Annotated in this window: 58 protein-coding genes and 1 tRNA gene (2 of these 59 running past the window's edge); 32 read left to right on the top strand and 27 right to left on the bottom strand. The window is 68.5% G+C overall.

What is annotated here, in order from left to right:
- Positions 1-881, top strand: the 3' portion of a protein-coding gene (locus EJ913_RS20235) for a ComEC/Rec2 family competence protein (RefSeq protein ID WP_244939428.1). Its footprint begins 1300 nt before the window's first position; the window shows 881 of its 2181 coding nt (coding positions 1301-2181); its start codon lies off the left edge, out of view; it ends in the stop codon at positions 879-881.
- Positions 882-885: 4 nt separating this feature from the next.
- Here the strand turns inward: EJ913_RS20235 and lexA are convergent, their stop codons facing one another.
- The 8 genes from lexA to EJ913_RS20275 form a co-directional block, all read right to left on the bottom strand.
- The gene (gene lexA, locus EJ913_RS20240) at positions 886-1596 is read right to left on the bottom strand and encodes a transcriptional repressor LexA (RefSeq protein ID WP_127001239.1); all 711 of its coding nucleotides are present in this window, start codon (positions 1594-1596) and stop codon (positions 886-888) included.
- Between the two features lie 141 nt (positions 1597-1737).
- Positions 1738-2967 carry a molybdopterin molybdotransferase MoeA gene (locus EJ913_RS20245; RefSeq protein WP_127001241.1) on the bottom strand — a complete coding sequence of 410 codons (1230 nt, stop codon included), beginning with the start codon at positions 2965-2967 and terminating at the stop codon, positions 1738-1740.
- Entirely contained in the window at positions 2964-3467 is a 504-nt protein-coding gene (gene moaC, locus EJ913_RS20250) for a cyclic pyranopterin monophosphate synthase MoaC (protein WP_127001243.1), read from the bottom strand. Before moaC ends, EJ913_RS20245 begins: the two co-directional genes overlap by 4 nt.
- Positions 3464-3937 (bottom strand): GNAT family N-acetyltransferase, encoded by a 474-nt coding sequence (locus tag EJ913_RS20255; protein ID WP_127001245.1) that lies wholly within the window; start codon positions 3935-3937, stop codon positions 3464-3466. Before EJ913_RS20255 ends, moaC begins: the two co-directional genes overlap by 4 nt.
- 5 nt (positions 3938-3942) lie before the next feature.
- Complete coding sequence (gene trpC / locus EJ913_RS20260; RefSeq protein WP_127001247.1) at positions 3943-4737, bottom strand: indole-3-glycerol phosphate synthase TrpC; 795 nt, start codon at positions 4735-4737, stop codon at positions 3943-3945.
- Entirely contained in the window at positions 4734-5786 is a 1053-nt protein-coding gene (gene trpD, locus EJ913_RS20265) for an anthranilate phosphoribosyltransferase (RefSeq protein ID WP_127001249.1), read from the bottom strand. The genes trpC and trpD overlap by 4 nt, the downstream gene beginning before the upstream one ends.
- Entirely contained in the window at positions 5783-6376 is a 594-nt protein-coding gene (locus EJ913_RS20270; protein WP_127001251.1) for an anthranilate synthase component II, read from the bottom strand. The genes trpD and EJ913_RS20270 overlap by 4 nt, the downstream gene beginning before the upstream one ends.
- Before the next feature lie 126 nt (positions 6377-6502).
- Complete coding sequence (locus EJ913_RS20275) at positions 6503-6967, bottom strand: STY0301 family protein (RefSeq protein ID WP_127001253.1); 465 nt, start codon at positions 6965-6967, stop codon at positions 6503-6505.
- Between the two features lie 146 nt (positions 6968-7113).
- Here EJ913_RS20275 and EJ913_RS20280 point away from each other — a divergent pair, with 146 nt between their 5' ends.
- The 3 genes from EJ913_RS20280 to EJ913_RS20290 all read left to right on the top strand — a co-directional run bounded on the left by EJ913_RS20280 (position 7114) and on the right by EJ913_RS20290 (position 8874).
- The gene (locus EJ913_RS20280; protein ID WP_127001255.1) at positions 7114-8289 is read left to right on the top strand and encodes a divergent polysaccharide deacetylase family protein; all 1176 of its coding nucleotides are present in this window, start codon (positions 7114-7116) and stop codon (positions 8287-8289) included.
- A gap of 56 nt (positions 8290-8345) precedes the next feature.
- Positions 8346-8549, top strand: a complete 204-nt coding sequence (locus EJ913_RS20285) for a heavy-metal-associated domain-containing protein (RefSeq protein WP_127001257.1) — start codon at positions 8346-8348, stop codon at positions 8547-8549.
- Positions 8550-8640: 91 nt separating this feature from the next.
- Complete coding sequence (locus EJ913_RS20290; RefSeq protein WP_127001259.1) at positions 8641-8874, top strand: FmdB family zinc ribbon protein; 234 nt, start codon at positions 8641-8643, stop codon at positions 8872-8874.
- Between the two features lie 154 nt (positions 8875-9028).
- On the opposite strand, the gene trpE is transcribed toward EJ913_RS20290, so the two are convergent.
- From trpE to EJ913_RS20315, 5 genes are all read right to left on the bottom strand, one after another.
- The gene (gene trpE / locus EJ913_RS20295) at positions 9029-10540 is read right to left on the bottom strand and encodes an anthranilate synthase component I (protein WP_127001261.1); all 1512 of its coding nucleotides are present in this window, start codon (positions 10538-10540) and stop codon (positions 9029-9031) included.
- 39 nt (positions 10541-10579) lie between these two features.
- Complete coding sequence (locus tag EJ913_RS20300; RefSeq protein ID WP_127001263.1) at positions 10580-12460, bottom strand: SurA N-terminal domain-containing protein; 1881 nt, start codon at positions 12458-12460, stop codon at positions 10580-10582.
- A gap of 225 nt (positions 12461-12685) precedes the next feature.
- Positions 12686-12865, bottom strand: a complete 180-nt coding sequence (locus EJ913_RS20305; protein WP_127001265.1) for a CsbD family protein — start codon at positions 12863-12865, stop codon at positions 12686-12688.
- A 153-nt stretch (positions 12866-13018) separates the two neighbouring features.
- Positions 13019-13303 carry a hypothetical protein gene (locus EJ913_RS20310; RefSeq protein ID WP_127001267.1) on the bottom strand — a complete coding sequence of 95 codons (285 nt, stop codon included), beginning with the start codon at positions 13301-13303 and terminating at the stop codon, positions 13019-13021.
- A gap of 16 nt (positions 13304-13319) precedes the next feature.
- Positions 13320-13523: a hypothetical protein gene (locus EJ913_RS20315; protein WP_127001269.1), complete on the bottom strand. Its 204-nt coding sequence runs from the start codon at positions 13521-13523 to the stop codon at positions 13320-13322.
- 230 nt (positions 13524-13753) lie between these two features.
- Between EJ913_RS20315 and EJ913_RS20320 the strand changes: the two genes are divergently transcribed.
- On the top strand, positions 13754-14098 hold the full coding sequence (locus tag EJ913_RS20320) for a YnfA family protein (protein WP_127001271.1): 345 nt from the start codon (positions 13754-13756) through the stop codon (positions 14096-14098).
- Here the strand turns inward: EJ913_RS20320 and EJ913_RS20325 are convergent.
- Positions 14070-14303: a hypothetical protein gene (locus EJ913_RS20325; protein ID WP_127001273.1), complete on the bottom strand. Its 234-nt coding sequence runs from the start codon at positions 14301-14303 to the stop codon at positions 14070-14072. The two genes, EJ913_RS20320 and EJ913_RS20325, sit on opposite strands and share 29 nt — an antisense overlap.
- On the opposite strand from EJ913_RS20325, the gene EJ913_RS20330 reads away from it, so the two are divergent.
- Both EJ913_RS20330 and EJ913_RS20335 read left to right on the top strand, forming a co-directional pair.
- The gene (locus EJ913_RS20330; RefSeq protein WP_127001275.1) at positions 14302-14601 is read left to right on the top strand and encodes a hypothetical protein; all 300 of its coding nucleotides are present in this window, start codon (positions 14302-14304) and stop codon (positions 14599-14601) included. The two genes, EJ913_RS20325 and EJ913_RS20330, sit on opposite strands and share 2 nt — an antisense overlap.
- 328 nt (positions 14602-14929) lie before the next feature.
- Positions 14930-16978 carry a putative bifunctional diguanylate cyclase/phosphodiesterase gene (locus EJ913_RS20335; protein WP_244939429.1) on the top strand — a complete coding sequence of 683 codons (2049 nt, stop codon included), beginning with the start codon at positions 14930-14932 and terminating at the stop codon, positions 16976-16978.
- 212 nt (positions 16979-17190) lie between these two features.
- On the opposite strand, the gene EJ913_RS20345 is transcribed toward EJ913_RS20335, so the two are convergent.
- Positions 17191-19038 (bottom strand): potassium/proton antiporter, encoded by a 1848-nt coding sequence (locus EJ913_RS20345; RefSeq protein ID WP_127001281.1) that lies wholly within the window; start codon positions 19036-19038, stop codon positions 17191-17193.
- 129 nt (positions 19039-19167) lie between these two features.
- Entirely contained in the window at positions 19168-19647 is a 480-nt protein-coding gene (locus tag EJ913_RS20350) for an RT0821/Lpp0805 family surface protein (protein ID WP_127001283.1), read from the bottom strand.
- A gap of 147 nt (positions 19648-19794) precedes the next feature.
- Here EJ913_RS20350 and EJ913_RS20355 point away from each other — a divergent pair, with 147 nt between their 5' ends.
- Both EJ913_RS20355 and EJ913_RS20360 read left to right on the top strand, forming a co-directional pair.
- On the top strand, positions 19795-19974 hold the full coding sequence (locus tag EJ913_RS20355; RefSeq protein ID WP_127001285.1) for a hypothetical protein: 180 nt from the start codon (positions 19795-19797) through the stop codon (positions 19972-19974).
- 164 nt (positions 19975-20138) lie between these two features.
- Positions 20139-21929: an ABC transporter ATP-binding protein gene (locus EJ913_RS20360; RefSeq protein WP_127001287.1), complete on the top strand. Its 1791-nt coding sequence runs from the start codon at positions 20139-20141 to the stop codon at positions 21927-21929.
- A gap of 168 nt (positions 21930-22097) precedes the next feature.
- On the opposite strand, the gene EJ913_RS20365 is transcribed toward EJ913_RS20360, so the two are convergent.
- Entirely contained in the window at positions 22098-22760 is a 663-nt protein-coding gene (locus EJ913_RS20365) for an exopolysaccharide biosynthesis protein (protein WP_127001289.1), read from the bottom strand.
- A complete protein-coding gene (locus EJ913_RS20370; RefSeq protein WP_127001291.1) occupies positions 22757-24652 on the bottom strand; it encodes an ABC-F family ATP-binding cassette domain-containing protein in 1896 nt (631 codons plus the stop codon). Before EJ913_RS20370 ends, EJ913_RS20365 begins: the two co-directional genes overlap by 4 nt.
- 193 nt (positions 24653-24845) lie before the next feature.
- Here EJ913_RS20370 and ndk point away from each other — a divergent pair, with 193 nt between their 5' ends.
- The 6 genes from ndk (at position 24846) to EJ913_RS20400 (ending at position 31959) form a co-directional block, all read left to right on the top strand.
- Complete coding sequence (gene ndk / locus EJ913_RS20375; RefSeq protein WP_127001293.1) at positions 24846-25268, top strand: nucleoside-diphosphate kinase; 423 nt, start codon at positions 24846-24848, stop codon at positions 25266-25268.
- A 174-nt stretch (positions 25269-25442) separates the two neighbouring features.
- A complete protein-coding gene (locus tag EJ913_RS31770; RefSeq protein ID WP_185909869.1) occupies positions 25443-25946 on the top strand; it encodes a hypothetical protein in 504 nt (167 codons plus the stop codon).
- 196 nt (positions 25947-26142) lie between these two features.
- Complete coding sequence (locus tag EJ913_RS20385) at positions 26143-28707, top strand: PAS domain-containing hybrid sensor histidine kinase/response regulator (protein WP_238521842.1); 2565 nt, start codon at positions 26143-26145, stop codon at positions 28705-28707.
- Positions 28708-28753: 46 nt separating this feature from the next.
- Positions 28754-30631 carry a response regulator gene (locus EJ913_RS20390; RefSeq protein ID WP_127001297.1) on the top strand — a complete coding sequence of 626 codons (1878 nt, stop codon included), beginning with the start codon at positions 28754-28756 and terminating at the stop codon, positions 30629-30631.
- Positions 30628-30951 (top strand): terminase TerL endonuclease subunit, encoded by a 324-nt coding sequence (locus tag EJ913_RS20395; RefSeq protein WP_211099013.1) that lies wholly within the window; start codon positions 30628-30630, stop codon positions 30949-30951. Before EJ913_RS20390 ends, EJ913_RS20395 begins: the two co-directional genes overlap by 4 nt.
- A 186-nt stretch (positions 30952-31137) precedes the next feature.
- The gene (locus EJ913_RS20400) at positions 31138-31959 is read left to right on the top strand and encodes a hypothetical protein (protein WP_127001299.1); all 822 of its coding nucleotides are present in this window, start codon (positions 31138-31140) and stop codon (positions 31957-31959) included.
- Positions 31960-32173: 214 nt separating this feature from the next.
- On the opposite strand, the gene EJ913_RS20405 is transcribed toward EJ913_RS20400, so the two are convergent.
- The 4 genes from EJ913_RS20405 to erpA form a co-directional block, all read right to left on the bottom strand.
- Positions 32174-32263 (bottom strand) — tRNA-Ser (locus EJ913_RS20405).
- Positions 32264-32343: 80 nt separating this feature from the next.
- Positions 32344-32916 (bottom strand): hypothetical protein, encoded by a 573-nt coding sequence (locus tag EJ913_RS20410; protein ID WP_127001301.1) that lies wholly within the window; start codon positions 32914-32916, stop codon positions 32344-32346.
- A gap of 131 nt (positions 32917-33047) precedes the next feature.
- Complete coding sequence (locus EJ913_RS20415; protein WP_127001303.1) at positions 33048-33821, bottom strand: exodeoxyribonuclease III; 774 nt, start codon at positions 33819-33821, stop codon at positions 33048-33050.
- A 16-nt stretch (positions 33822-33837) separates the two neighbouring features.
- Positions 33838-34224 (bottom strand): iron-sulfur cluster insertion protein ErpA, encoded by a 387-nt coding sequence (gene erpA, locus EJ913_RS20420; RefSeq protein ID WP_127001305.1) that lies wholly within the window; start codon positions 34222-34224, stop codon positions 33838-33840.
- 133 nt (positions 34225-34357) lie between these two features.
- On the opposite strand from erpA, the gene EJ913_RS20425 reads away from it, so the two are divergent.
- From EJ913_RS20425 to tatC, 10 genes are all read left to right on the top strand, one after another.
- Positions 34358-35557, top strand: coding sequence for a deoxyguanosinetriphosphate triphosphohydrolase (locus tag EJ913_RS20425; protein ID WP_127001307.1), 1200 nt, complete (start codon positions 34358-34360; stop codon positions 35555-35557).
- A gap of 3 nt (positions 35558-35560) precedes the next feature.
- The gene (gene argS, locus EJ913_RS20430; RefSeq protein ID WP_127001309.1) at positions 35561-37321 is read left to right on the top strand and encodes an arginine--tRNA ligase; all 1761 of its coding nucleotides are present in this window, start codon (positions 35561-35563) and stop codon (positions 37319-37321) included.
- The gene (locus EJ913_RS20435; protein ID WP_127001311.1) at positions 37318-38343 is read left to right on the top strand and encodes an SPOR domain-containing protein; all 1026 of its coding nucleotides are present in this window, start codon (positions 37318-37320) and stop codon (positions 38341-38343) included. Before argS ends, EJ913_RS20435 begins: the two co-directional genes overlap by 4 nt.
- Positions 38330-39394, top strand: coding sequence for a beta-N-acetylhexosaminidase (gene nagZ / locus EJ913_RS20440; RefSeq protein ID WP_238521996.1), 1065 nt, complete (start codon positions 38330-38332; stop codon positions 39392-39394). The genes EJ913_RS20435 and nagZ overlap by 14 nt, the downstream gene beginning before the upstream one ends.
- 17 nt (positions 39395-39411) lie before the next feature.
- A complete protein-coding gene (locus EJ913_RS20445) occupies positions 39412-40089 on the top strand; it encodes a site-2 protease family protein (RefSeq protein ID WP_127001313.1) in 678 nt (225 codons plus the stop codon).
- Between the two features lie 8 nt (positions 40090-40097).
- On the top strand, positions 40098-40883 hold the full coding sequence (locus tag EJ913_RS20450) for a segregation and condensation protein A (RefSeq protein WP_127001315.1): 786 nt from the start codon (positions 40098-40100) through the stop codon (positions 40881-40883).
- Between the two features lie 8 nt (positions 40884-40891).
- Positions 40892-41515, top strand: a complete 624-nt coding sequence (scpB, locus tag EJ913_RS20455) for an SMC-Scp complex subunit ScpB (protein ID WP_127001317.1) — start codon at positions 40892-40894, stop codon at positions 41513-41515.
- 127 nt (positions 41516-41642) lie between these two features.
- Positions 41643-41885: a twin-arginine translocase TatA/TatE family subunit gene (locus EJ913_RS20460; RefSeq protein WP_127001319.1), complete on the top strand. Its 243-nt coding sequence runs from the start codon at positions 41643-41645 to the stop codon at positions 41883-41885.
- 56 nt (positions 41886-41941) lie between these two features.
- A complete protein-coding gene (gene tatB / locus EJ913_RS20465; protein WP_127001321.1) occupies positions 41942-42427 on the top strand; it encodes a Sec-independent protein translocase protein TatB in 486 nt (161 codons plus the stop codon).
- Positions 42428-42437: 10 nt separating this feature from the next.
- On the top strand, positions 42438-43232 hold the full coding sequence (gene tatC, locus EJ913_RS20470; protein ID WP_127001323.1) for a twin-arginine translocase subunit TatC: 795 nt from the start codon (positions 42438-42440) through the stop codon (positions 43230-43232).
- A gap of 48 nt (positions 43233-43280) precedes the next feature.
- Here the strand turns inward: tatC and EJ913_RS20475 are convergent, their stop codons facing one another.
- Positions 43281-43703 (bottom strand): GFA family protein, encoded by a 423-nt coding sequence (locus EJ913_RS20475; protein WP_127001325.1) that lies wholly within the window; start codon positions 43701-43703, stop codon positions 43281-43283.
- Positions 43704-44153: 450 nt separating this feature from the next.
- On the opposite strand from EJ913_RS20475, the gene alaS reads away from it, so the two are divergent.
- From alaS to EJ913_RS20510, 7 genes are all read left to right on the top strand, one after another.
- Entirely contained in the window at positions 44154-46823 is a 2670-nt protein-coding gene (gene alaS, locus EJ913_RS20480) for an alanine--tRNA ligase (protein WP_127001327.1), read from the top strand.
- Between the two features lie 76 nt (positions 46824-46899).
- Positions 46900-47232 carry a DHCW motif cupin fold protein gene (locus EJ913_RS20485; RefSeq protein WP_127001329.1) on the top strand — a complete coding sequence of 111 codons (333 nt, stop codon included), beginning with the start codon at positions 46900-46902 and terminating at the stop codon, positions 47230-47232.
- A gap of 13 nt (positions 47233-47245) precedes the next feature.
- Complete coding sequence (locus tag EJ913_RS20490; protein WP_127001331.1) at positions 47246-48091, top strand: AAA family ATPase; 846 nt, start codon at positions 47246-47248, stop codon at positions 48089-48091.
- A gap of 146 nt (positions 48092-48237) precedes the next feature.
- Positions 48238-49329 (top strand): hypothetical protein, encoded by a 1092-nt coding sequence (locus EJ913_RS20495; protein ID WP_127001333.1) that lies wholly within the window; start codon positions 48238-48240, stop codon positions 49327-49329.
- A 391-nt stretch (positions 49330-49720) separates the two neighbouring features.
- Positions 49721-50686 (top strand): threonine ammonia-lyase, encoded by a 966-nt coding sequence (locus EJ913_RS20500; protein ID WP_127001335.1) that lies wholly within the window; start codon positions 49721-49723, stop codon positions 50684-50686.
- Positions 50687-50737: 51 nt separating this feature from the next.
- Positions 50738-51130, top strand: coding sequence for a VOC family protein (locus tag EJ913_RS20505; protein ID WP_127001337.1), 393 nt, complete (start codon positions 50738-50740; stop codon positions 51128-51130).
- Between the two features lie 165 nt (positions 51131-51295).
- Positions 51296-51952 (top strand): YitT family protein, encoded by a 657-nt coding sequence (locus EJ913_RS20510; RefSeq protein WP_244939430.1) that lies wholly within the window; start codon positions 51296-51298, stop codon positions 51950-51952.
- Positions 51953-51977: 25 nt separating this feature from the next.
- Here EJ913_RS20510 and EJ913_RS20515 read toward each other — a convergent pair whose 3' ends face one another.
- The 4 genes from EJ913_RS20515 to EJ913_RS20530 form a co-directional block, all read right to left on the bottom strand.
- The gene (locus EJ913_RS20515) at positions 51978-52700 is read right to left on the bottom strand and encodes a protein tyrosine phosphatase family protein (protein ID WP_238521988.1); all 723 of its coding nucleotides are present in this window, start codon (positions 52698-52700) and stop codon (positions 51978-51980) included.
- A 53-nt stretch (positions 52701-52753) separates the two neighbouring features.
- Complete coding sequence (locus EJ913_RS20520; RefSeq protein WP_127001341.1) at positions 52754-53752, bottom strand: hypothetical protein; 999 nt, start codon at positions 53750-53752, stop codon at positions 52754-52756.
- 5 nt (positions 53753-53757) lie between these two features.
- A complete protein-coding gene (locus tag EJ913_RS20525) occupies positions 53758-54825 on the bottom strand; it encodes a hypothetical protein (protein ID WP_244939431.1) in 1068 nt (355 codons plus the stop codon).
- Between the two features lie 86 nt (positions 54826-54911).
- A protein-coding gene (locus tag EJ913_RS20530) for a bifunctional metallophosphatase/5'-nucleotidase (protein WP_127001343.1) crosses the window boundary here: on the bottom strand, positions 54912-55321 show its end. 1108 nt of this gene lie beyond the right edge of the window; 410 of the gene's 1518 nt are visible here — the last part of the coding sequence; the start codon falls outside the window, past its right edge — the gene reads right to left on this strand; the stop codon is at positions 54912-54914.

The raw sequence follows: 55321 nt of genomic DNA on the forward strand, positions 1-55321 counted from the left end.
GCTGGTTCGGCAAGGCGCTGCTCTATGTCGGCGGGATCGTGTTGACCAGCGTCATCGCCACGCTGGCGACCTTGCCCTTCTCGCTGTTCCACTTTCAGCAGATCGCCTTCTACGGCGTGCTGTCCAACATGATCGCGATCCCGGTCACCTCCTTCTGGGTGATGCCGTGGAGCCTGATCGCCTACGCGCTGCTGCCCTTCGGGCTGGAAGCCCCGGCGGTGATCGCGATGAACTGGGGCGACCGGGTGGTGATCGGAACGGCGACCTTCTTCGGCGGCCTGCCCTGGGCCTCGCTGACCGTGCCGGCGATGCCGGCGGGCGGCTTCGCGGCGGTGATCCTCGGCGGCATCTGGCTGTGCGTGTGGACACGCCGCTGGCGCTGGTGGGGTCTGGTCGCGGTGCTCGGCGGGCTTGCCACCCCGGCGCTGGTCGACCGCCCGGACGTGATCGTGTCGGGGGACGGCAAGGTCGCCGCCGTGCGCTCGGCGTCGGGCCGGCTCAGCCTGTCCAGCAAGACGGAGGGCCGCACCGCCGAGACCTGGCTGCAACGCGACGGCGAACCCCAGCCGGCGGATCCTTGGCCCCAGGCCGGTCTGTCGGCGGACGGGCGCTTGACCTGCGACGCGCTGGGCTGCCTCTACCACGCGGCGGGGCGGCGCATCGCGCTGCTGCGGCTGCCCGACGCGCTGGACGAGGATTGCGGCGCGGCGGAGGTGGTGATCGCCGTGTTTCCGGCGCGGGGATGCCGCGCGCCGCTGGTCATCGACCGCTGGCGCCTGCGCCGGGAGGGCGCGCACGCGCTCTATGTGGAAACGGGGGGCATCCGGGTCGAAAGCGTGCGCGACGGGCGCGGCGACCGCCCCTGGACGGGGCGGCGGTAGAGACTCAGTACTTGCGGACCAGACCGACCAGCTTGCCCTGCACGCGGACGCGGTCGGCGGCGAAGATGCGGGTCTCGTAGGAGGCGTTGGCCGGCTCCAGCGCCACGGTGTTGTTCTTCCGGCGCAGCCGCTTCAGCGTCACCTCGCCGTCGTCCACCAGGGCCACGACGATGGTGCCGTTCTCGGCCGCGTCGCAGCGCTGGATGATGACGGTGTCGTGGTCGAGGATGCCGGCCTCGATCATCGAATCGCCGGCCACTTCCAGCGCGTAATGCTCGCCGGCCGTCAGCATCGTCGCCGGGATGTCCACGAAGGCGGAGTTGTCGTGCAGCGCCTCGATCGGCATGCCGGCGGCGATGCGGCCGTACATCGGCAACTGCACCGTTTCCGTCACCGGAGCCGCGGAGACGTCGCGGCCGGTCAGGGTGAAGTCGGCCTTGATGACGTTCGGCTGGAACTTGCCGCGCGCGGCGGCCGAGCGGACACGGGACGCTTCCAGCCCCTCGGGCAGGCGCAGAACCTCCAGGGCGCGGGCGCGGTGGGGCAGGCGGCGGATGAAGCCGCGCTCCTCCAGCCCGGTGATCAGGCGGTGGATGCCCGACTTCGATTTCAGGCCGAGGGCGTCCTTCATCTCGTCGAAGGATGGAGAAACACCGCCCTGGCCGAGCCGCTCGTTGATGAAGAGCAGCAATTCGTGCTGCTTGCGCGTGAGCATGGGTGCCTCCCGGCGGGTGCCGCACTGGAGTTGGAACAAAAGCAAAACGTCAGCTTATGTTCTAGTTTGGTTCCCGTGCAACGTCAAGAGGTCTCGGCGCCGATTCACCAAAGGTTGGACGGAAATTCCCGCCGGAGCCCGTCACAGATTGAGGGCGCCGCCGGAGAGCGGAACGATGTCCACCACGGCGCCGGCCTCCGCCGCCGGGGCTTGCGGCGCGCGGACGATCAGGCAATCGGCCTGCGCGTAGAGCGAGGTGATGGCGCTGTCCTGCCGGTCGAAGGGCGTGGCGGTGGGGATCCCGTCGTCGCCGGTCGTCAGGGTGGCGCGGATGTAGTCCTCGCGCCGGTCGTTGGCCTTCAACGCGGTGCCCAGCCGGGCACGGCGCGGCCCTTCGCCGTCGTCGGGCGGCAGCCCTTGCAGCACGCGCAGGATCGGGCGCAGGAACAGCACGGCGGTCACCCCGGTGGAGACCGGGTTGCCGGGCAGGCCCAGCAGCGGGACGGTCCCGGCGCGGCCGAACATCACCGCCTTGCCGGGCCGCATGGCGATGCTGTGCACGTCCAGCGATACGCCCCGGTCGGCCAGCACGTCGCGGACGAGGTCGTAATCGCCCTGCGCCGCGCCACCGGTGGTCACCAGCAGGTCGCAGCCAGCCGCCCCGGCGGCCATGGCGGCGACGCTGTCGACCGTGTCGCGGGCGATGCCCAGATTGTGGGCGGTGCCGCCCTGGGTGGCGACCAGGGCGCAAAGGCCGAGCGCGTTGGTGCTGACGATCTGGCTCGGCCCCAGCGGATCGCCGGGCAGGGCGATCTCGTCGCCGGTGGCGAGCACGGCCACGCGGGGCCGACGGTGGACGCTGAGCCACGGCACGTTGCCGCCCGCCGCCAGCGCGATGTCGCGCGCGGTCAGGCGCCGGCCCTTCGGCAGCAGCTCCCGCCCCTGCGGAAAATCGAAACCGGCGGGACGCACGAAACGCCCGGCGACGACGGCGCGGCCGATGAGCACGGAGGCGTCGTCGGCGCTGCAGTCCTCCTGCATCACCACGGCGTCGGCTCCGGTCGGCACGGGGGCGCCGGTGAAGATGCGCACGGCCTCGCCCACGCCGACGCTGCCGGAAAAGGCGTGGCCGGCGGCCGATTCGCCGATGCGGCGCAGGGCGACGGGGCGGTCGGACGTGGCGCCGGCGATGTCGGCGGCGCGCACCGCCCAGCCGTCCATCGCGGCGGCGTCGAAGGGCGGCTGCGTCAGCCGCGCCGTCACCGGCTCGGCCAGCACGCGGCCGAGCGCGTCGGGCAGGGCGACGGTCTCCGCCGGCAGCGCGGCGAAGCCGGCGAGGATGCGGGCGCGGGCCTCGGCGACGGAAATCATGAGGGCTCTCCGCCCGTCTCGGAGACCGGAGTCCACTCGCCGCTCTTGCCGCCGGCCTTGTGCAGCAGCCGCACCGCCGTGATCGTCATGCCGCGATCCACCGCCTTGCACATGTCGTAGACGGTCAGCGCCGCGACGGAGACGGCGGTCAGCGCCTCCATCTCCACGCCGGTCTGGCCCTTCAGCTTGCAGGTCGCGGTGATGTCCACGGCGTTGCGGTCGGGGTAGCAGGTCAGATCCACCTTGACCGAGGTCAGGGCCAACGGGTGGCACAGGGGGATCAGGTCGGGGGTGCGCTTGGCGCCCATGATGCCGGCCAGCCGGGCGACCGACAGCACGTCGCCCTTCTTGACGCCGCCCTCCAAGATCAGCCGCAGTGTCTCCGGCTGCATGATGACCGAGCCGGCGGCGGTCGCCGTGCGCTCGGTCTCCGCCTTGTCGGAAACGTCGACCATCACCGCGCGCCCTTCGGCGTCGAAATGCGTGAAACCGCCGGTCACAGCGTCTTCTCCATGAACAGGCTGAGAGGGTGTTCGAAATAATCCGCGTAGGGGCCGCGCTCCGTGAAGCCGGCCTTGCGGTAGAGCGTGACCGCCTCCGTCTGGAGCGGGCCGGTCTCCAGCAGCAGAGCGGTCAGCCCCTCGGCGCGGGCCTGCTCCTCGATGCGCGCCAGCAGGCGGGCGGCGATGCCGGCGCCGCGCAGGGTCGGCAGGACGTACATGCGCTTGACCTCGCCATACCCCTCCGGGTCGATGCGGAGCCCGGCGCAGCCCACCGGATGCCCGCCGCCCAAATGTCCACTCTTGCGCGTCACGAAGAACCGCACGTCGGGCGCCGCCAGCGAGTCGAGATCCAGCAGGTGGCAGACCTCGGCCGGGTAGAGCCGCTTGAGATAGGCGTCGAGCGCGGCGATCATCTCGATCACCGGCTCCTGCCGGGGGCTCTCGGCGGCGATGACGACGTCCGGCATGGGTCTCACTCCCGTGTCAGAAGCGCGCGTGTCGCGGCGGTCACGTCGGCCTGCCGCATCAGCGATTCGCCGACCAGGAAGCAGCGCGCCCCCACCGCCGCCATGCGGGACAGGTCGGCCGGGGTGTAGAGCCCGCTCTCCGCCACCAGCATGCGGTCGGCCGGGACGTTGCGCGCCAGCTCCTCGGTCGTCGCGATGTCGACGGCCAGCGTCTTGAGGTTCCGGTTGTTCACGCCCAGCAGCGGCGTGCGCAGCAGCAGGGCGCGGTCCAGCTCGGCGCGGTCGTGGACCTCGACCAGCACGTCCAGCCCCTGCGCGATGGCGGCGTCCTCGATCTCGGCGGCCTGCGCGTCGGACAGCGAGGCCATGATGATCAGGATGCAGTCGGCGCCCAGCGCGCGGGCCTCGACGATCTGGTAGGGATCGACCATGAAGTCCTTGCGCAGCACCGGCAGATCCACGGCGGCGCGGGCGGCGACCAGATACTCGTCGCGGCCCTGGAAATACGGCTCGTCGGTCAGCACCGACAGGCAGGTCGCCCCGCCCTCGCGGTAGGCGCGGGCCAAGGCCGGCGGGTCGAAGTCGGCGCGGATCAGGCCCTTGGACGGACTGGCCTTCTTGATCTCGGCGATCAGGCCGTAACGCCCGCTCTCCACCGCCGCGCCCAGCGCGCGGACGAAGCCGCGCACCGGATCGGCGGCGCGCGCCGCCTCCTCGACCGACGACAGCGGGCGGGCGGCCTTGCGGGCGGCGACCAGCGCGCGCTTGTCGGCGTTGATGCGGTCCAGGACGTCGCTCATGACGGATTCGCCTCGTTGGTGATGGCGACCAGACGGCTCAGCCGGTCGAGGGCCGCGCCGCTGTCGATGGCCTTGGCGGCGAGCGCCACGCCGTCCTTCAGCGTCTCCGCCTTGCCGGCCACCAGCAAGGCGGCGGCGGCGTTGATCAGGACGATGTCGCGGTAGGGGCTGCACACCCCGTTGAACAGGGCGTGGATCGCCGCCGCGTTGACCTGGGCGTCGCCGCCCTTCAGGTCCTCGATGTCGGCGCGGGGCAGGCCGGCGTCCTCCGGCGTGATCTCGAAGACGGTGACGGCGCCGTCCTTCAACTGGGCGACGGTGGTCGGGCCGGTGGTGGTGATCTCGTCCAGCCCGTCGGAGCCGTGGACGACCCACGCCGCCTCAGAGCCGAGGCGCCTCAGCACCTGGGCCAGCGGCTCCACCCACTGCTTGGCGAAGACGCCGAGAAGCTGGCGCTTGGCGGTCGCCGGGTTGGACAGCGGCCCCATCAGGTTGAAGATGGTCCGCGTGCCCAGCTCGACCCGCGTCGGGCCGACGTTGCGCATGGCGAGGTGGTGGCGCGGCGCCATCAGGAAGCCGATCCCGGCCTCCCACAGCGCCTTGCGGACCAGCCCCAGGTCGCAGTCGAGGTTGACGCCCAGCGCGCCCAGCACGTCGGCGGCGCCGGACTTCGACGACATGGCGCGGTTGCCGTGCTTGGCGACGGGGACGCCGCAGGCCGACACCACCAGGGCGGCGGCGGTCGAGATGTTGTAGGTGCCGGTGCCGTCGCCGCCGGTGCCGCAGGTGTCGATGGTGCCGGCCGGGGCCTCCACCGGAATCGCCTTGGCGCGCATGACGCGGGCGGCGCCGGTGATCTCGTCCACCGTCTCCCCGCGCACCCGCAGCGCCATCAGGAAGCCGCCCATCTGCGAGGGCGTGGCGTTGCCCGACATGATGATGTCGAAGGCGAGGCCCGCTTCGGCCTCGGTCAGCGCGGCGCCGGTCGAGACCCGCCCCAGGATGGCCTTCATGTCGGCGAGGTTTCCACCATGGCCGGGCGCGCTCATGCCGCGGTCTCCAGGCGGGGACGGGTCAGGTCCAGGAAGTTCTGGAGAATTTTGTGGCCGTGCTCGCTCTCGATGCTTTCCGGGTGGAACTGCACGCCGTGGATCGGCAGCTCGCGGTGGGCCAGCGCCATGATCAGGCCGTCCCCGGTCTCGCCGGTGACCTCCAGGCAGGCGGGCAGGCTGGAACGCTCGACGATCAGCGAATGGTAGCGCGTGGCGCGGAAGGGGGAGGGCAGGCCGGCCAGAACGCCGCGCCCTTCGTGGGACATGCTGTCGACCTTGCCGTGCATCGGCACCGGCGCGCGGATCACCCGGCCGCCGAAGGCCTGCCCGATCGACTGGTGGCCCAGGCAGACGCCCAGCAGCGGAACCCGCGTCTTGGCGGCGGCGTCGATCAGGGGAAGGCAGATGCCGGCGCGGTCGGGATCGCAGGGGCCGGGCGACAGCACGATGCCGTCGGGGCGCAGGGCCAGAGCCTCGTCCACCGTCAGGGCGTCGTTGCGGCGGACCTGCACGTCGGCGCCCAGCTCGCCCAGATAATGGACGAGGTTGTAGGTAAAGCTGTCGTAATTGTCGATGAGCAGCAGCATTGCGCCTTCGCCTTCGCCTGAATCATCCGGTTGGTAATCGTCCGGTCGCGCCGTTCCGGCCCCGTTCCAACGCCCGCCACCCTAGCGACTGAGGGGGCGGATTTCCAGCCTCCGCGACGGGGGCGTCTACCGGCAGGCCAGTTGCGGGGCGTTTTTCGGCTCCTCGACGACGGCGCCGCGCAGGTCGGTTTCCAGCGTCAGGGTGCAGCGGCGGATCTCGCGGGGCAGGTCGATGGCCAGCGTCGCGCGCGTGTTGCGGTAGCGGCAGAGCAGGAACACCGGCTCGCGCCGGGCACCCGCGAACTCCCAGGCCTGGACCAGGCTGCGGCCGCGCTTGACCTCACGGTCGGGGGCGAGGCTGGCGGGGGCGTCGCTGACCATCTGGCTGGCGCGGTCGCCCTCGATCAGCGTGATTCCGGCGAAGGAATGCAGGTCCTTGGCGGGGTAGGGCGACCAGCCGCCGGGGGCTTCGGGCTGCGCCTGCACGGTCAGCGAGGGCGGGCAGCGCAGCTCCGTCGCCGCCAGGGCGGGGTCGGCCTGCAGAAAGGCGGCTACAAGCGGCAGCGTGGCCATGACAAGAATCGGACGCATCGGGACGACTCCGCGTGAAGAGATTGATGCGGCTGGGATTCCGGGCGCGAAGCGCGGGGTTGCCCTGCCGAATGGGCGATTGCGGCGGGCCGGGCGGGGTGCCACTGTGCCGCGCTTTCCCGCCAACACGTATGGACGTCGCCGCCATGGCCCGCAAGGCGCCGCGCAAGACCCGCAGCAAGGCGGGTTCCGCCCTTCCCGCCGCGTTGACGGGCAACCCGATCCTGCTGGCGCTGGCCGCCGTCGCGGTCGTCTTCGCCATCGGCCTCGGTGTGTCGCTGGTGACGGGCGGCGGCGACAAGGCGTCGCCGCTCCAGGCCTCGGTGCCGGTCAAGCCGCCGATTCCACCCGCACCGCCCGCCGCCATGGTGAACGCGGCGCCCACGGCGGCACCGGCCCCCCCGGCGGCCCCCCCGGCGGTCGAGCCGGCGCCGCAACCGTCCGTAAAGCCCGATCCTCCCATGACGGCGCCGGAGCCGGAGCGTCCGGCGTCCGCCCAAACCCCCGAGGCGCCCCCCGCCGCGCCGCCGCCGAAGACCGTCGTGGCGATGCTGCCGCCGCCCGTTCCGCCGGTGGCGGTCCAGCCCCCGTCCGGCAACGCCGCGTTGTGGCGCCGGAACGCGGTGCCGGTGTCGGTGCCGTCCGGCAAGCCGGTGATCGCCATCGTCATCGACGACATGGGGCTGGACCGCAAGCGCTCGACCCGGATGGCGTCGCTGCCGGGGCCGCTGACCCTTTCCTGGCTGCCCTACGCCCACGACCTGCCGGCCCAGGCCCGCGCCGCCCGCGCCAACGGGCACGAGCTGATGTTGCACATGCCGATGGAGCCCAGCGTCAAGGCCGATCCCGGCCCGTCCGCCCTGCTGGTCGGTCTGGACAAGGGGGAGGTCCTGCGCCGGTTCCGCGGCGCCCTGGACAGTTTCGACGGCTATGTCGGGGTCAACAACCACATGGGCAGCCGCTTCACCGCCGACCGGGAGGCGCTGGCCCCCGTGCTGGCCGAGCTGCACCGGCGCGGGCTGCTGTGGCTCGACAGCCGGACGACGCCGAAGAGCGCCGGGATCGGCATCGCGCAGGAACTGAGGATGCCGTTCGCCGGCCGCGACATCTTCCTCGACAACACCGCCGAGGTCGCCGCCATCCGCAAGCAATTGGCGCAGGTGGAGCAGGTCGCGAAACGCCAGGGATTCGGCATCGCCATCGGTCATCCGCACGATGCGACAATCGAAGCACTGGCGTCCTGGGTGCCGGATGTGCAAAAGCGTGGGTTCGTACTGGTTCCGGTCAGCGCCGTGGTCCGCGCGCATCACGCGGGCGGCTGACGACGCTCGGCCGTGGGCGGCTGGCCGGTTCGGCCTTCAAACAATGGGATGTTTCCATGACTGATGCGTACAAGGTTCTCGGCATGACCTGCGGCGGCTGCGCCCGTTCGGTGTCGAACGCCATCGTCAAGGCGGCCCCCAGCGCCGCCGTCACGGTCGATCTGGCCACCGGCACGATCATCGTCGCCGGTGGCGTGGCGCCGGAAACCGTCCAGCAGGCCGTCGAAGGAGCGGGCTTCGATTTCGGCGGCGCCGCCTGATCGCTGCGCCGCAACAAAACCTTTTATTTTTTGTGGATATGAGGGGATACTGGGCGGGTCCGGACCCAACCGCTCCCGCTGTGAGGCCCTCATGCCCCTCTACTCCTACCGCTGCAAAGCTTGCGACCATGGGTTCGAGACCCTGGTCCGCTTCTCCGACCCGGCGCCCGTCTGCCCGTCCTGCGGCGCCGGGGAGCCGGTCCGCCAATTGTCGGGCGTCGCCGCCGAAGGCAAATCGGGAGCCGTGATTCAAAGCGCCCGGAAGATGGCGGCGCGCGAAGGGCATTTCAGCAATTACAGCCGGTCGGAACGCCCGAAACGCTGACGGGGGATGGGGGAGTGCGGCCATGGTCGCCCCCACCTCATTCCTCCCCCGCTGGGCGGGGGAGGAGGTAGGAGCTTTATCGGCGTTCGGCGGCAGTCCCCTCCCCCGTCCAGCGGGGGAGGAATGAGGTGGGGGCAAACGTAACGTTACCTGTCTACCGCGCCGAAGTCGCCCTAACCGTCTCTTCCGCCGCGCGGATCAGGGCCTTGGCCTTGTTGACCGTCTCCTGATACTCGGCTTCCGGGTCGCTGTCGGCAACGACGCCGCCGCCGGCCTGAACGTACATCATGCCGTCCTTCAGCACCGCCGTGCGCAGCGCGATGCAGGTGTCCATCGCACCGGACGCGCCGAAATAGCCGACGCAGCCGGCGTAGACGCCGCGCCGCGCCTTCTCCAACTCGTCGATGATCTCCATGGCGCGGACCTTCGGCGCGCCCGACACCGTGCCGGCGGGGAAGCCGGCGATCAGCGCGTCCAGAGCGTCGTATTTCGGGTCCAGATCGCCCTCCACGTTCGACACGATGTGCATGACGTGGCTGTACAGCTCGACGATCATCTTGGCCGTCACCTTGACGCTGCCGACCCTCGCCACCCGGCCCACGTCGTTGCGGCCGAGGTCGAGCAGCATCAGATGCTCGGCCAGTTCCTTGGGATCGCTCAGCAGGTCGTCGGCGAGCGCCTGGTCCTCCTCCGGCGTGGCGCCGCGCTTGCGGGTGCCGGCGATGGGACGGACCGTCACCTTGCCGTCGCGCACGCGGACCAGGATTTCCGGGCTGGAGCCGACGACGGTCAACTCGCCGAAGTCGCAGTGGAACAGGAAGGGCGATGGGTTCAGGCGGCGCAGCGTGCGGTACAGCGCCAGCGGCGACGGCTTGAAGGGGAAACGGATGCGCTGCGACGGCACGACCTGGAAGATGTCGCCGGCCCGGATGTAGCCCTTCGCCGTCTCCACCATCGCGTGATACTCCTCGCGCGTGGTGTTGGAGGTCCAGGCGAGCGGCAGGCCGTCCTCGCTGCGCGGCTCGCGCCGGTAGGGCAGCGGACGCTCCAGATCGGCCAGCGCGTCGGTCAGCCGTTCGCGCGCGTCGGCGTAGGCCGCCAGGGCGTCGACGCCGGGTTTCGGCCAGACCGGCGTCACCAGCGTGATCGAATCGGTGTGGCTGTCGAAGATCGCGACGATGCTGGGCCGCGTCAGGATCGCGTCGGGAATGTTCAGCTCGTCCGGGTTGGCGTCGGGCAGACGCTCCATCAGCCGGACCATGTCGTAGGTCATGTAGCCGAACAGCCCGGCGGCCATCGGCGGCAGCTCCGCCGGCAGATCGATGCGGCTCTCGCCGATCAGCGCGCGCAGCGCCTCCAGCGGGGCGGCGTCGAGCGGCCGGTAGGCGTCGCGGTCGTGCAGGGCGTCGCGGTTGATCTCCGCCTTCGCCCCGCGCGAGCGCCACACCACGTCGGGCTTGAAGCCGATCACCGAATAGCGGTCGCGCCGCGACCCGGCCCCGCGCTCCGCCGATTCCAGAAGAAAGCCGAAGGGGCGCCCGTCGGCCAGCTTCATGTAGGCGGAAACCGGGGTCTCCAGGTCGCTGACCAGCGTGGTCCACACCACCTGCGGCCGACCGGCGGCGTAGGCGGCGTCGAAAGCGGTGACTTCGGGCTGGACCTTCACGGCACGAACCTTTTCGCTTAGGGTCCCCGGCGGGGGCTCTTAGTTGCTGGAGGCGAAGAACTGGTCGATCCGCTGGCGGTGGATCTCGACCGGGTAACGGCTGCGCAGCGCGTTGCCGAACTGCGCCATCAGGTCGCTCTCGATGCCCTGGGTGACCGTGCTCTCCAGGGGAGCGAGCGCCGCGTCGGGCGCCGCCGGGTCGGCCGGGACGATCTCCTTCAGGCGGGCGACGACCTGGGCGTCGGCGCTGGCGCCGGTGACGACCTCGCCGGGCTTGGCCTCGAACAGCTTGCGCACGAGGTCGCCGGGCAGCCCCTCGACCGAACGGGCGTCGCGGGTGAAGGGCGTGGTCATGGCGAAGCTGGCGCCGGCGTCGGTCGACACGGTCTGGGCGGCGGCCTCGGCGCCCTGCTTGAGCTTGGCGGCGATGTCCTCGGCCTTCTTGGCGGCCTGCTCGGCGCGCTTGCCGGCCTGCCAGTCGGCGACGACCTGATCACGCACGTCGGCCAGCGGACGGACGGCGGCGGGGATCACGCTGTCGACGCGCACGGCGATGAAGACGTTGCCCTGGCCCTCGGTGAGGTTGGAGGCGGCGCCGGACTTCAGTTGGAAGGCGGTGGGCAGCAGGGCCTTCAGGCCGGGCAGGGTGGCGGCGTCCGTGCCGTCCGGGGCCTTGCCGGTGCTGTCGACGGCGGCGACCTTGCTCAGCGCCAGCCCCTGGGACTGGGCCACCTCTTCCAGCGGCGCGCCGCTGGCGAGTTGGTCCTCGACCCGGTTGGCGATGGAGAAGACGGCGTCGAGCGCCTTTTCCTTCTGAAGCTCGGTGCGCAGCTGGTCGCGCACCTCCTCGAAGCTCCGGGTGCTGCCAGCCTGGATGCCGGTGACGGCCAGGACGTGCCAGCCAAGGCCGCTCTTGATCGCGTCGCTCGGCTTGCCCTGCTCCAGCGCGAAGACCGCGTCGCCCAGTTCCGGCAGTTCGGTGCGGGCGATGTTGTCGAGCGCCACCGGCTCGACCCCGGCCTCCTTGGCGGCATCGGCCAGACCCTTGGCCTTGGCGGACTCGGCGATGGCCTTCGCCTTCGCCTCGTCGTCGACCACCACCATCTGGACGTTGCGCTTCTCGGGCGTGCCGAACTCGGCGGAGCGCTCGTCGTAGGCGGCGCGCAGTTGGTCGTCCTCGATCTTGACGTCCTTGGCCAGCGCGTCCGGCGACAGCTGCGCCACGGTCAGCGCGCGGTATTCGGGGGCGGTGAAGCGGACCTGATGGTCCTCGTAGGATTTGGTGACCTCGGCCTCGTCGGGGGCGCCGACGTCGCCGATGGCGGCGTTGGGCAGGGTCACCACCTCGGCCACGCGCTTCTCGCCCCGGAAGCGGTAGAGGTCCCGGACCAGCGGCTTGGGCGCCGCGATCCCGGCGCCGACCGCGCCGGCCACCAGCTCGCGCGCGGTCTCGCGGGAGACCAGGGCGACGTAGCCGTCCTCGGTCAACTGGTTGTTGCGCAGCACGGTGCGGAACACGTTCGGATCGAACTGGCCCTGCTGGTTCCGGAAGGCGGGCTCGTCGGCGATGCGCAGCCGCACCACCTCCTTGCTCACGGCGACGCCGGCGTCCTTGGCGGCGAGATCGAACAGGGTGCGTTGGATCAGCGCGTTCAGCGACTGGTCGAGCAACCCGAACTGCTTGGCCTGCTCGGCGGTCAGGTTGCCGCCCACCATCGGGCGCAGCCGTTCGATCTGCCGGCGGAACTCCTGGTCCAGGGCGTCGCGCTCGATCGCGACCTTGCCGACCTCGGCCACCGTGGTGGGGACGCTGGACCGGAAGACGTCGCCGATCCCCCAGATGCCGAAGCTGAGGATCAACAGGACGAACAGGATCTTGACGACCCAAGAACCGGCGAAACTGCGGATGAACTGGAGCATGGGACCCGAATCTGAGCGCGTCGTTCGGCCGTTCGGCCAGGGCGGCGCATCATAGATACGGTGCGGTGGAGCGGCAACAGCGCATTTCCGCCGGTTGTGGGCGGATCGAGGCCGGAGGATAGGCCGTCCCCGGTGGAAACCCATGGCCTGGACATGCGAAGGCCCCGCCCCGGATCGACCGGGGCGGGGCCTTCGCCGTGACGGTCGGGACCGCCGTCGGCTGGGTTACTTCAGCGCGTCGCGCGCCGCGTCCTTTGCCCCGCCGACCGTGTTCTGAACCTTGCCGGCGGCCTTGTCGGCCTTGCCCTCGGCTTCCATCTTGGTGTCGCCCATCACCTTGCCGGCGGCTTCCTTGATGGTGCCCTTGACGTTGCGGGCGGCGCCTTCGATACGATCCTTGTCCATGGTGGACCTCCGTTGCGTTTGTTGTGCTGGAACAACGCCGCGAACCGGAAAAGGGTCCCGAACCCGATCATGACAAATTGGTAATGCGGAGAGCCGGCCTTTCGGCCAGGCTTTTCGGCCAGGTTTTTCGGCCAGGTTTTTCGGTCGAAGCTTTCAGGACGCGCGCCGGGCCGGGTGCGGCGCTCCCACGGCGTGGCGGCGGATGGTCGCCAGCGACAGGGCGTGGTGGGTGATGCGATGACGGAACTCGCGGTCCACCCGGCTGAAGGCGCTGTAGGCGAGAAGGACGGCGTCGGCGGACTTGGTGGCCATCGCGTCGTGCAGGGCGTCGCGCAGCGTGCGCAGTTCCAGGACGCCGGGCACGAAGGCCATCTCCACCGCCTCGGTGAGGATCTCGATGGAACAGAGTGAGGCGTCGTCGTCGATATGGAAGGTCATGCGCGGTTTCCGGCCCTCAGGAGCCGAGCAGGTCGGTGATGGCGGCGACGCATCGCGTCCGGATCGGGCAGGATGCGCAGGGCTGGCCAGTGGGGCATTGGGTGACGCGCAGGCGCTCGATCCCCCGGACCAGGACCGCCTTCTTCTCGTCCGAGATCACGTCGGTCCCACGAATCGTCTCGATGGCATCGAACAGCGGGTTGGTCGTGTCCAGCATCATCGAGCATGGCCTCCTTCACCACTCCATGATGACGCATCGCGCTTGAAAAGCGATCAACGTGCTGCAACATTATCGCTACAAATTGAAACAAAGCTTTCCCAGTTTCGGCGGTTTCATACAGTCGAGCGGAATGGATCGGAAAACCCCACGGCGAACGGGACGGTTTTCCTCAGTCGAGTGCGGGCGATCGTTTTGGGAATGTTTGAAAGATTGCGAAAGAAAGGGAGGCCATGGGGCAGGCGGCGACGATCCACGCGGTTGCGCTCTACGCGGCGGCGGCCCTGGCGGAGATCGCCGGTTGTTTCGCCTTCTGGTCGTGGCTGCGCCTGGGCCAACCGGCTTGGTGGACCGTTCCGGGCGTGGCCAGCCTGTGCGCCTTCGCGTGGCTGCTGACGCGAGTCGACGCGGAGTTCGCCGGGCGCGCCTACGCCGCCTATGGCGGGGTGTACATCGCCGCGTCGCTGCTGTGGCTGTGGGCGGTCGAGGGGGTGCGGCCGGACCGCTGGGACGCGGCCGGCTCGCTGCTCTGCCTCGCCGGGGCGGCGGTTATCCTGGCTGGCCCGCGTGGGGGGTGACGGCACACCGCACGGACCGGCGGAAGCACGATCCGGCCTCCAGCACCAAGCCGGATTCGTCGATCCTGAGGTAGGAGTCCACGCGCACCTGCCGTCCGACGATGTCGTCGTTGAGCATGATCTGGGCATCGGCCAAGGACAGCGGTTTCCCGTCGTAATACGCGCGTCCGTCGGCATGGCGAATGTGGCGGAAGGCGGTGGTCATGGCGATGCTCCCCATCGTTTGCGGTGCGGTGGTGGCCCGACGGGCTCGATCCAGCGGCTTTTGCCGGATGAACGTCGAAGGCCGGTCGTTTATTCCTCATGGAACAAGGGTGGTCGGCGATTTCGGTGCGGCGCAGGAGTGTGCGACGGAACCGGGAACATCTTGCCCTGAAAAACGCCGGTGGTCCAAGCCCGATGGCCCCGCACCTCCATTTTGTTGCAACATGGAAAGCCATTGGTTGCATCGCACAATCCCGAAAAATCGTCGCAAACAACCTGAAAATTTCGCGGCCGATTGAACCACATCAATCGGCGCTCTCCGCCGAACCGTTAGAGTGCGAAACGGTTTCAGGTGCACCGACCCCGGTGCGGGTTGATTCACGGCTTCGCTTTCAAGGGTGGGGAAACGGCGCGACCGTTTTCGGATCGCTTTGCACGGGGGCGCTGGAAATTTTGGATGGGCGGGTCATAATACCTCTGGTGCGCTTTCCATTCATACCAATGGATGGCGCAAAGACATCGGTGAAAGCGGACAGGTCCTTGCACGAACAACCGGCGCAACAATCGCAAGACCAGGGTGGGACGGGCGCCGGGGATCTTCCTCGCGATCCGGCCTTTCTGGCGTCATTGGCCTCCAGCCTGCTGGATCACGCCGATTTCGCTCGGGTCTACATCGATCGCGACGGGGTGTGCCGTCACACCGACCGCCGTTTCGCCGCCTTGCTGGGCCGCCCGCCCGAGGTGTTGCTGGGCGCGGCCATCGGCGGCATCGACCATCCGGTGGCGCGCGCGGTTGGCGAGGCGCGGCTCGCGCTGGCCTTCACGGGCGATTCGGCGCCGGTGGACTGCGAGATCGACGGCCAGGACGGGCAGCGCGCGCTTCTCGGCGGCAGCCTTCTGGTCCACCGGGACGGGGATGGGCGGATCCTGGGCTTCCTCGGCGCCTTCCACGAGACCGGGGATCCCCGCCGGATCGCCGATTTCGTCCTGCGCCGCGACCCCTTCGTGACGACGCTGCTGGACGCGGCGGTGGACGGCATCATCGTGTCCGACCGCAGCGGCCTGATCCGCTCGATCAACCGCGCCTGCCTGACGCTGTTCGGCTACGAAGAGAGCGAACTGCTCGGCAAGAGCATGACCGCCCTGATGCCGCCGCCCTTCTCGCGCGATCACGGCAAGTACATCGAGACCTACACGCGCACGGAACGGCCCAAGATCATCGGCATCGGCCGCGACACGCTGGGCCGCCGCAAGGACGGCACCGTCTTCCCCATCCATCTCAGCGTCGGCGAGGCGAAGCTGGGCGACGAGGTCACCTTCGTCGGCATCATCCGCGACATCTCCGACCGGCTGGCGGCGGAGCAGCGCGCCTCCTATCTGGCGCGGCACGACCCGCTGACCGGCGTCCTCACCCGCACCGCCTTCCTGGAGGAGTGCGAGGCGGTGATGGCCGACGCCCCCGGCGGCGAGCAGGGCGGCTTCGCCCTGTTCACGCTGGACGTGGACCAGTTCAGCGACGTGAACGAGGCCTTCGGCTTCCACGTCGGCGACGCCGCGCTGAAGGCGATGGTCAGCCGGGTGACCGAGGTGCTGCCGTCCAACACCTACATCTGCCGCGTCGCCGCCGACGAGTTCGCCGCGCTGGCGCGGGTGGACGGGATGGAGCACGCCCAGACCCTGGCCGACGTGCTGCACGACCGGCTGACCGCCTCGATCTACGCCGACCGCCACTGGGTGCGGCTTCGCCTGTCCATCGGCGCCGCGCTCCAGGGCGGGACGCGGCAGACGCTGGAGGACCTGAACGCGAAGGCCAAGCTGGCCCTGCAGGCGGTCCAGCACGACGGCGGCAACGCGGTGTGCTTCTACACGCCCGAGATGGCGGCGGCGGCGACGCGGCGCATGCTGCTGACCATGCATCTGACCCACGCCATCGAGCGCAACGAGATGCATCTGGTCTACCAGCCCATCGTCGACAAGACCGGGCGGGTGGTGTCGGCGGAGGCGCTGCTGCGTTGGACCCACCATTCTCTGGGGCCGGTGTCGCCCGGCGAGTTCATTCCGGTCGCCGAGGAAAGCGGCCTGATCGTTCCGATCACCGACTGGGTGCTGTCCACCGCCATCGGTCAGATGGCGCGCTGGGAGATCGAGGACGTGCTGCCGGAGCGGGTGTTCCTGAACATCTCCGGCCAGCAGTTCCTGCGCGGCAACCTGACCGTCCGGCTGACCGAACTGCTGGCCGATTGCCCGGCGCTGCGCAGCCGGCTCGGGCTGGAGATCACCGAGCAGGCGGCGGTGCGCGACCTCAAGGTTGCCGTCCGCACGCTGGGCGAGCTGTCGGCGCTGGGGATCCAGACCGCCATCGACGATTTCGGCTCGGGCTATTCCTCGCTCAGCTACGTGCAGCAGTTGCCGGTGGCGAAGCTGAAGATCGACCGCGCCTTCGTGATCGACGTGCCGGAGAACCCCAAGAGCAACGCGCTCGTCCGCGCCGCCGTCGGCATGGCCCACGGCCTGGGCCTGACCACCGTCGCCGAGGGGGTGGAGACCGAGGAGCAGCGCGACTTCCTGATATCGGTCGGTTGCGACATGATGCAGGGCTACCTGTTCGGCAAGCCGATGATGCCCGACACGTTGGCCGACATGGTGCGCGGCCAGCGCTGCGTGGTTCCCGGTTAGACGGAACTCGACGGTTCGGCCCCGCTTTCCCCCCGGTTTTCCCATAGACGCGAACAAGCCCCTCTCCCCTCGTGGGAGAGGGGTTGGGGTGAGGGGGAGCCGGCGCCAGCCGGCCGGGAAACATCCTCTTTCTTTCCGCCTTCGGCGGAATACCCCTCATCCCAACCCTTCTCCCGCAAGGGGAGAAGGGCAAGTTAGCGTTTGTCCCCCGCTCAGTCGGATCCGATGGCGCTGTCCGCCCGGCGTTCGTTCCGCCGCTTCTCGCGGCGCTTCCAGCGCTGGAAGGACTGGCGCACCTGCCAGTCCCGCAGCTTTTTCAGGAGGTCCAGGAACAGGGCGGTGCGCCGCTTGTCGACGCCGGTCGGCTCCAGCGCCAGCCCGACCGACGTGATGCCGTGGTCGTCCATGTCGCGCACGATCAGCTCGACGCCGCCCATCCGCACCCGGTCGCCCAGCTCGCAGGAACCGCCGAACTCGTTGCGCAGCAGGTCGCGCAGGGTCAGCCTGGCGTTGCCCAGCGACAGCGGCAGGCCGTACATCTCCGCGATTTGCCCGACCGTCGCGTCGGGGCTGAGCACGAGGTCGCCGTAGAACTCGCGGTCGTCCTGGTCCAGCGCCCGGCTGCCGCCGAACAGCTTGTCGATCAGCGGCAGGCTGCTCGGCGCGGAGAACAGGTAGACGTGGTCGCCCGGCTGCAACGGCTTGACCTTGTGCAGGGGGACCACGGCGCCGGCGCGGATGACCAGCGACGGGCGCGCCCAGCGCGGCAGGCGCTGGCCGCGCGCCGCCGGTGACTTGGCGTGGACCGTGTAGGTCACCAGTTCCTGGTCGGCGTCGCCGGGCAACTCCAGCTCGACGCGCTCGACCGGGCCGCGCCGGGGCGGCACGATCAGCTTCAGCCCGCGCGCCATCGCCCCGATGGTCCAGCCCTGGAGCAGCAGCGAGACCACCACCACGATGAAGGCGGTGTTGAACACCATCTGCCCGTTCTCCAGCCCGCCCAGCACCGGCACGAGCGCCAGCAGCAGCGACACCGCGCCGCGCAGGCCCACCCAGGCGATGAAGCTGGTCTCGTTGGCCGAGAAGCGGAAGGGCAGCAGGCAGACCCAGACCGCCAGCGGCCGGGCGACCAGGATCAGCAGGAAGGCGATGGCCAGCGCGGGCAGGGCGATGGCGCCGAAGTCGTGCGGCGTGGCGAGAAGCCCGAGCATCACGAACATGACGATCTGGCTGAGCCAGGTCAGCCCGGCGTGAAAGCGCCGGAGCTCCAGCGCGCCGCGCAGCTTGACGTTGCCGGCGTAGAGCCCCGCCGCGTAGACCGCCAGATAGCCGCTGCCGCCCAGCATGTTGGTGCTGGCGAAGATGAACAGGGCGAAGGTCAGCGTCACCACCGGGTTCAGCCCGGTCTCGAAATTCGCCTTGTTGATGAAGGTCACCAGCAGCCAGCCGCCGAGCAGACCCAGCGCCGTGCCGAAGACGACGGCGCGGGACAGCTCCGCCGCCACCGCCCAGGGGGAGGCCCAGCCATGGGTGGCCGCCTCCACCAGGATGATGGTCAGCATGATGGCGACCGGGTCGTTGGTGCCCGATTCGATCTCCAGCGTCGAGCGCACGCGGTCGCGCAGCGTGATGCCGCCGACCCGCAGCAGGAAGAACACCGCCGCCGCGTCGGTGGAACTGACCGCCGCGCCGACCAGCAGGGCCTCCGCCCAGGGCAGATTCATCAGGTGATGGGCGGCGAGGCCGATGACGCCGGTGGTGATGGCGACGCCGAGCGTGGCCAGCGTCATCGCCGGCCACGCGGCGGCCTTGTAGCTCGACAGCTTGGTGTCGAAGCCGCTCTCGAACAGGATGACCGCCAGCGCCATCGACCCGATCAGGAAGGCCGATTGCGGGTCGTTGAAGGAGATCTTCCCGATGCCGTCCTCGCCGGCCAGCAGGCCGATGCCGAGGAAGATCAGCAGCAGGGGGGTACCGATCCTCAACGCCAGATAGCTGGTCAGGATGCTGACGATCAGCAGGGTGGAGCCGATCAGGATGATGTAGCTAACCGCGTCCATAAGCCCCGCATGCCGTGGCCGTCAGACCGCCACCAAGCGGACCCCTGGGCGGAACCCGTTGATTTTGACGGGTGCCCGCCTCATCCGCAAGATGTTGTGGCCGGCTTGGGTCTTTCGGACAGGAATTGGTCAGGACGCGAGTTTCCAGTTCCCGTCGGCCTGGCGGCAGGCGGTGCCGCGCGCCACCTCTCTTTTGCCCTCGATCGTCACGGTGTGGGTGTAGTCTCGGCAGGTTTGACCACTCGAGTCCTGATAGGTGCGGATCGGCTCGATGGCGCCGCCGTTGCCGCTCTGCGGGTTGTTCCAGGTGATGGTCTGGTTGTTGGCGACGGCGCGTTCCTCGGCGTCCGAGGCGCGGGCTTGGTCGGCGTCGCCGAATCGGCGCCCCAGTTCCCGCCCGGCGTAAGCGCCGAGCAGCGTGCCGACGGCGGTCGTCGCCAGCTTGCCGGCCCCGCCGCCGAAGCGCGAGCCCAGCAGACCGCCGGCCACGGCGCCGCCCAGCGTGCCCACCGTTTCCGAACCGCTCATGTTGCTGGTCTGGCAGGCGCCGACCGACAGGGCGAGCGTCGTGCCGAGCGCCAAGGCACGGATGGTTTTCGTGCGCATCATGGTGTTTCCCCCGAAAATCTGTGCCGAACACAGGGAAACACGACGGACAAGCCGATGTTCCGTACGCGAAAGAACGGGTTTTTTGGAAGCAAAACGCGGTTTCGCGTGTTGTGAAGAGGGAACAGTCAACACACGGAGGATTTCACCATGTCCCGTTTGCGCCTGATCGGAGCGGCTCTGGCCCTCATGTCCCTGGCCGCCTGCTCGACCGGCGGCGTGGTTGGCGGCGCCGCCGGTGCGGCCGGCGGCTATGCCATCGACGGTGGCCGTGGCGCCGTGATCGGCGGCCTGGGCGGCGCCGCGCTCGGCACCGCGCTGGACCACTAAGCCGGGTGGGATCGTCCTCCGCGCCGCTGTCCCGATCGCGGGAACGGCGGCGCGGCGTGACGCCCCGGATCCGCGCCCGCACCCGCATGGCACCCGTGCTCCGGTGGACAAAGCCGAACCCCATCGGCTAACCATCCTCCATCGACGATGGAAAGAGTGCGACCGTGACCAAGAAGACCGGCGGGCAACTGCGCCTGGATGCGACGACCGAGCGGCTGGTCGGCCGGATGTGGCGCGACTGGGTCCGGCCTTACAAGGGCAAGCTGGGCGTGGCCTTCCTGCTGATGGCGCTGGTCGCCGCCACGACGGGCGCCTACCCGCTGCTGATCGATCAGTCCTACGCCATGTTCTCGGCGCAGGACCGGGGGATGCTGCTGGCCATTCCCGCGCTGATCGTGCTGGTGACGGTGGTCAAGGGCCTGTCGCTCTACGCCCAGACGGTGGTGACCAGCGACATCGTCCAGCGCATCATCGCCGACGTCCGCCTCTCGATGTTCGCCCATCTGCTGACCGCCGACATGGCGCAGCTCCACGCGGCCCCCACCGGGTCGCTGACCTCGCGCTTCATCAACGACGTGGACGTGATCCGCAACGCGCTGTCGCGGACGCTGACCGGGCTGGTGCGCGACATCCTGACGGTGATCGCGCTGGTCGGGTCGATGTTCTACCTCGACTGGCTGCTGTCGCTGATCGTCTTCGTCATCTACCCCATCGCCGCCATTCCCATCGTGCGCATCGGCAAGCGGCTCCGCCGCGTCTCGCGCGACACCCAGGCGCAGATGGGCGACATGACCTCGCTGCTGACGGAAAGCCTGTCCGGCGCCCGCATGGTCAAGACCTACTGCCTGGAGGATTACGAGCGCGCCCGGGCCGCCCGCGCCTTCGACGACAATTACGAGCTGTCCATGACGGCGACGCGCGCCCGTTCGCGCATCGACCCGATGATGGAGGTTCTGGGCGGCGTCGCGGTGGCCGGGGTGATCGCCTTCTCCGGCTACCGCATGGCGATGGGGGAGGGGTCGGTCGGCGCCTTCTCCGGCTTCGTCGGCGCGCTGCTGATGGCGGCCCAGCCGGTGCGCGCCATCGGCACGCTGAACGCCGCCTTGCAGGAAGGGCTGGCCGCCGCGCAACGCATCTTCGAGCTGGTGGACGAGCAGGCCACCATCGTCGAGCGTCCCGACGCCAAGCCGCTGGTCCTGACCAAGGGCGCCGTTACCCTGAACAACGTCCGCTTCGCCTACGAGGCCGGGGCGGAGACGCTGAAGGGCATCGATCTTGAGGTGGCGCCCGGCACCACGGTGGCGCTGGTCGGGCGCAGCGGCGCCGGCAAGTCGACGGTGTTCAACCTGATCCCGCGCCTCTACGACACGGTGGGCGGCTCGGTCACCATCGACGGGCAGGACGTGCGCGACGCGACCCTGCGCAGCCTGCGCGGCGTGGTGTCCATCGTCAGCCAGGACACCGTGCTGTTCAACGACACGGTGCGCGCCAACATCGCTTTCGGCCGGCTCGACGCGCCGCTGGACGACGTGATCGCCGCCGCCAGGGCCGCCGCCGCCCATGATTTCGTGATGCGCCTGCCGGAAGGCTACGACACTGTCATCGGTGATCGCGGTGTGAAGCTGTCGGGTGGCGAGCGGCAGCGTCTGGCGCTGGCCCGCGCCTTCCTGAAGGACGCGCCGATCCTGCTGCTGGACGAGGCGACGAGCGCGCTCGACAGCGAATCCGAACGGCTGGTCCAGGGCGCGCTGGAGCGCCTGACCCAGGGCCGCACCACGCTGGTGATCGCCCATCGCCTCGCCACGGTGCGCAACGCCGACCGTATCGTCGTGATGGAGGGCGGGCGCATCCTGGAGCAGGGCACCCACGAGGCGCTGCTGGCCGCCGACGGCGCCTACGCCCGGCTTTGCCGCCTGCAATTCGGCGAGGACGAGGCGGTTCCGTCGGCGGGCTGAGGATAAGGCCCTCTCCCGGGGCGGGAGAGGGAGGGGACCCGCCGCAAGGCGGGGAGGGTGAGGGGCTATCGGGTGTGGTACTTAGTCCATGTTCCGATAGCCCCTCACCCTTCCCACCGCTGCGCGGCGGGCCCCTTCCCTCTCCCGGGGCGGGAGAGGGTTTTCACCTCACCCCAGCAGATGCTGCCCGGCGTAGGACAGGCTGCCGGCGACCAGCACCAGGAACAGCAGCGCCGCGACGCTCAGACCCAGCCCGACGCCGATGGCCCCGCCGTCGCGCTCGATCAGCCCCAGGGACAGCAGCACCAGCGCGAATCCAGGCAGCCAGCCGGTCAGCGGCAGCGGCACGATGCAGGTCAGCGTCAGAATGAACAGCAGCAGCCCGAACCAGCGCTCCTGGTCGATGTGGGCCAGCCGGTGGGCGCGCGGCTTGAGCATGCGCTCGATCCCGACCAGCCGGGGCATCGCCACATCGAGCGTGCGCCCGGCCATGGCGCGGCTGACCGACCGCTTGAGCAGCCACTCTGGAAGAAGGCACGCCCCCCGCTTCCCGAAGGCGAGCTGCGCCGTGTACAGCACGATGGGCAGGTCGAACAGGCAGGACACCCCCAGCGGCACCGGGGCGATGGTCGGGAGGGACAGCGCCAGTAGGATGGTGCCGAGCGAGCGGTCGCCCAACGCCCCGATCAAATCGCCCAGCGACACCCGACGGTCCGGCAGATTGGCCCGGAACCGCGCGATGACGTCGGAGGTGCGCTCCTCGTCCTCCGGGCCGTCGCAGAGAGGGGCGCCGGTCAACGCGACGCCCTCGGACGGGGAGCGGCCGGTCAAACGCCGGCCTCCGCCGCCGCGCTCTCGTAGGCTTCGAGCGCTTCCAGCCAGGTCTCCTCGGCGCTGCCGAGCTTCTTCTCCACGACGCCCAGGTCGATCTGTAGCTTGGTCAGCTTCTCTGCCGGGCCGGTGTAGAGCGCCGGGTCGGCCATCTTGACCTCGATCTTGCGCTTTTCCTCGGTCAGCTTGTTGACCAGCGTCTCGGCGTCGGTCGCCTTGCGCTTCAGCGGCGCCAGCGACGCGCGCGATTCGGCGGCAGCGCGGCGCTGGTCCTTCTTGTTCGGCCCGGTGTCGCGGTCGGATCCGGCCTTGGCCACCGCCCGCTCGGCCTTGGCGCGGTCGAGCAGGAAGCGGCGGTAGTCGGCCAGATCGCCGTCGTAGGGCTTCACCGTGCCGTTGGCGACCAGCAGCAGCCGGTCGACCGTCAGCTCGATCAGGTGGGGGTCGTGGCTGATGATGATGACGGCGCCGGGGAAATCGTTGATCGCCTCGATCAGGGCTTCACGGCTGTCGATGTCCAGATGGTTGGTCGGTTCGTCCAGCATCAGGATGTGCGGGATCTCCCGGCTCATCAGCGCCAGCAGCAGCCGGGCCTTCTCGCCGCCCGACAGGTCGGCGATGCGGGTCTCCGCCTTGCTCTGCTGGAAGCCGAAGCGGCCGAGATGCGCGCGCACCTTCTCCTCCAGCGCGCCCGGCATGACGCGCTGGGTCTGCTGGATCGGGGTCAGCGACAGGTCCAGTTCGTCGGACTGGTGCTGGGCGAAATAGCCGACCCGCAGCTTGGACGGGCGGTGCATCTCGCCGGCCATCGGCTTGAGCCGCCCGGCCAGCAGCTTGACCAGCGTCGACTTGCCGTTGCCGTTGGCGCCCAGCAGGCCGATGCGGTCCTCCATGTCGATGCGCAGGTCGACCCGGCGCAGGATGGTGGTGTCGCCGTAGCCGATGCTCACCCCGTCCAGCGCGATCAACGGCGGCGCCATCTCGTCCGGGGGCGGGAAGTTGAAGACGACCTCGGCGTCCTCCTCCATCAGCGTGATCGTCTCCATCTTCTCCAGCAGCTTCAGGCGGCTCTGCGCCTGACGGGCCTTGCTGGCCTTGAAGCGGAAACGGTCCACGTAGGACATCATGTGCTTGCGCCGCGCCTCCTGCTTGGAGGCCATCGACTGCAGCCGCTCCATGTTGGCCCGGCGCTGGCGCAGGAAGGAATCGTAGTTGCCGCTGTAGGTGACCAGCTTGCCGTTGTCGATGTGGATCGTCGTGTTCGGCACCGCGTTCAGCAGCTCGCGGTCGTGGCTGACCAGCAGGATCGTGTGCGGGTAGTTCTTCAGATAGCCTTCCAGCCAGATCGTCGCCTCGAGATCCAGGTGGTTGGTCGGCTCGTCGAGCAGCAGCAGGTCGGGGCGCGAGAACAGCACGCCGGCCAGCGCCACGCGCATCCGCCAGCCGCCCGAGAAGTCGGAGCAGGGCCGCGTCTGCGCCTCGGCGTCGAAGCCCAGCCCCGACAGCACCTGCGCGGCGCGGGCCGGGGCGGAATGCGCCTCGATGTCGGCCAGCCGGTTGTGGATCTCGCCGATCCGCATCGGGTCGGTCGCGCTCTCCGCCTCCGCCAGCAGGGCGGTCCGCTCCACGTCGGCGGCGAGCACCGCGTCGATCAGCGTGATCGGGCCGCTCGGCGCCTCCTGCGCCACCATGCCCATGCGCATGCCGGTCGGCAGGGTGATGGCCCCGTCGTCGGTCTGAAGCTGACCGGAGATCACCTTCAGCAGAGTCGATTTTCCGGTGCCGTTGCGTCCGACCAGCGCGACGCGATGGCCCTTGGAGACGACCGCGCTGGCGTGGTCGAACAGAACGCGGCCGCCGAAGCGGAAGGTCAGATCATTGATGTGCAGCATGACGGCGAGGATGTAGCACGCGAGGCTCCATATTGGAACCGGTCGAAGCCCATGGCGCTTTCTTGACATTGTGGTGCCGGCGTCGGAACAGGGTTGCCGCGCCGCCCAAGCGCCTCTATAAAGCCGCCCAATCGGCGCCCCGCACCATCGGTCGGCGCCTACAAGCTTTTATATCCCGCAGGAGTCCACCGCCATGGCCGTTGAACGCACCCTCTCGATCATCAAGCCCGATGCCACCCGCCGCAACCTGACCGGCAAGATCAACGCCAAGTTCGAGGACGGCGGCCTGCGCATCGTGGCCCAGAAGCGTCTGCAGCTGTCGAAGGCCCAGGCCGAGCAGTTCTACGGCGTGCATCGCGAGCGTGGCTTCTTCAACGACCTCGTCTCCTTCATGATCTCCGGCCCGGTGGTCGTGCAGGTCCTGGAAGGCGAGAACGCCATCCTGCGCAACCGCGAGATCATGGGCGCCACCAACCCGGCCAACGCCGCCGAGGGCACCATCCGCAAGGAGTTCGCCGAATCCATCGAGGCGAACTCGGTTCACGGTTCGGACGCCGCCGACACGGCCGCCCAGGAAATCGCCTACTTCTTCTCGGGGACCGAGATCGTCGGCTGATTTTGCGGTTCGGACCTGAATAGGGTCCGGTCGCGCACGGAAGACCGCTCCCGCGAGGGAGCGGTCTTTTGCGTTTTATGGACAGAACGCGCAATCTCGCGTATTCGGAAATTCCACGCTCCACCCGGCCGGCGGTTGTCTCAAGGCCCGGTGGTCTTCCCAGGAGTCGTCCCGATGGATCCCAAGAGCAGCAACATCATCGCGGCGCTTCTGGAGCCGTTGCCCGTCCTCACCAAGGGCAGCAACGATCTGGCCGACGAGGCGGTCGTCCGCCTGCTGGTCCGCGGCTTCATCGACCAGAGCCTCGCCGCCTTCCAGGAGGTGCTGCACGGCCGCGTTGGCGAGGACGAGGCCATAGACGGCATCAACCGGCAGGCCACCGCGCTGAACAGCGTCTTCCTCGGCACCAGCGGCCTGACCAGCGTCGTCACCCACCCGTGGAACACGCCCGAGCAGTTGGGCGCCTTCCTTCAGGACACGGTCGCCCTGGAGTTCCCGGAGGACGACTGCGTCCGCGCCATGCTGATCCACCTCGCCACCCAGTTGATGCACGCGCTGCGCCTGCCCGACGAGGACCGCAACGAGGAGGTCGAGGCGCTGACGCTCGACGCCGCCGACCTGCTGTTGGGCCGCGCGCCCCAGGACGACGACGAGATCGACATCGACATCGGCGTGTGAGGCGCAGAAACGCGCGAGTAGTATGAGGTTTGCACAATCCCTTTGGCTTTCGTCACCAAGTCGATGCCGAAAGATTGTGCGATAAAAGCCTGAAAGTTTTGCGGCGAAACTTCGTGTTAACGGCTTGCCTTCTAAGACAGGGGGTGTTCGATGGATCGCCATCGGACCGATGCCCTCTTCGTCGGACGGAGGTCCCGTGGACGTTGCAAACGCCGCCGAACCGATCCGCAATACGGTCAAGTCCCCGCATGGCCGCTGGCCGGCCCTGCCGGAGGCGCTGGCGGCGCTGACCGGCGCCGGCTCGCTGCTGGCCCTGCTGTCCGCCGGGGAGGCGAACGCGCCGGCCCTTGGCGCCCTGTCCGTCACGACCGTTCTGGCCCTGTGGGGCGTCCGCCGCGCCCTGCGCGACGCCTCGGCCCTGAAACGCTCCGCCGCCGCTCTGGAAGCCGCCACCGACAGCGTTCGCGACGCCCGCCGCCGCGCCCGCGACTTCGCCGAATCCTCGACCGACTGGTTCTGGGAGACCGGCCCCGACCACCGTTACGTCTACGTCTCCGACCGGCTGACCACGATCCTCGGCCGCGACCCGCGCAGCGTTCTCGGCCACTCCCTGCTCGACCTCGCCCAACTGGTCGAGGATTCCGCCACCTGGGCCGAGTACAAGGCCGACATCGAGGCCGGAGAGCCCTTCCACGAGTTGGAGGTCACCTTCGAGGACGCCAGCGGACGGCGCTTCTTCCTGCAACTCAGCGCCGTCCCGGTGCGCGGCCCGGACGGGCGGTTCCAGGGATACCGGGGCAGCGGCGTCGACATGACGGCGGAAACGCTGGCGCTGGTCGAGGCGCGCTTCATGCAGGCCGTGGTCCACGACGCGATCGACAGCATTTCGGAGGGCTTCGTCCTGTTCAGCGCCGACGGCCGGCTGCTGATCTGCAACGAGCGCTACCGCCAAGCCTACCCCACCATCGCCGACTTGCTGGTCCCCGGCACGACCTTCGCCCAGATCCTGCGGGCGGCGGCCGAGCGCGGCGGCCACGAGATCGACGGCGACGTCGGCGACTGGGTGGAGCAGCGCCTCAAACGCCATCTGGAGCATTCCGCCCCGGTGAACGGCCTGCTGTCGGACGGCCGCTGGTACCGCATCAGCGAACACGCGACCGGCACCGGCGGCGTGGTCAAGCTCCTGATGGACATCACCGAACTGAAGACCCGCGAGGAGGAGCTCGCCGGCCAGACCTGCCGCCTGGAAAGCACCGTCTCGGCGCTCAGCGAGAGCGAACGCCGCTACCGCCAGCTGGTCGAGATGGCCCCCTACGGCATCGTCATCTGGGACCGCGTGGCGATCCGCTTCGCCAACACCGCCGCCGCCTCGATCCTCGGTGTCGGGGCGGGCGGCCTGTCCGACGTGCCGCTGGCACCCTTCCTGGAGAAAGGCGACCGGCTGGAGGCCCGCCTGTCCACCGCCGCCGACGGCAACGGCCAGCAGGTGGAGTGCGAGGCGATCCGCCCATCGGGCGAGCGCCGCTTCCTGGAGGTCCGCGCCTCGCCCGCCGTCTACCGGCGCGAACCGGCGGTGCTGCTGATCCTGAACGACGTGACCGACCGCCGCCGGGTGGAAGGCGAGTTGCAGCGCGCCCAGAAGATGGAGGCGGTCGGCCGCATGGCCGGCGGCATCGCCCACGAGTTCAACAACATGCTGACCGCCATCGGCGGCTTCGCCCGTCTGGCCGAGCGCAGCCCCGGCGACGAGGCGCGCGTCGTGACCTGCGTGCAGGAGATCGCCAAGGCGTCGGAGCGCGCGGCGGCCCTGACCGGCCAGCTTCTCGACTTCTCCCACCGCCGCGTCTCGGAGGAGCACGAGGTCGTCGGTGTCGCCCAGGTGCTGCGCGACCTGAAGGTGTTCCTGAAGCCGCTGATCAGCGCCGGCATCGACACCACCATCGACATCCGTGACGAGGACGCCCACACGCTGGTCAACCCGGTGACGCTGAACCAGGCCCTGCTGAACCTCGCGCTCAACGCCCGCGACGCCATGCCGGGCGGCGGCGCCCTGACCATCGCGCTGACGGTGGAGACCCCCGACAGCGCCTTCTTCGCCCGCCACGGCAGTTTGCGTCCCGGCCCCTACGCCGTGGTCCGCGTCGCCGACCGGGGCTGCGGCGTGCCGCAGGCGATCCGCGACCGCGTCTGGGAGCCCTTCTTCACCACCAAGGAGCCGGGCAAGGGCACCGGCCTCGGCCTGTGGATGGTCTACGGCACCGCCCAGCAGGCCGGCGGCGTGGTGGAGATGGAGAGCGAGGAAGGGCAGGGCACCACCTTCTCCGTCTACCTGCCCGCCGTGCCGCCGCCCGAACCCGCCGCCCCGATCGACAGCCTGACCCTCGGCGAGGGCGAGAGCGCCGCGATCCTGCTGGTGGACGACGAGACCTCCGTCCGCACCTATCTGCGGATCGCGTTGGAGGAGGCCGGCTGCGTGGTGACGGAGGCCGCCGACGGCGTCGAGGCGCTGGAGCGCTACGACGAGGCCGGCGGGCTGTTCGACGCGGTGGTGACCGACGTGTCGATGCCGCGCATGAACGGCCCCGACCTCGCCCGCGCGCTGGAGGAGCGCAACCCGCACCTGCGCATCCTCTTCCTGACCGGCTACGCGTCGAAGGAGACGGCGGCCGGGCTGACCGCGCAGGCGGGCCGCCACATCGTCATGAAGCCGGTGCCGCCCGAACGCCTGCTCCAGGCGCTGCGCGACCTGATGGCCGACTGAGCCGTCAGGAAACAAACGAAGAACGAGACCCAGGGAGAGGACGCGCATGGCGTCGGAGAGCGCAGCACCACCGGACGACATCGACGGCGAATCCGCATCCCAGGCCACGGAATGCCGCGAGCCGGGCGATTTCTACACCCCGGCGGCGCGCGACAGCGTCGGCCGCTTCTGCCGCCGTTTCCTCGACGAGAGCGCGCTGACCGCGACCGAGCTGCTGCACAACAACCGCCACCAGAACGCCCTGTCGAACACGCCGACCTTCGTCGCCATCCTGACCCAGGTCGAGCGGACGATGGAGCGCAAGGGCGCCCTGACCCCGCTGGTCAACGAGATCGCCCGCCTGACCCGCGAGCGCGCCAAGGAGAACCCGCCCCCCGACCTGACGCCGGAGACCTACGAGGCCGAGGCCGCCGACCTGCTGGGCGTGCGCGGCTTCCTCGGCCGCTTCCTGCTGGACGCGGCGCTGTCGCACCACATCGTCACCGGCCGCAACTTCGCGGACAAGGCCAAGGCGCTATTGGCGCTGGCGGAGAAGACCGACAGCCCGGACGCGCTGGCGCCCATCGCCCGCCTGCTCGGCGAGATCCTGCGCAGCGACGCCGGCACCGCCTCCTGCGCCCAGGACGCGCCCTTCACCGACCTGATCGACCTGATCGTCACGCTGGTGGCGGCCGACCGGCCGCTGTCCGACACGGCGCCGCCGGTGTTCCGCAAGCTCCACGAGCTGATGCGCCGCGTGCCCCTGCCGGAGCTGACCGACAGCCTGATGGTCGCCTTCCGGCGCGAGATGGGCAAGCCGGCCTGCTTCACCATCGCCAGCGCCGGCGACATGTTCGGCATCGAGGCGGTGCAGCGCGAGATCATGGCGTTGAGCGACCTGTCGGCCCGGCTGCGCGACGCCGAGGGCGCCTATCACGGCGGCCCCAAGACCGAGACCGCGCTGCAACGCCGCACCGCGATCCTGGTGAACGAGGACACGGTCCCGGAGATCACCAAGGGCCGCAACTTCGCGCAGAAGCTGCGCATCCTCTTTGTCCTCCAGAAGATGCCGCTGTCGCCCACCGCCGCCCGCGCGGTGAACGCCTATCTCAAGAGCTTCTTCGACAGCCGCGACTTCGCCGGCCGGCTGCTCGATTGCTGGAAGGAGCGGGGGGACAAGCTGAAGGGGCTGGCCGAGGTGCAGAAGCTGGTGCTGGCCAGCAACTTCCCGTCCGAGGACCGTGATTGGATCGCCGGTCAGGTCGACGACATCCAGAACGCCTTCCTGCGCACCCAGCGCGTGCTGGCCCCCCTGATCCAGACCAAGGAGGACCCGCCGCCCGAGGCCGTGCTGGAGATCGTCCGTCTGGCCGGCGACGGCGCCTTCTGCACCGGCAAGAGCCGCGTCGCGGTGGCCCGCGCGCTGTACCGCCAGACCCACCGCCCGCGCTTCGTGCGCGGCTTCCTGCTGAACGCGGCCAGCCCCAAGGAGCGTCAGGCGCGGGTGGCGTGGCTGCGGCAATCGCTGGCGATGGTGGGGGTGCCCTTCATCGACCTGAGCACCCAGCGCGTCCTGGCGGTGGACGACGAGGAGGGGCCGCGCAAGCTGGTGGCCTCGGTCCTGCGCGACCTCGGCATCGGCCGGATCGACACGGCCGCCGACGGCCAGGAGGCGCTGGAGCGCCTGACCGCCGCCGGTGCCGAATACGACCTGATCATCTGCGACTGGATGATGCCGCGTTTGAACGGGCTGGATTTGTTGAAGCGTGTCCGCGAGGTGCGGACCGACCTGCCGTTCCTGATGGTGACGGCGCTCGCCACGCTGGAGGCGGTGAAACGCGCGCTGGCCCATCAGGTGAGCGGCTACATCGCCAAACCCTTCACGCCGGACCAGTTGGAGGAGAAGGTGTTCCTGGTCTTGGCGCAGAAGGGGATGGGGGAGTGAGGGAGGACGGCTATCCGGCTATCGAGGTGCGGCAAGGTTGGATCACGATGGCGCCGGCGATCAAGGAACTGGAGCGCGCCATCGTCGGGCGGCAGTTCCAGCATGGCGGGCATGAGGTGTTGCGCTGGTGCTTCGACAACATCCAAGTGGAGACCGACCGCGCCGACAACCGGCAGTTCAGCAAGGGCAAGGCGCGCGAGCGGATCGACGGCGCTGTGGCGTGCGCCTTGCCGTATCGCTGGCGATGCACGGTGAGGGCGTGGGCGGCTCGATTTATGACCTCGACGTGCCCGACGAAGCCTTCTTCGTGTGAACGCTGACCCACCCAGCCGGTTCAATAAAGTCATGGCTATTCTGTCGCGCGACGAAGGCCCCCGCATCTGAGAGGCCGCAGATCGGCTGAACAGGTTCCTTACCGTCGGCGGTGATGACAAGGGGGGCGCAGACCGCCATATTTCGATAAATTCCTACCTTTCTCAACGGACACTCAGAAAGGAGTAACGAGAATGGCCGTGATATACCTTGACTACAATATATTAATGAAGCTGATGGATGGCTGCTTACCGAAAGTTAGCGAAAAAATTGAAGAACTTAGAAGTTCTAAGAAGGTAATATTTCCATACAGCCCCGCTCACATTGAAGAAATATCAGTATCTAAACTTCATGGCAAAGCGTCTGACGAAATGATACTGGAAAAACTAGGTTTCATTGATAGATTTACAGAACAAATGGAGCTGCATCCGGCTCGGGGGCGCCCGACCAGATTATTGAAGGAGGCAAGCTTAGAGTGTTATAAAAGAGTTGTGGCAGCTCCGAATGACTATCTTCATGATTTAGAAGAAAGCAGATTGAGAGAATTTTCTGAACACGAAGGCAAGACGTTTACCGCCAATGTCTCAACCAATATTCCATACGACCGTGTTTTTGACAATGAGGACGTTCGATCTGCTTTTCGGGGGTTCATGTTGAAGCGTGTTAGAAACGAGGCCTTCCATAAAGTTGATAGCTTTAGAGAACAAGCGAGCTTTCCTTCCCTTAGGTGGCGCCATGAAGACGTTGAAGTTATTTTTGAGCTTCTTTTCAACTTTATGGAGACAATCAGGTATTCGCCGGAGCCTGTGAAAAAATATCGTTCTCGCATGCATGACATATCGCATAGCATTTACGGATCGGCCGCAGACGTTATAGTTACCGATGATCGGCGGTTTTTAAGAAAGCTGCGCACCGTATATTACTTCCTATCCGTTGGCAGTCTTGCACTACATACGGACGAATTTTTATCTCATGAGGCGCTACATCTGTTGCAAGATCACTCATCTTTTATCTGATGACCCTGCATGGCGGGGGCGGATGCGTAGGCATGGGCGCCCCCTGCCTGCTCGACTGAAGCCACTCGCTCGCTCGCCCTGCTTATAGCAAACTCGTCCACCAACGTCCGCCAACAGCGGCGCCAATTCACCGCAAAGTGTGGGATAAATTGTGGGGAAGAGGAATGCGCCGGAGAGAATTTCCCTGTAAAATAAACGTTCTAGCGCGAAAAACTGGCGGATGGGGTGGGATTCGAACCCACGGTAGGCTTGCACCTACGCCAGTTTTCAAGACTGGAGCCTTAAACCACTCGGCCACCCATCCATCCGCGCGGCGGTCGCGGCGCGGAAGATCGGAGTAGCGAATGCGCGGGCTCCGGTCAAGCCTCGCGCGCGGATTCCGGTTCAGTTGCGGATCGCGCGGCTGAGCGTCCGCAACCGCTTCACCGGCTTGGGCGCCGATGGGCTGTCGGAGAAGTCGGGGAGGCTGGGGGCGCGGGCGATGATCCGGCGGATCAGCTCAGCCGTCGCCGCCAGATCCTCCAGCACCTCGGGCGGGACGCGGCCCTCGTAATGCGGGCGGTTCAGGCGGTCGCGGGTCTGTTCGATCACGCGCAGTTCCGGCTCGAACAACTCGCGGGCGCCGATGGGAAGCGCCTGGTCGTCGCGCAGCACGGCGAAGCAGCGGCGCGTCGTCTTCGCCATCACCCCCATCAGGAACAGGTCCATCCGCTCGAACTCGGCGCGCAGGTCGGATTGCTTGGAATCCTCCACGTCCTTCACCCGCCCCTCGGTCAGGGTCAGCAGGGCGCGGACCTCTTCCACCTGCTTGCGGAAGTCCAGGAAGGACGCGAAACGGCCCCGGCCGATGTCGCGTTGCGCGCGCTCGGCCAGACGCAGGGCCTTGGCCGCCTGTTGCTCGACCGCCGACAGCAGGTCGCGGATGCCCTCGCGGCTGTGGGTGCGCCTCCAGACCATGCCCGCCCGTCGCCTCCGTTGAGGGGATGCTCCGGGGCCGGGCGGCCCGACGCGCGCCCTACATCCGGATGCGTCGAGCCTAGCCGTGGAAACCTTAACGAAACGCTGTGACATCCACGGGACGCACCCCGTCAGGCGTCGCGAAGCTCCAGCACGACCGGGGTGTGGTCGGACGCCTTCTCGCCGCCGCGCGGCCCCCGGTCGATGGTGCAGCCGGCCAGACGGTCGGCCGCCTGGGGCGACAGCAGGAAATGGTCGATGCGCAGGCCGAGGTCGCGCGGCCAGGACCCCGCCTGGTAATCCCAGAAGGTGTAGGCGCGGTCGTCGTCGTGCAGCGCCCGGTACGCTTCCGTCAGGCCGAGGTTGACCAGCGCGCGGAACTTGGCGCGGGTCTCCGGCTGGAACAGGGCGTCGCCCGCGAAGGCGGCCGGGCTGAACACGTCGCGCGGCTCGGGGATGACGTTGTAGTCGCCGCCCAGCACGAAGGGGATCTCCTGGGCCAGCAGATCGCGCGCGTGGGCGTTCAGCCGGTCCATCCAGCGGAGCTTGTAGGCGAACTTCTCCCCCGGAATCGGGTTGCCGTTGGGCAGGTAGAGCGAGGCGATGCGCACGCCGGCCACCGTGGCCTCGACGTAGCGGGCCTGCTCGTCCTCGGGCTCGCCGGGCAGGCGGGTCAGCACGTCCTCGGCCGGGGTCTTCGACAGCAGGGCGACGCCGTTGTAGGCCTTCTGCCCGACCGCCTCGACGTGGTAGCCGAGCTCCTCGAACGCCGCGCGGGGGAAGGCGGCGGTCTCGCACTTGATTTCCTGGAAGAGCACGACGTCCGGGGACGCCGCACGCAGCCAGTCGGTGATCAGCGGAAGGCGGGCCTTCGCCGAGTTGACGTTCCAGGTGGCGATCTTCACGAAATCCGAACCCCGGTCAGGCGGCGAAGGAATTGCCGCAGCCGCAGGACGCGGTGGCGTTGGGGTTCTTGATCTGGAAGGCGGCGCCCATCAGATCCTCGACATAGTCCAGCGTCGATCCGGCCAGCAGGTCGAGCGAGGCGTCGTCGGTCACCACCTTGGTGCCGTTCCTCTCGAAGACGAAATCGTCCTCGTTGACGGCGTCGTCGAAGCCGAAGCCGTACTGGAAGCCGGAGCAGCCGCCGCCCGACACCGTCAGGCGCAGCATCAAGGCGGGGTTGCCCTCGTTGGCGACCAGGAAGGCGACGCGCTTGGCGGCGCTCTCGCTGACGGTCAGGACGCGGGCGGCGGTGTCGTCGGTGGTCTGCTCGGCGGTCTGGGCCGGGATCGCGGTGTCGGGCATGGCGGTCGCCTCTGGTGCGATGCGGGAAGTTACCACGAATGTAGGGGGGATCGGTGCCCACGTCAAAGTTCCGCCACGGCATAGCACGCCTTCGCCGTTGCGCCCGCGTCCCCCCATGGGTAGTGTCCGCCCCATGATGGCGGACTTTTCCCAGGAACGTCTGGCCCCTTATGCCTGCAACCCGGCGGACACGCGCGGGCGGCTGGTGGCGGAGCCGGAAAGCCCGACGCGCTCGTGCTTCCAGCGCGACCGCGACCGCATCGTGCATTCCGGCGGCTTCCGCAAGCTGAAGTACAAGACCCAGGTCTTCGTCTATCACGAGGGCGACTATTACCGCACCCGGCTGACCCACAGCCTGGAGGTCGCGCAGATCGCCCGCTCCATCAGCCGCACGCTGGGCCTCAACGAAGATCTGGCCGAAGCGGTGGCGCTCGCCCACGACCTCGGCCACACCCCCTTCGGCCACGCCGGGGAGGAGGCGCTGAACGCCTGCATGGAGCCCTACGGCGGCTTCTCGCACAACGACCAGACCCTGCGCATCCTGACCCGGCTGGAGCGCCGCTACGCCGAATTCGACGGGCTGAACCTGACCTGGGAAACGCTGGAGGGCGTGGTCAAGCACAACGGCCCGCTGCTGCCCATGCTGCCCGGCCGCCGCCTGCCCACCACCATCGCCGGCTTCGCCGACGAGTGGGACCTGGAGCTGCACACCAATCCGGGCGCCGAGGCCCAGGTGGCGGCGCTGGCCGACGACATCGCCTACAACAACCACGACATCGACGACGGGCTGCGCGCCGGCCTGTTTACCGTGGACGAGGTGGCCGAGCTGCCGCTGGTCGGCCCGGTGATCCGGCAGGTCTGCGACCTCTACCCGAATCTGGAACGCTCGCGCCTGATCCACGAGACGGTGCGGCGGATGATCAACGCCATGGTCGGCGACCTGACCACCGAGACCCGCCGCCGTCTGGCCGAGCACAGGCCGGGCAGCGCCGCCGAGCTGCGCGCCCAGCCGCTGCCGATGGTCAGCTTCTCCCCCGCCATGTGGGAGGCGCACGGGCCGGTCCGCGTCTTCCTGCGCCAGCGCATGTACCGCCACTTCCGCGTGAACCGCGAGATGAGCAAGTGCAAGCGCGTGGTGAAGGCGCTGTTCGACCTGTTCATGGCCGAGCCCAACACGCTGCCGCCGGAATGGCAGCGCGACATCAGCCTCCACGACGGCGACGCCGACCTTGCGGCGCGGGCGCGCTGTGTGGCCGACTACATCGCCGGCATGACCGACCGCTTCGCGCTGGCCGAATACGGCCGACTTTTCGACATGGATGCCAAGACCTAGACGATGAATATTTTCAAGGCTTTCGAGAACGATATTCGCACGCTGCTGGAAGAGCTGGCCGCCGAGGGCGCGCTTCCCCCCGGCCTCGACAGCAGCCGTCTGACGGTCGAACCGCCGCGCGAGGCCGCCCATGGCGACCTGTCCACCAACGCCGCGATGATCCTCGCCAAGCCGGCGAAGATGAACCCGCGCGCGCTGGCCGAACTGCTGGTGGCGAAGCTCAGGACGCGGCCCGACGTGGCCTCGGTCGAGATCGCCGGTCCGGGCTTCGTGAACCTGCGGCTGACGGCCGACGTCTGGCGCGACCGCGTCCGCGACGTGCTGAACGCCGGGACCTCCTACGGCGACAGCACGATGGGCAAGGGCCTGCCGGTGAACGTCGAGTACGTCTCGGCCAACCCGACCGGCCCGCTGCACGCCGCCCACGGGCGCGGCGCGGTGTTCGGCGACGCCCTGGCGGCGCTGCTGGAGAAGGCCGGCTACGCGGTCACCCGCGAGTACTACATCAACGACGCCGGCGCCCAGGTCGACGTGCTGGGCCGCTCGACCTACCTGCGCTACCGCGAGGCGCTGGGCGAGGACATCGGCACCATCCCGGCCGGCCTCTACCCCGGCGAATACCTCAAGGAGGTCGGCGCCGGTCTGGCCGACCGCGACGGCAACGCGTGGCTGGACAAGGACGAGTCCGAGTGGCTGCCAGCCTGCCGCGACTTCGCCATCGCCATGATCATGGGCTGGATCAAGGAGGATCTCGGCGTGCTGGGCGTCCGCATGGACGTCTACAGCAGCGAGCGCGCCCTGGTGCAGGCCGGGGCGGTCGACATCGCGCTCAGGGCGCTGGAGGAGCGCGGCCTGATCTACACCGGCGTGCTGGAGCCCCCGAAGGGCAAGAAGCCCGACGACTGGGAGCCGCGCCCGCAGACCCTGTTCAAGTCCACCGATTTCGGCGACGACGTGGACCGGCCGCTCAAGAAGTCGGACGGCTCCTTCACCTACTTCTCGAACGACATCGCCTATCACTTTGACAAATATCGCCGTGGCTCGGCCAACCTGATCGACGTGTGGGGCGCCGACCATGGCGGCTACGTCAAGCGCATGCAGTCGGCCACCACGGCGGTGACCGAGGGCAAGGCGTCGCTCGACGTGAAGCTCTGCCAGCTCGTGCACCTGATGCAGAACGGCGAGCCGGTGAAGATGTCCAAGCGGGCCGGCACCTTCGTCACGCTGCGCGACGTGATCGAGCAGGTCGGCCGCGACGTCGTCCGCTTCATCATGCTGACCCGGCGCAACGACCAGACGCTGGACTTCGACTTCGCCAAGGTGACCGAGCAGTCCAAGGACAACCCGGTCTTCTACGTGCAGTACGCCCACGCCCGCTGCCGCTCGGTCCTGCGCCACGCGGCCACCGCGCTGCCGCATGTGGACCAGGAACCGGCGGCGCTCGCCGCCCGCGCCAACCTCGCGCGCCTCGACGCCGAGGAGGAGATGACGCTCGCCAAGCGGATGGCGACCTGGCCGCGCCTGGTCGAATCCGCCGCCGACGCGCACGAGCCGCACCGCGTCGCCTTCTACCTCTACGACCTCGCCAGCGAGTTCCACGCGCTGTGGAACCGGGGCCGCGACGACACCTCGCTGCGCTTCCTGATCGAGGGCGACGAGGAGGTCACGGTGGCCCGTCTGGCGCTGATCGCGGCGGTGTCCACGGTGATCGCGTCCGGCCTGAAGGTGATGGGCGTGGAGCCGGCGGAGGAGCTGCGTTCATGAAGTACGAGGGCGACGTGAACTACGCCACCGATCCCTACGGCGCCCCGCCGCCGCAGGGCCGGAGCAAGCGCGGCCTGTTCGCGCTGGGCTTCGCCGTGGTCGGCATCGTCGCCTTCGCCGGCACCGTCATCGTCGGCTACCGGGGCGGCGACCGCATGTCCTCGGACGGCCCGCCGCTGCTGACCGCCGATCCGGCGCCGACCAAGTCGCGCCCCGATCAGCCGGGCGGCATGGAAGTGCCGCACCAGGACAAGCTGGTCTACCAGCGGCTGAACGAGCGCGCCAACGGCGGCAACCATCCCAGCGTGGAACGGCTGCTGCCGCCGCCGGAGACACCGCTGCCACGCCCGGTGGTGACACCGCCGATGCCGGCGCCCCCGCCGATGCCCGCCGCGCCGACCGTGGCGCAGCTTCCTCCGCCGCCGCCGGGCGCGACCTCCACGGTCCCGCGCGACGGGGCGGCGGAGGCGCCCCCTTCGTCTTCCCCGCTGGCTCCGGCTCCGGCCGCGTCCACCCCGGTTCCGGCGAAGCCGGCCGCCACGGCGCAGCCCCCGAAGCCGCCCGCGTCCCAGCCGGCCGTCAACCAGCCCGCCGCCAAACCGCCGGCCCCGGCCCAGCAGCAGGCCGCCCTGCCGCCGCCCAAGGCCGTGGCTCCGCCGCCGGCCGCTCCGGCAGCGGTCGCCAAGCTTCCGGCCCCGCCCCCGGCGCAACCCGCCGTCCAGCCGGCCCCGCAACCCGCCAAGCCGGCGGCGACTCCGGCCGTCACCGGCGGCTCGGGATCCTGGCGCATCCAGCTCGCCTCGGTGCGCAGCGAAGGGGAGGCGGCGTCCGAATGGAAACGCATCGCCGGCCGCTACCCCGACGCGCTGGGCGGGCTGTCCTTTCAGGTCGCCAAGGTCGATCTGGGCGAGAAGGGCGTCTTCTACCGCGTCCAGGGAGCCGGCGCCGACGAAACCCGCGCCAAGTCCATCTGCGCCCAGCTGCGCGCGCAAAACACGGGGTGTGTGGTTGTCCGTCCCTGACCCCGCCGCATCGCCGCCGGTGAAACCCCACCGGCCACGCGCGGTCGTCTTCGGCTGCGCCGGGCTCACGCTCGGCGCCGACGAAGCAGCCTTCTTCCGCGAAGCCGATCCGCTCGGCTTCATCCTGTTCCGCCGCAACTGCGACACCCCGGCCCAGGTCGCGGCGCTGGTCGCCGACCTGCGCGCCAGCGTCGGCCGCCCGGACGCTCCGGTGCTGATCGACCAGGAGGGGGGGCGCGTCGCCCGCATGCGCCCGCCGAACTGGGCGTCGCACCCGCCGATGGGCGTCTTCGGCGCGCTCGCCGACCAGGACCGCGAGGCCGGGCGCGAAGCCGCCTGGATCAACGGCCGGCTGCTCGCCCATATGCTGACCGAGGTCGGCGTGACGGTGGATTGCGCCCCGGTCTGCGACGTTCCGGTCGAGGGCGCCCACGACATCATCGGCGACCGCGCCTTCTCCCGCGACCCGGCCCTGGTGTCGGAGCTGGCGCGGGCGACGGCCGACGGGCTGCTGGCCGGCGGGGTGCTGCCGGTGATCAAGCACATTCCCGGCCATGGCCGCGCCTTCAGCGACAGCCACGCCGAGCTTCCCGTCGTCGACGCCCCGCGCGAGGCGCTGGAGGCCACCGACTTCGCCCCGTTCCGCGCCCTGGCCGACCTGCCGCTCGGCATGGTCGCGCACGTCGTGCTGACGGCCATCGACCCCACGGCCCCGGCCAGCACCTCCGCCACCGTGGTGCGCGAGGTCGTGCGCGGCGCGCCCATCGGCTTCGACGGGCTGCTGTTCAGCGACGATTTGTCGATGAACGCGCTCGACGGCGACGTGACCCAGCGCGCCCAAGCGGTGCTGGCGGCGGGGATGGACGTCGTGCTCCACTGCAACGGCGACGGCGCCGAGATGGCGGCGGTGGCCAAGGTGGTCCCGCCGATGAGCTACGCGGCGGCCCAGCGCTGGGCGCGCGCCCAGGCGATGCGCGGCCAACCGCAGCCCGCCGATCCGCAACGATTGTCCGAACGCCTGGCCGAGCTGCTCGGCCGGCTCGCGGCCTGAAGGGAAGGGGAACGGCGATGGAGGAGTGGATCTTCCGCGTGACGGCCGTGGCCTTTCCGGCCATTCTCGCCATCACGCTGCACGAGGCGGCGCACGGTTTCGTGGCGTGGCGGCTGGGCGACGACACCGCCTACCGGTTGGGCCGCGTCACCTTCAACCCGCTGCGTCACATCGACCCGCTGGGGACGGTGGTGCTGCCGGCGCTGATGTACTTCACCACCGGCTTCGTGTTCGGCTGGGCCAAGCCGGTGCCGGTGAATTTCGGGCGGCTCAACCACCCGCGCCGCGACATGGTGTGGGTGGCGCTCGCCGGGCCGGGGACGAACTTCCTGCTGGCGGTGGCGTCGGCGGTGCTCTGGGGCTTGGTCGATCCGCAGAACGGCGTGGCCGAGGCGTGGCTGCGCGCCATGTCCGAGGTGTCGATTCTGGTCAACGTCATCCTGATGGTGTTCAACCTGATCCCGCTGCCGCCGCTCGACGGCGGGCGGGTCGCGGTCGGCGTGCTGCCGAACATGCTGGCCTACCCGCTGTCGCGGGTGGAGCCCTACGGCATGCTGATCCTGATGGGCGCCTTCTTCCTGCTGCCGATGCTCGGCCGGCAGATCGGCATGGACCTCAGCGTGATGCATTGGGTGCTCGGCCCCCCGGTGGACGCCGTGATCGGCTTCATCCAGACGCTGACCGGGAACGATTAGGACCTTTCATGGCGACCGACCGCAAGACGGAGGACGCGGCGCCCCTGGCGGCCGCGTCCGAGCCGCTGATGCTCGTCCTCGACGGCTTCGAGGGGCCGCTCGACATGCTGCTGGCGCTGGGGCGTGAGCAGAAGGTCGACCTGACCCGCATCTCCATCCTGCAACTGGCCGACCAGTACCTCGCCTTCGTGACCGAGGCGCGGAAGGTGCGGCTGGAGCTGGCGGCCGATTACCTCGTGATGGCGGCGTGGCTGGCCTATCTGAAATCCCGCCTGCTGCTGCCGGCGCAGGAGGACGACGAGCCGTCCGGCGAGGACATGGCCGCCGCGCTCGCCTTCCAGCTCCAGCGGCTGGAGGCGATGAAGGAGGCCGCCGCGAAGCTCTTCGCCCGGCCATTGCTGGGCCAGGACGTCTTCGCCCGTGGCGCGCCCGAGGACATCAACATCCGCCGTAAGTCGGTCTACGAGGTCACGCTCTACGACCTGCTGCGCGCCTATGGCGACCACCGCAAGCGGCAGGAGGGCGGCGTGCTGCACATCGCCCCGATCCGCCTCTATTCGATGGAGGACGCCGTCCGCCGGCTCTCCGACCTGCTGGGCCGCATGCCCGACTGGACCGTGCTGTCCAGCTTCCTGCCCGGCGAGGAGGGCGGCCCGCTGCTGACCCGTTCCGCCATGGCCGCCCATTTCGCGGCAACGCTGGAGCTTGCCAAGGCCGGGCGTGTCGAACTGCGCCAGGACGGCGCCTTCGCCCCCCTCTATGTCCGGCGCGCCCAGCGCGCCGCCGACGAATGACCGGATTCATGATCAAGGAAGTCACCGACGCCGGAGAGGCCGAGGCCCGCATCGGCAAGCTGCGCCTGTTGGAAGCCCTGCTCTTCGCCTCCGCCGAGCCACTGGACGAGGAAACGCTGGCGTCGCGCGTCGGCCCCGAGGTGGCTGCCCTGCTGGACGAACTGCGCGCCCATTACGAGCCGCGCGGGGTCAATCTCGTGCGGACCGGGGCCGGTTGGTCCTTCCGCACCGCCACCGATCTGGCGCCGCTGCTGCGCCAGGAGGAGGAGGTGTCGCGCAAGCTGTCGCGCGCCGCCATCGAGACGCTCGCCATCCTCGCCTACCACCAGCCGGTGACCCGCGCCGAGATCGAGGCGATCCGGGGCGTGGCGACCAGCAAGGGCACGCTGGACATCCTGATGGAGCATGGCTGGATCCGCCCCGGCCGCCGCCGGGAGACGCCGGGCCGTCCGCTGACCTGGGTGACGACCGACCATTTCCTCGACCATTTCGGGCTGGAGTCCCTGCGCGACCTGCCGAGCGTGGAGGATCTGCGCGCGGCGGGCCTGCTCGATTCCCGGCCGGTGCTGCTCGGGCTTGGCCCCATGGCCGGGGAGGCCCCCGACGAACCGCCTCCCTCCGAGGAGGAATGAGGCGCGGCCCTTCGAGGAACGCTTGCTAATCAAAAGGTTCCGGCAACCGGGCAATCGTTGCGGCCTACTGCCCTTTCTGCCATAGTGCCGGCCCGCCGCAAGGTCGTTCAAACGGGATACAGGCGTCATGGGCTTCACAAGCATCTGGCATTGGGTGATCGTCCTTCTCATCGTGCTGCTGCTGTTCGGCGCGGGGAAGCTCCCCAAGGTGATGGGCGATCTGGCCAAGGGCGCCAAGGCCTTCAAGGCCGGGCTGAAGGACGACGACGAGGATGTTGCCGCCCCCGGTGCGACCGCCAAGGTCATCCCGAACCAGCCGGCCAACACGGTCGACCACGCGGCCAAGAAGGACGAGGCGGTTCGCGGCTGAGCGGGGGTGCCTCTGGCATCTCCCGGCCCTTTTCGTTTCGTTGAAGCCGGAATACCATGTTCGATATTGCCTGGTCCGAACTGCTGCTGATCGCGGTCGTGGCTCTCGTGGTCATCGGGCCGAAGGATCTGCCGAAGGCGATCTACACCTTCGGCAAATGGGTGCGGAAGGCGCGCGTCGTGGCGCGCGAATTCCAGACCCACATCGACGACATGATGCGCGAGACCGAGTTGGACGAGCTTCGCAAGGAAGCCCTGAAGACCCGCGACCTGAACATCAAGAAGATGATGGAGGACACCATCGACCCCAAGGGCGAGGTGTCCAAGGCCTTCGACGTCGGCCTGACCGGCCATCCGGGCAGCCCGGTGGACAGCGCCGCCGCGACGGACTCCGTCCCCTTGGAGGCTCCGGCCCCAGCGACGACGCCCGAGCCGGCCATCGCGCCGCCGCTTCCGGCCCCCACCGCCGATTCGGCCCCGCCGGTCCCGGCCAAGCCGGATCCCGTGCCGGCCGTTTCCCATCCGACGGACAAGCAGGCGTAAAGACAAGCCCATGACCGGCGACACCCAGGACGATCTCGAAGAAAGCAAGATGCCGCTGATCGATCATCTGATCGAGCTGCGCAACCGGCTGATGTGGGCCATCGGCGCGATCCTGATCGCGTTCCTGCTGTGCTACGCCGTGTCCGACAAGATCTACAATTTCCTGGTCCAGCCCTTGGCCGACATCCTGGCGGGGCAGGGGCGGCGGATGATCTACACCGGCCTGACCGAAGCCTTCTTCACCTACGTGAAGGTGGCGTTCTGGGCCGGCTGCTTCATCTCCTTCCCGATCGTCGCCAGCCAGATTTGGATGTTCATCGCGCCCGGCCTCTACAAGCACGAGCGCCGCGCCTTCCTGCCCTTCCTCGCCGCCACGCCGGTCCTGTTCCTGCTGGGCGCGTCGATGGTCTACTACTTCATCTTCCCGATGGCGTGGCGCTTCTTCCTGGGCTTCGAGTTCCACCCGGACGGCGCCGCCCCGGCCCTGCCCATCGAGTTCGAAGCGCGCGTCGGCGAATACCTGCATCTGGTGATGTCGCTGATCTTCGCCTTCGGCATCGCCTTCCAGCTTCCGGTGCTGCTGACCCTGCTGATCCGCGCCGGTCTGGTCTCGACCGAGACTCTGGCCTCCAAGCGCCGCTACGCCATCGTCGCCGCCTTCGTGATCGCCGCCGTGCTCACCCCGCCGGACATCATCAGCCAGGTCAGCCTCGCGATTCCTCTGCTGGCGCTCTACGAGATCTCGATCCTCATCGGCCGCCGCATGGAAAAGCAGAGGGCCGCGAACGAAGCCGGGGCCGAGTAAACACAGGTCCATGGCCGGGGGCGAGCCCCGGCCATGGGAACGCCACCGTCACTCGGGGATTTCCTCCCCGGAGCCGCCGAAGCTGGCCGGAAAGTCCTTGAGCTTCGGCAAGCCGTCGCGCATCGGCAACACGGTCTCCGCGTAGTTCACATGGACGGCCGGGCGGAAGGCGAGGGTCGGAATCGTCGCCGCGAACACGTCCACGAGACCGAGGGGCGGGTGGTTGGTCATCAAATGGCCGCCGCACTTCGCGCAATACTGACGCTGGCTGAGCGGGGTCTTCTGGAACGTCGCGATGTGCTCGGCCCCGGCCGTGACCCGCACATCCTCCGGCTTCCAGAGGCTGAAGGCGTTCACCGGACCGCCGGACCACGACCGGCAGGACTGGCAATGGCAATACCCCATGGCTTCCGGGTCGCCGGAAACCTCCAATTCGACGGCACCGCAAAAACAACGTCCAACATGTGTCATGGCGTTTCATCCTGCTTTTTTTGTTCGAGACTGCCGGACAAGGCTATCAACAGTGGACCGTGAAGTCATCGGACCGAAAGGGAGCGTCCGCCTCACCAAGGAGGGGTTGGGTTTTTCACAATTATCGCAATGAGATGGAAGAAAACGGATCGTGAGACCATGCCACCGTTGCAACGCCTCGATCTGAATTCGAGGTCCTTAAGGTGTCTCGGTGGATAAAAAGCCGCATTGGGCTTTGAACCCGCCTATTTTCTGGCGCGCCGGACCAGACCCATCGCGTGGCGCGGTTGACGAAGCCGTTCCACCCCACAATGTGTCATCCGGTATCGCAATGCCCGGCCGGTCCGGGCAAGATTCCGTCCCTTTTGTGGACAGCCTTCCAAACTCGCGCTAAAAGCACGGTTCGGCTGAAAGAAGGCCGCGCCGCGTTTCCGGAGCCCTGACCGTCCTATGCAGACCGCCAACGACATTCGCCGCACGTTCCTGGACTATTTCGCCAAGCAGGGCCACCAGATCGTCGACTCGTCGCCGCTCGTGCCGCGCAACGACCCGACGCTGATGTTCACCAACGCCGGCATGGTGCAGTTCAAGAACGTCTTCACCGGGGCGGAGCAGCGGCCTTACAAGCGGGCGACCACCTCGCAGAAATGCGTGCGCGCGGGCGGCAAGCACAACGACCTCGACAACGTCGGCTACACGGCGCGCCACCACACCTTCTTCGAGATGCTGGGGAACTTCTCCTTCGGCGATTATTTCAAGGACGATGCCATCGCGTTCGCTTGGAACCTGATCACCAAGGAATACGGGCTGCCGGCCGACAAGCTGCTGGTGACGGTCCACAGCAGCGACGAGGACGCGGCCGCCATCTGGCGCAAGGTCGCCGGCCTGTCGGACGACCGCATCATCCGCATCCCGACCGACGACAACTTCTGGCGCATGGGCGACACCGGCCCCTGCGGTCCCTGCTCCGAGATCTTCTTCGACCACGGCCCGGCGGTCGCCGGCGGCCCGCCCGGCAGCCCCGACCAGGACGGCGACCGCTTCATCGAGATCTGGAATCTCGTCTTCATGCAGTACGAGCAGCTCGGGCCCGACAATCTGGTCGCGCTGCCCAAGCCGTCGATCGACACCGGCATGGGGCTGGAGCGTCTGGCCGCCGTGCTGCAGGGCAAGCACGACAACTACGACATCGACCTGATGCGCGCCCTGATCGTCGCGTCGGCCGAGGCGAGCAAGACCGAGGCCGACGGCGCCCACGCCGTCTCGCACCGGGTGATCGCCGACCATCTGCGGTCCTCGTCCTTCCTGATCGCCGATGGCGTTCTGCCGTCCAACGAGGGGCGCGGCTACGTCCTGCGCCGCATCATGCGCCGCGCCATGCGCCACGCCCACATGATCGGCGCGCGCGAGCCGCTGATGCACCGCTTGGTCCCGGCGCTGATCCAGCAGATGGGCGACGCCTATCCGGAGTTGACCCGCGCCCGCGCCCTGATCGTCGAGACGCTCAAGCTGGAGGAGACCCGCTTCAAGCAGACGCTGGAGCGCGGCCTGCGCCTGCTGGACGACGAGCTCGGCCATCTGGGCGAGGGCCAGCCGCTGGCCGGCGAGGTCGCCTTCAAGCTCTACGACACCTACGGCTTCCCGCTCGACCTGACGCAGGACGTGCTGCGCGGGCAGGGGCGGGCGGTCGACGAGGCCGGCTTCAAGGCGTCGATGGACGAGCAGCGCCGCAAGGCCCGCGAATCCTGGGCCGGATCGGGCGAGGTCGGCACCGAGAAGCTGTGGTACGAGATCAAGGACGAGTTGGGCGCCACCGAGTTCTTCGGCTACGACACCGAGGTCGCCGAAGGCAAGGTGACCGCGCTGGTCAAGGGCGACGCCCGCGTCGAGAGCGCTTCGGCCGGCGACGAGGTGCTGGTCATCGTCAACCAGACGCCCTTCTACGGTGAATCGGGCGGTCAGGCCGGCGACACCGGCGTGATCTTCTCCGCTGAGGGCACCGAGTTCGCCGTCTCCGACACCCAGAAGAAGCTGGGCGCGGTCTGGGCGCATGTCGGCACCGTCACCAAGGGCACGCTCAAGGTCGGCGACGTGGTGGAGCTGCGGGTGAATTCCGAGCGCCGCTCGGCGATCCGGGCCAACCACTCGGCCACCCATCTTCTGCACGAGGCGCTGCGCCACCGGCTGGGCGACCACGTCACCCAGAAGGGCTCGCTGGTGGCGCCGGAGCGCCTGCGCTTCGACATCAGCCAGCCGAGCGGCCTGACCGCCGCCGACATCGCCGTGGTCGAGGACGAGGTGAACCGCCGCATCCTCGCCAACAGCGACGTCATCACCCGCCTGATGTCCCCCGACGAGGCCCGCGCCAAGGGCGCCATGGCCCTGTTCGGCGAGAAGTACGGTGACGAGGTCCGCGTCGTCTCGATGGGCGGCCCGCACGGCGAGGCCGACCGCGACTACTCCATCGAGCTGTGCGGCGGCACCCATGTGCGGCGCACCGGCGACATCGGCGTGTTCAAGATCGTCTCGGAAAGCGCCGTCGCCGCCGGCGTCCGCCGCATCGAGGCGCTGACCGGCACCGGCGCCAAGGCGTGGCTGTCCGAGCGCGACCATCTGCTGACCGAGGCGGCCTCCGTCCTCAAGGTCAAGCCCGACGAGGTCCCGGCGCGCGTCGCCGCCCTGGTCGAGGAGCGCCGCAGGATGGAGCGCGAGCTGACCGAGCTGCGCCGCCAAGTCGCCATGGGTGGCGGCGCCAAGGCCGAGGGCGGCGGCGAGGCCAAGGACGTGGCCGGCGTGAAGTTCGCCGCTCGCGTGGTCGAGGGCCTGCCGGCCAAGGACCTCAAGCCGATGGCCGACGAGTTGAAGAAGCAGATCGGCTCCGGCGTCGTCGTGCTGATCGCCGGCAACGAGGGCAAGGCCTCCATCGTCATCGGCGTGACCGACGACCTGACCGCGACGCTCAGCGCCGTCGATCTGGTCCGCGTCGGCGCCGAGGCGCTGGGCGGCAAGGGCGGCGGCGGCCGTCCCGACATGGCCCAGGCCGGCGGTCCCGACGTGTCGCTGGCCCCGGCGGCGGTCGAGGCCATCGAAAAGGCCATCGCGGCCAAGCGGGCGGCCTGACGGCGGCTTCAAGGAAACGGCGGCCCTCGCTCCCCAGGCGCGGGCCGTTTTCTTGCGTGAACGGTTAAGGACAGCGATGGAACTCCCGACCCTGCCGTTCACGGTGACCGACTGGAGCACCGTTCCGGTTACCGAGCATCCCGGCGAGACCGGCATGGCCCTGTGGCGGAGCTTCACCGCTGGCGATCTACGGGTGCGGATGGTCCAGTACACGCCCGGCTATCTGGCCGATCACTGGTGCGACCGGGGCCACGTCCTGTTCGTGCTGAGCGGTGAGCTGGCGACCGAGCTGAAGGACGGCCGCCGCTTCGTGCTGACCGCCGGCATGAGCTACCAGGTGTCGGATTTCGGCGACCAGCCGCACCGGTCCTCGACCGAAATCGGCGCCTCCCTGTTCATCGTGGATTGAGGACACCGCTGCCATGCGCTTCACCGGAACCGACCGCTACGTCGCCACCGAGGACCTGATGGTGGCGGTCAACGCCGCGATCGCGCTGGAGCGCCCGCTCCTGATCAAGGGGGAGCCCGGCACCGGCAAGACCGTCCTGGCCCAGGAGATCGCCCGCGCCCTGACCAAGCCTCTGCTGTCCTGGCACGTCAAATCGACCACCAAGGCGCAGCAGGGCCTCTACGAGTACGACGCGGTCAGCCGCCTGCGCGACAGCCAGCTTGGCGACGCGAAGGTGCACGACATCGGCAATTACATCGTGCGCGGCAAGCTGTGGGAAGCCTTCGACGCGCCCGAGCCGCCGGTCCTTCTGATCGACGAGATCGACAAGGCCGACATCGAGTTCCCCAACGACCTGCTGCTGGAACTCGACCGCATGGAGTTCCACGTCTACGAGACGCGGCAGACCATCAAGGCGGCCAAGCGCCCGCTGGTCATCATCACCTCGAACAACGAGAAGGAGCTGCCGGACGCCTTCCTGCGCCGCTGCTTCTTCCACTACATCCGCTTCCCCGACCGGGCGACGATGGAACGGATCGTCGAGGTCCATTATCCCGGCCTGAAGGCGGCGCTGCTGCGCGAGGCGCTGAACCTGTTCTACGACCTGCGCGAGGTGCCGGGGCTGAAGAAGAAGCCTTCCACCTCGGAACTGCTCGACTGGATCAAGCTGCTGATGGTCGAGGACATCGATCCCGAGACCCTGCGGGCCAAGGACGCGCGCACGCTGATCCCGCCGCTCTGCGGGGCGCTGCTGAAGAACGAGCAGGACGTCCACGTGCTGGAGCGTCTGGCGTTTTTGGCGAAGCGTGGCGACCGTTAAACCCGCCTTGGTTGATTGACTCCCGATTGATCATCCTGGGGTGTGCGTTTTTCGAGCTTCTGTTACCAAAAGACTCTTTATTTGAATGTATTTCACGCATGAACTGAATTTAGCTTCGCCAGCCCATTCAAATACGGGAGGCGAAGATGAGTTCGGTTGCGTTGCCCAAGGGTGTCGTGCGGGTCCCGTTGACGCGTGCGCCGTTCGGCGTGGAGAACAAGAAGAACAGCTTCTACGTCGCCATCAAGGTTCTGCCCCCGGCATCGGTCACCTCTCCGGCCGCCGCGGCCGGTCCAGACACCGCTCGCACAGGCACGGGCTCGCATGTCTGCCAAGTCGATACGGGCTCCTGCGGCATCGTCGTGCCCCAGACCCTCTTCTACGTGGACGGAAACACCAGCGGTTCCCTGCTGCCCGGCGTCACCAAGGGAAGCCCGGCCAAGGTGATCTATCATCCCTCCAGCAACGATCTGAACGGATTTCACTACACGGTCGAACGGCTCGGCGTCGGCGTCCTGGACGATGGAAGCTGTGCCTTCGTGTGCGAGAACGCCACGGTCATCGGCGCGGAGAACGTCGGTCCGGACCAGGGCATGATGGGGGTCGGCTTCGGACGTCCGGAGTTGGGAACGAACGTGTTCCTCAACGTCCCCGGCATGTCCGATGGCACCGTTCCGCCCTCCTTCCTGTTGACCACCCAGGGCATTTGGCTGGGGTACGACAAGGAGGACCTGCCCAACGCGTCGGCCTTCGCGTTCCAGACCCTGACCCCGGAAACGGCCGATGGGGCCAAGGTGCCCAACACGCCGGCGTGGAACACGCCGAACGCGGTGGTCACCCTCTCGTCCCTCACCAATCCGGCGTCGGGGCAATACCCCGGCACCGGCCTGCTGGACACCGGGCTCGACCTGATGATGCTGAGACTGACGGCCCCCGACTGGCAGCAGAACTTCCCCGGCACCGCGGTGACCATCGCCTGGGGCAACGCCGGATCGGGGGCGGTGCTGCAATACCAGTTCATCGTTGGGCCTACCGAAGAGGTGAAGCTGGGCAGCGGCGATGCGCTGACCAAGGTGTTCACGGTGAGTGGGCCGTCGTCGATGAAGCCGATGTACATCGTGCCGCTCGGCGAAGGCGACGGGAACTTCGTCAACACCGGCATCAACGTGATCCAGGGGGCCGATTATTATTTCAACGCCGATCTCGGCTTGATCGGCTTCGCCCAGACACCGGGCTGACCGCTTATCGGTTTCAGAAAAGGAAATTCGCTGCGGCGGCGGATGCCGGCTTGACCTCCGCCGCCGCAGCGGCTATTCAGGATCCATGGCTTACCTCCACACCATGCGAATGCGAATTACCGGCTCGGCGCTCTGAAGCGTCGGTTTTCTGCCGTTTGCGTTCGATGATTGTGTGGAGTGTGTGGCGTGACGCTGCACGATGCGGTCCCCGGAACCCTTGATCCGGTTTTCCTCCTTCCCAACCTTTCGGTCCGTCGGATCGCGATCCCGCGCTGCGGAATTGCGCTCGGCGAGCGAATGCGGGGCTCGGCGCGAATTATTCCCCCGGTCCGCTGAGGCGGTCCGGGTCACGCCCGATTTTTCCCCGACGACGCTCCCGAGGATTTCTCCGATGCACACCGCGCATGCCGATGCCGCGCGCACGCTTTCCGTCTGCGCTTCCGCCGAAGACCGTCTGCCCGTCTGGTTGCCATTGAGCGCCGTCACCGACGCGGCCGAGCGTCTGGCCGGGCACATCGTCCGCACGCCGCTGCTGCACGCCCCGGCGCTCGACCGCGACCTGTGGCTGAAGGCGGAGACCTTCCAGGCCACCGGCGCCTTCAAGGAGCGCGGCGCCCTGAACCGCCTGCTGCGCCTGACCCGGCTGGAACGGAACGGCGGCGTGGTCGCCATGTCGGCCGGCAACCACGCGCAGGGCGTGGCGCTGCACGCGCGGCGGCTGGGGGTGAAGGCCGTCATCGTGATGCCGGAGACGGCGCCCCGCTGCAAGGTGGAGCGCACCGCCGCGCTGGGCGCCGAGGTGGTGCTGTTCGGCAGCACCGTCGGCGACGCCAAGGTCAAGGCGCTGGAACTGGCGGCGGAACGCCGACTGACCTTTCTCCACCCCTACGACGATCCCGACGTGATCGCCGGGCAGGGCACCGTCGGGCTGGAAGTGCTGGCCGACCGTCCGGACGTCGAGACGCTGGTGGTGCCGGTCGGCGGCGGCGGGCTGCTCGCCGGCATCGCGGCGGCGGTGAAGGCGGTCAAGCCCTCGGCGCGGGTGGTCGGCGTTCGGCTGGCCCGGCGCGGTGGCCCGACGCTTGCCGACGGCATCAACGTCCACGCGCTGGGCAAGCTGCCGCAGGAGATCGTCGCGACGCTGGTCGACGGTCTGGTCGAGGTGGAGGAGGGCGAGATCGCGGCGGCGATGCGCGCCCTGCACGGATCCTTCGGCGTGGTGGCGGAAGGCGCCGGCGCGGCGGCGGTCGCGGCCGTGCTGTCCGGCAAGCTCGGAAGGACCGGCCGGACGGTGGCGGTGCTGTCCGGCCGCAACGTCGATGCCGACACGCTGGCCCGAACCCTGGCGGCGGCATAGGGCGGCGGCATAGGATCGGGGTACACGGAACGACGAGAGGGCGGAGTCACGATGGCGACGGACGGTTTGGCTTCCACGGTCACGGCGCTGCGCCCCTTCGTGCCGGCCAGGGATTTCGCCGAAAGCCAGCGCTTCTACACGGCGCTTGGGTTTGAAGTGCGCCCGGTCGGGGAGGGGGTCGCCCAGGCGCGGTTGGGGGAGGACGCCGGGGCCTTCTCGTTCCTGCTGCAGGACTTCTACGTCAAGGAATTCGCGGAAAATCTCATGATGCAGCTCGTGGTCGGGGATCTCGACCGCTGGTGGCGTCACATCGAGTCCCTGGCGCTGGGCGAACACTTCGGCGTCACCGCGCCCCGGCCTCCCAAGACGGAGCCCTGGGGGATGCGCGTCGTCTATCTCTGGGACCCGGCCGGGGTGCTCTGGCACATCGCGGCGGAGTCCTGACCGCATCGGCACCAAAGGACCAGCCGAAGCGTCGCTGGAAAGCCTCCACTTTTGAGCAAAGCCCGTTTCTTTATTTGCTTTCGCAAAGCATGGATGGCGCGTGGGAAATGATCTATATTGGCGTTCTCATGTAAAAACTCCCGACGGCGCCGCGAGGTGATTGGCATGACGGACGATTTCGCGCACACCATTACGCCATCCCCCGCATCGGTAACTTACGAACGACCAAAGGCATCGCACAATGTCTTTGATAACCTGCAAGGGCAGGTTTTCGGCATTGTCATGACCTCGTTCGGGATTGCCATCCTGCACGCCGCCGGACTGATCACCGGGCAGGCGGCGGGACTGTCCTTTGTGATTTCCTATGCGACGGGCATCAATTTCGGCGTTTTGTTCTTCCTGGTGAACCTGCCCTTTTACTTTCTTGCGCTCGCCCGGATCGGCGTCCGCTTCACCGTCAACTCGGTGGCCGCCGTGACGGGCATCTCGCTGCTGTCGAGCTTCCTTCCCACCGTCATGGGCTTCAGCAGCATCAACCCCTACGTCGCGGCGGTGCTGGCCGGGTTCTGCGTCGGCATCGGCGTGATCGGCCTGTTCCGCCACGGGGCGAGCGGCGGCGGGGTCGGCATTCTCGCTTATTATGTGCAGGAGAAGACGGGCTTCCGCGCCGGCTGGCTGCAAGCCCTGTTCGACGTGGTGATCTTTTCCGCCGCCGCCTTCGTGGTGGACTTCGAGTCGCTGCTGGCGTCGGCGTTGGGCGCGGTCGTGCTGAACGCCTTCGTGTCCTTCAACCACCGCGCCGACTGGTACGTGGCGCGGTGAGAGGGCTTTTGAACAGGCCGGGCGGTCACTCCCGCCCGAGCACCCGGTCCACCACGGTGTCGGCCCATTCGCGGGAGCGGAAGCTGGCCTTGGCCTCGACCGGGTCGTAGACGCGCTCCACCCAATCCCAGAAGGCGGTGGGGCGCTTCTCGTTGTAGGCGGCGTAGAGGTCGAAGAAGTAATCGAGGATGCCGGTCTTCGCCTGCTTGAAGTGCCCGTATTTCCAGGACAGCTGCTTCATCGCCTCGGGCAGCGGTTGGCCCTCGTGGACGAACAGGAACAGGGTCGACATGAAGCCGGCGCGGTCGGCGCCCGACTTGCAGTGCATCAGCGCCGGGTATTGCATGGTCTTGAACAGCTCCCGCGCCTTCAGAAGGGTTTCCTTCTTGGGCATGTCGCGGGAGTTCACCGGGAAATCGACCAGTTCGATTCCGTGCGCCCGGCAGGCCTCGGCCTCCAGGATGTAGGAGGCGCAATCGCGGCCGCCGCGCAGGTTCAGCACGCTGCGCACCCCGTTGCGCGCCGCTTGCGCGATGTGCGAGGGCGAGGGTTGGCTCGCCCGGTACATGTTGGGCGAGATCCGGTAGGTGTTCGAATAGAGCAGCCGGAAGCAGGCGTGATCGATGAACAGGCTTTCCAGATGGCCGAGCGACCGCTGCCACGGGGTTGCCATGAGGCCCCGGCCGCGCTTGATGCCGTCCGCGAGCGCCGTCGTCGTGACCCGGCGCAGGAACCATTTCTTAGCCAACGAAGACCCTTCCCGATGCTGCCGCCGCCACCATAGGCGTGCGGCGCGGCGCGTCAAGCCGCCTTGCCCTGCAAACGCCGGTAGACGTCGTAACGGACGGCCAGCGCCAGCACCACCTCCATATAGAGATTGATCAGGCCGTTCGCATAGAAGGCCGGGCAGCCGGTGTAGTGGCGCTCGCCCTCCATCGCGGTCGGCTCGATCAGGTCGGCGTTCAGCAGGATGACGTTCTGATCGGCGTCGTAGACGAAGGCCGACTGGTCGACCCGCAGCGGGTGGATCGCCTGATGGTCGTCGGCCTCGATCCGGCCGGCCGCCATGAACTGGCAGAGCATGCCCAGGCTGCCCATCGCCAGCGGCAGGATCTGCTTGAGGCTGCGGCGGGCCAGATCCTCGTAGCCGGCGGCGTCCAGGCCGGGGCGCAGCAGCGGCGCCGATTCCACGAGGTTCCAGCAGACGTGCAGCGCGGTGTGGCTGCCGGTCTTGGTGATCGACACCATGTCGTAGCCCGACGGCGAGTGCAGAACCGAGTTCTCCAGCGCCTGGGCCAGCACGTAGGAGGCGGCGGCCAGCTCGGTGATGGTGCCCTCGGCGCGGCAGCGCTCCTCCTCCACCATCACCTTGACCGCCCATTCCTTGATGATGGCGTCGAGCAGGTGGCAGATCGAATCGCGCAGGAAGCCGACCATCCGGTCCGGGTCGGCGGCGGCCAGCCCGGCGGGATCGGCGACGTCCAGCCCGTGCGGCGACTCCGGCGGGTTGGGCAGGATGACGTGGCCGTCGCCGTCCAGCGGCATGCGGGCCATCAGATGGTCGCGCAGGTCGTTGTAGAGCATCGCCAGCAGCGTGTTGATGACGACCTTCTCGTAATCCTCCTTGCGGGTGTCGCCGTGGGCCGGGCAATGGCCGCCCAGATTCTGCAACTCCTCGCCGAACAGGTAGTTCGGGTCCTCCAGGATGCGGCGGAGGATCGGCGCGAGGTTGATCCGCTCCATCCCCGCCCGCTCGTGCGCGGCGAGGTAGGTGAGGGCGAAGTCGTTGGCGCGGGCCATGGGCGTCAGCCCTCCTGCAGACGGTCGTAGGCGTGGTAGTCCAGCGCCAGCCCGGCGACCATGTCGAGATAGAGCTTGATCAGCCCGGTCGAATAGAAGGCCGGACAGCCGGTGTAGTAACGCTCGCCGGGCTTGGCGAAGGTCACGATGGGGGCGGCGTTCAGGCGGATCAGCCCGGCGTCGTCCAGCACGAAGGCGGTCTGGTCGGCGGGCAGCCGGTGAACGGCGAGGCCGTCAGGCGGCTCGATGCCGCTGTGCTCCATGTAATGCACCAGCATGCCGAGGCTGGAGACCGAGAGCGGGACGATCTGCTTCAGGCTGCGGCGCACGAGGTCGTCGTAGAAGGCGGCATCGCGGCCGGGCACCAGCAGGGGCGCCGCCTCGACCAACGCCCAGCAGATGTGGATCGCGGTGTGGCTGCCGGTCTTGGTGATCGACAGCATGTCGTAGCCGGCGCGCTGGTAGAGGGCTGAATCCTCCAGCGCGCTGCGCAGCACGAAGGTCGCCGCCGCGTCGATGGAGATTTCGCCCGATCCCAGCGAGCGGTAATGCTCCTCCTCCTGCAACAACTCGGCGACCCAGCCGGTGATCAGCCCGTCGAGCAGATGGCAGGTCGCGTCGCGCAGGACGGAACAGAACACGTCGGGGGCGGCCGCCGCCATGGACGCTCGCTCCGCCGGATCCAGCCCGTGGGGCGAGCGCGGCGGAATCGGCAGCATCAGCCGGCCGGCCTCGTCGAGCGGCATCTTGGCCGCGATGTGGTCGCGCAGCCGGCCGAACAGGAAGGCCAGCAGCGAATTGACGAGGATCTTGTCGGCATCGTCCTGCGGCAGGCCGGCGTCGGCCCCGTTGCCGTCCGAAGCTCCCCCCTTGTGGAACGGGCATTGCCCGGCGCCTTGCTTCAACTCCTGCCCGAACAGGTAGGACGGGTCGGCCTGAATCTTTTGCAGGATGTGCGCGATGGACACCCGCGTCAGCCCGCCGTCGCCATGGGCGGCGTTGAAGGTCTGGGCGAAGTCGTTCGAGCGGGATGGCGGGGGCTGGGACATCGGCACGTCTTCATCGCGGGACATAGGGCAGTCCCCGCACCCTAAGGTGAAACGGCCGTTCCACGCAACGAAACCACGGTGGAACGGCCCGAAGTGCCGAATTTGTCGCGTTATTTCGCCACGATGCGGCCTTCGACGGCGGGTGACACGGTCTTTTGCGCCTCGACGTGATTCATCACGATGGTGGCGAGCAGCATCGCCCCCGACGCATCGACCAGCACCTTTGCGCGCTTGAAGGAGTCGTATCCGTCGCCGCCCTTCAACAGGTAGTCGTTGGTGGCGACCCGGTAGATCCGCGCCGGATCCAGCGGCTGCCCACCCACCGTCACCGCGCTCACCCGGCGGCCGGGCGGGGTGGCCGGGTCGTAGACCATCGTCAGGCCGGACACCTGCGGGAAGCGCCCGGCCTTGTCCGCGACCTTGCTCACGCCGTTCTCCAGCGCCGCCAACAGCTCGGCGCCGCTCATCTCCACTAGCACGCCGAGGTTGCCGAAGGGCAGTTCGGCGAAGACGTCCTTGC

The organism is Azospirillum doebereinerae (assembly GCF_003989665.1).
In the GTDB taxonomy this organism is placed as follows: domain Bacteria; phylum Pseudomonadota; class Alphaproteobacteria; order Azospirillales; family Azospirillaceae; genus Azospirillum; species Azospirillum doebereinerae.

Bases quoted from the DNA above. Each gene is read 5' to 3' on its own strand.
- trpC (WP_127001247.1), bottom strand. From the start codon at position 4,737: ATGAGCGACGTCCTGGACCGCATCAACGCCGACAAGCGCGCGCTGGTC.
- EJ913_RS20290 (WP_127001259.1), top strand. From the start codon at position 8,641: ATGCCCCTCTACTCCTACCGCTGCAAAGCTTGCGACCATGGGTTCGAG.
- EJ913_RS20280 (WP_127001255.1), top strand. From the start codon at position 7,114: ATGGCCCGCAAGGCGCCGCGCAAGACCCGCAGCAAGGCGGGTTCCGCC.
- tatB (WP_127001321.1), top strand. From the start codon at position 41,942: ATGTTCGATATTGCCTGGTCCGAACTGCTGCTGATCGCGGTCGTGGCT.
- EJ913_RS20490 (WP_127001331.1), top strand. From the start codon at position 47,246: ATGCGCTTCACCGGAACCGACCGCTACGTCGCCACCGAGGACCTGATG.
- tatC (WP_127001323.1), top strand. From the start codon at position 42,438: ATGACCGGCGACACCCAGGACGATCTCGAAGAAAGCAAGATGCCGCTG.
- trpD (WP_127001249.1), bottom strand. From the start codon at position 5,786: ATGAGCGCGCCCGGCCATGGTGGAAACCTCGCCGACATGAAGGCCATC.
- EJ913_RS20370 (WP_127001291.1), bottom strand. From the start codon at position 24,652: ATGCTGCACATCAATGATCTGACCTTCCGCTTCGGCGGCCGCGTTCTG.
- erpA (WP_127001305.1), bottom strand. From the start codon at position 34,224: ATGCCCGACACCGCGATCCCGGCCCAGACCGCCGAGCAGACCACCGAC.
- EJ913_RS20310 (WP_127001267.1), bottom strand. From the start codon at position 13,303: ATGACCTTCCATATCGACGACGACGCCTCACTCTGTTCCATCGAGATC.
- EJ913_RS20525 (WP_244939431.1), bottom strand. From the start codon at position 54,825: ATGTCCCGCGATGAAGACGTGCCGATGTCCCAGCCCCCGCCATCCCGC.
- EJ913_RS20435 (WP_127001311.1), top strand. From the start codon at position 37,318: ATGAAGTACGAGGGCGACGTGAACTACGCCACCGATCCCTACGGCGCC.
- EJ913_RS20275 (WP_127001253.1), bottom strand. From the start codon at position 6,967: ATGCGTCCGATTCTTGTCATGGCCACGCTGCCGCTTGTAGCCGCCTTT.
- EJ913_RS20425 (WP_127001307.1), top strand. From the start codon at position 34,358: ATGATGGCGGACTTTTCCCAGGAACGTCTGGCCCCTTATGCCTGCAAC.
- argS (WP_127001309.1), top strand. From the start codon at position 35,561: ATGAATATTTTCAAGGCTTTCGAGAACGATATTCGCACGCTGCTGGAA.
- EJ913_RS20520 (WP_127001341.1), bottom strand. From the start codon at position 53,752: ATGGCCCGCGCCAACGACTTCGCCCTCACCTACCTCGCCGCGCACGAG.
- alaS (WP_127001327.1), top strand. From the start codon at position 44,154: ATGCAGACCGCCAACGACATTCGCCGCACGTTCCTGGACTATTTCGCC.
- lexA (WP_127001239.1), bottom strand. From the start codon at position 1,596: ATGCTCACGCGCAAGCAGCACGAATTGCTGCTCTTCATCAACGAGCGG.
- EJ913_RS20460 (WP_127001319.1), top strand. From the start codon at position 41,643: ATGGGCTTCACAAGCATCTGGCATTGGGTGATCGTCCTTCTCATCGTG.
- EJ913_RS20390 (WP_127001297.1), top strand. From the start codon at position 28,754: ATGGCGTCGGAGAGCGCAGCACCACCGGACGACATCGACGGCGAATCC.
- EJ913_RS20330 (WP_127001275.1), top strand. From the start codon at position 14,302: ATGGCGATGCTCCCCATCGTTTGCGGTGCGGTGGTGGCCCGACGGGCT.
- EJ913_RS20510 (WP_244939430.1), top strand. From the start codon at position 51,296: ATGACGGACGATTTCGCGCACACCATTACGCCATCCCCCGCATCGGTA.
- EJ913_RS20505 (WP_127001337.1), top strand. From the start codon at position 50,738: ATGGCGACGGACGGTTTGGCTTCCACGGTCACGGCGCTGCGCCCCTTC.
- EJ913_RS20255 (WP_127001245.1), bottom strand. From the start codon at position 3,937: ATGCCGGACGTCGTCATCGCCGCCGAGAGCCCCCGGCAGGAGCCGGTG.
- EJ913_RS20285 (WP_127001257.1), top strand. From the start codon at position 8,346: ATGACTGATGCGTACAAGGTTCTCGGCATGACCTGCGGCGGCTGCGCC.
- scpB (WP_127001317.1), top strand. From the start codon at position 40,892: ATGATCAAGGAAGTCACCGACGCCGGAGAGGCCGAGGCCCGCATCGGC.
- EJ913_RS20270 (WP_127001251.1), bottom strand. From the start codon at position 6,376: ATGCTGCTGCTCATCGACAATTACGACAGCTTTACCTACAACCTCGTC.
- EJ913_RS20485 (WP_127001329.1), top strand. From the start codon at position 46,900: ATGGAACTCCCGACCCTGCCGTTCACGGTGACCGACTGGAGCACCGTT.
- EJ913_RS20475 (WP_127001325.1), bottom strand. From the start codon at position 43,703: ATGACACATGTTGGACGTTGTTTTTGCGGTGCCGTCGAATTGGAGGTT.
- EJ913_RS20245 (WP_127001241.1), bottom strand. From the start codon at position 2,967: ATGATTTCCGTCGCCGAGGCCCGCGCCCGCATCCTCGCCGGCTTCGCC.
- EJ913_RS20300 (WP_127001263.1), bottom strand. From the start codon at position 12,460: ATGCTCCAGTTCATCCGCAGTTTCGCCGGTTCTTGGGTCGTCAAGATC.
- EJ913_RS20445 (WP_127001313.1), top strand. From the start codon at position 39,412: ATGGAGGAGTGGATCTTCCGCGTGACGGCCGTGGCCTTTCCGGCCATT.
- EJ913_RS20410 (WP_127001301.1), bottom strand. From the start codon at position 32,916: ATGGTCTGGAGGCGCACCCACAGCCGCGAGGGCATCCGCGACCTGCTG.
- EJ913_RS20495 (WP_127001333.1), top strand. From the start codon at position 48,238: ATGAGTTCGGTTGCGTTGCCCAAGGGTGTCGTGCGGGTCCCGTTGACG.
- EJ913_RS20450 (WP_127001315.1), top strand. From the start codon at position 40,098: ATGGCGACCGACCGCAAGACGGAGGACGCGGCGCCCCTGGCGGCCGCG.
- EJ913_RS20305 (WP_127001265.1), bottom strand. From the start codon at position 12,865: ATGGACAAGGATCGTATCGAAGGCGCCGCCCGCAACGTCAAGGGCACC.
- EJ913_RS20355 (WP_127001285.1), top strand. From the start codon at position 19,795: ATGTCCCGTTTGCGCCTGATCGGAGCGGCTCTGGCCCTCATGTCCCTG.
- EJ913_RS20345 (WP_127001281.1), bottom strand. From the start codon at position 19,038: ATGGACGCGGTTAGCTACATCATCCTGATCGGCTCCACCCTGCTGATC.
- EJ913_RS20325 (WP_127001273.1), bottom strand. From the start codon at position 14,303: ATGACCACCGCCTTCCGCCACATTCGCCATGCCGACGGACGCGCGTAT.
- EJ913_RS20500 (WP_127001335.1), top strand. From the start codon at position 49,721: ATGCACACCGCGCATGCCGATGCCGCGCGCACGCTTTCCGTCTGCGCT.
- EJ913_RS20400 (WP_127001299.1), top strand. From the start codon at position 31,138: ATGGCCGTGATATACCTTGACTACAATATATTAATGAAGCTGATGGAT.
- EJ913_RS31770 (WP_185909869.1), top strand. From the start codon at position 25,443: ATGGATCCCAAGAGCAGCAACATCATCGCGGCGCTTCTGGAGCCGTTG.
- EJ913_RS20320 (WP_127001271.1), top strand. From the start codon at position 13,754: ATGGGGCAGGCGGCGACGATCCACGCGGTTGCGCTCTACGCGGCGGCG.
- ndk (WP_127001293.1), top strand. From the start codon at position 24,846: ATGGCCGTTGAACGCACCCTCTCGATCATCAAGCCCGATGCCACCCGC.
- EJ913_RS20350 (WP_127001283.1), bottom strand. From the start codon at position 19,647: ATGATGCGCACGAAAACCATCCGTGCCTTGGCGCTCGGCACGACGCTC.
- EJ913_RS20315 (WP_127001269.1), bottom strand. From the start codon at position 13,523: ATGATGCTGGACACGACCAACCCGCTGTTCGATGCCATCGAGACGATT.